Source organism: Methylobacterium sp. SD274 (assembly GCF_017355285.1).
Taxonomy (GTDB): domain Bacteria; phylum Pseudomonadota; class Alphaproteobacteria; order Rhizobiales; family Beijerinckiaceae; genus Methylobacterium.
This window is the reverse complement of record NZ_JADIJP010000008.1, coordinates 1-57,671: the sequence shown is the minus strand read 5'-3', so window position 1 is coordinate 57,671 and position 57,671 is coordinate 1. Positions and strand designations below refer to the sequence as shown.

Here is a 57,671-nt window from a genome sequence, read left to right as displayed (position 1 = left end):
CGGCGGCACGTTCTACGGCGAAGCCGCTGCCAAGAAGGCGGCGTGAACGAACACCTCGGCTCGGGACATTCCCCGGCCGGGGTCACATGACGGGAGGGAGCGTTCCATGAGCACGACCGAAGCGACCACCGCCGATCAGGTCGGCGCCGACGGAACGCCCCTGCGGGTCACGGCGACACCGGCCGCCATCGCGTTGATCGAGGAATTACGCGCCGAGCACGGGCCGGTGATGTTCCACCAATCGGGCGGATGCTGCGATGGCTCGTCGCCCATGTGCTACCCGGTGGGAGATTTCCTCACCGGCGACAGCGACGTCCATCTCGGCCAGGTGGCCGGCGCCGATTTCTGGATCAGCCGCCCGCAATTCCAGGTCTGGAAGCACACCCACCTGATTCTCGACGTGGTGCCCGGCCGCGGCGGCATGTTCTCGTTGGAGAACGGCCGCGACAAGCGCTTCCTCATCCGCTCGCGGATCTTCACCGAGGCCGAGAACACGGCGCTCGAAGGCGCGTGCCGGATCTGACCCGGTCGTCCTGCTCCGTCGAGCGGGATTCCGATGCGGCAGCCGTAGCGCAAGGGCACCCGTAAACGAGACGCTCCCTCGCTCCGTGGGGACATGAGCATCCCCCCATTCGCCGGCGGATGGCCCTTCAGGGAGGCGCAGACGCGTCCTGCGGCCACGAGGCGGCCGAGCGGCATACAACCCTCACCCCGGGACAACACCATAGCGTAGCAATACGTTTATAAACCTGTGTTAATCCCGAGGACCAGGCCGCCTTTCGGTCTGGATGAGAGATGCCTCATGAACATACGTATCGGTGACGCCGCCTTCGCGGGAGCGGCCGCCCCGCACTGGCTCTCACGTGAGGCCACGGTCGCCAAGCCCGGGTTCAACCGGTGGCTCGTGCCTCCCGCGGCGCTGGCCATCCATCTGTGCATCGGAATGTCCTACGGATTGTCGGTGTTCTGGCTACCGCTGTCCCGGGCGCTCAGTATCGGGCAAACGGCACCGGCGGCCTGTGCGGACATGAGCATCGCCACGTCCTTGTTCACCACCGCCTGCGACTGGCGCGTCAGCGACCTCGTCATCGTCTTCTCCATCGGCATCGTGATGCTCGGCCTCTCGGCCGCCGTGTTCGGCGGATGGCTGGAGCGGGCCGGCCCGCGCAAGGCCGGCCTCGCTGCAGCCCTGTGCTGGGGCGGCGGCTTCCTGATCGGGAGCCTCGGCGTCTACCTGCATCAGCTCTGGCTGGTCTGGATCGGCATGGGAGTGCTCGGCGGCATCGGCCTCGGGCTCGGCTACATCTCCCCGGTCTCCACCCTGGTGAAATGGTTCCCCGACCGGCGCGGCATGGCCACGGGAATGGCCATCATGGGCTTCGGCGGCGGCGCCATGATCGGCTCGCCGCTCGCCACGCTGCTCATCAACACCTTCAAGACACCTGACTCGGCCGGCGTCTGGCAGACGCTCTCGGTGATGGGCGGGATCTACATCGTGGCGATGCTGTGCGGCGCGTTCGGCTACCGCGTGCCGCCGGCCGGCTGGCAACCCAAGGGATGGACCGCGCCGGCGGCGAAGAGCGCGATGATCAGCTCCGGCCACGTCCATCTGGACCAAGCTCACAAGACCCCGCAATTCTGGCTGCTATGGGCGATCCTCTGCCTCAACGTCTCCGCCGGCATCGGCGTTCTCGCGCTCGCCTCACCGATGTTGCAGGAAATCTTCGGCGGCGCGCTGATCGGCCTGCCCGGCCTCGGCTTCGGGGAGCTCGATGCCGGCCAGAAGACGCAGATCGCGGCGGTGGCGGCCAGCTTCGTCGGATTGCTGTCGCTGTTCAACATCCTCGGCCGTTTCTTCTGGGCGTCGATCTCGGACAAGATCGGTCGCAAGGTCACCTATGCGACCTTCTTCGTCCTCGGATGCCTGCTCTATGCCGGCGCGCCCTGGGCGGCGTCGATCGGTTCTAAGGCGCTGTTCGTCACGTTCTTCTGCGTGATCCTGTCGATGTATGGCGGCGGCTTCGCCACGATCCCGGCCTACATCGCCGACATCTTCGGCACGCAGTTCGTCGGCGCCATCCACGGGCGCCTGCTCACCGCTTGGTCGACGGCGGGCGTGGTCGGTCCCTTCGTGGTCACGGCGATCCGGCAGGCTCAGGTGGATGCGGGCCTCGAGGGCGCGGCGCTCTACACCCGGACCATGTACATCCTCGCGGGTTTCCTGGCGGCGGGCTTCGTGGCGAATCTGCTGGTCCGTCCGCTGGCCGCGCGCTGGTTCATGAGCGACGCTGAACTAGGTGCCGCAGCGAAGGACGGGGTCGCCGCTCTGCCGGGCGGGGTCGGCGATTTCGGCATCGGCCGCGGCGGCGTCACGCCGCTCGCGGTTCTCGCCTGGGTCGCCGTCGGCCTGCCCATTGCCTGGGGGATATGGAGCACGCTGTCGAAGGCGACGATTCTCTTGGGGTAGGCACCGAAAGCGCCAACCCCTTCCGCGGCAACGGAGGTTCGTCTCCGTCCGCGACCCCATACCGGTCGCGCATGGCGGCCGGCGCGACCGGCCTCTTCGGGACATCGACGCGACCGGGACGACGTCGTCTGTGACGGCGTGCAAGCAGACCGACGCAAGTCGGCCCCGCAGGGTCCTTCCGGGCGGAGCCCCTGCGTCGGTCTTCGACCACCCGGCGGGTGGGGTTGAGCCTTCCGGCTCACCCCACCTTCACCCGCCAGATGTCGTCGGCGTATTCGCGCATGGAGCGGTCGGAGGAGAACCAGGCCATCCGGGCGGTGTTGAGGATGGCCTTCTTCCACCAGCTGGCCTTGTCGATCCAGGCGGCGTCGATCTCGCGCTGGACGCGCCAGTAATCGTCGAAATCGACCGTGAGCAGGTAGCGGTCGTTGTGGCGCAGGTCATCCACGATCGGCTGGAAGCGGCCGCGCTCCTCCGGTGAGAACCCGCCCGCCTCGATGAAATCGAGGGCAGCGGCGAGGCGCGGCGAGGCCGCGATGGCCCGGGCGGCGTAATCCGGCTCGGCCGCGCGCTTCTGAACCCCGGCCGCGTCGAGGCCGAAGATGAAGATGTTGTCCGCCCCCACATGGTTGCGGATCTCGATATTGGCGCCGTCCAGCGTGCCCACGGTGAGCGCGCCGTTCAGCGCCAGCTTCATGTTGCCGGTGCCCGACGCCTCCATACCGGCGGTGGAGATCTGCTCAGACAGATCGGAGCCGGGGATGATCGCCTCGGCGAGGCTGACGCGGTAATTCGGCAGGAACACCACCTTGAGCCGGCCGGCGATATCCGGGTCGCTGTTGACGAGCTTGGCCACATCGCAGGCGAGCTTGATGATGAGCTTGGCCTGGACGTAGCTCGGCGCCGCCTTTCCGCCGAAGATCTTGACGCGCGGCGTCCAGTCCTTCTGCGGCTCGGCCTTGATCGCCTGGTAGAGCGCCACGGTCTCGATGACGTTGAGGAGTTGGCGCTTGTATTCGTGGATCCGCTTGATCTGCGTGTCGAACAGGGCCGACGGATCGATGACGATGCCGGTATTCTCGGCCACCACCTTGGCGAGGGCCTCCTTGCGGGATGTGCGCATGGCGGAGTAGCGGGCCTGGAAGGCGGGATCGGCGGCGTGATCGGCCAGCCCCAGCAGCGCCTCGGGATCGTCGAGGACGCGCTCGCCCACCACCTCCACGGCGAGCTTCGTCAGCTCGGGGTTGCAGTTGTGGAACCAGCGCCGGAAGGTGATGCCGTTGGTCTTGTTGACGATCTTGTCGGTGTCGAGGGCGTGGAGGTCCTTGAACACCGTGGAACGCATCAGGTCGGTGTGGAGCGCCGAGACTCCGTTCACCCGGCGGGCGCCGAGGAAGGCGAGATGGCCCATCCGCACGCGCTTGCCGTTGGCCTCGTCGATGAGCGAGACCGAGGCGAGCTGCGCCGCATCGGCCCTGCCGTGGCGTCCCTGCTCTTCGAGATGCATCCAGTTGATCAGGTAGATGATCTGCATGTGGCGCGGCAGCAGCCGCTCCATCAACTCCACCGGCCAGGTCTCCAGCGCCTCCGGCAGGAGGGTGTGGTTGGTGTAGCTCAGCGTGTTGGTGGTGATGTGCCAGGCATCCTCCCAGGTCACGCCGTGATCCTCGAGGAGGATGCGCATCAGTTCCGGCACGGCGATGGCCGGATGGGTGTCGTTGAGCTGGATCGCGGCATGGTCGGGCAGCGAGCGCAGGTCGCCACGCTCGGCCACGTGCCGGGAAACGAGGTCCTGCAGCGAGGCCGAGGTGAAGAAGTATTCCTGGCGCAAGCGGAGTTCTTGGCCGGTCTCGGAGGAATCGCTCGGATACAGCACCCGCGAGATCGCCTCGACCTTGGAGCGGGCCGCCACCGCGCCCACATGGTCACCGCCGTTGAACTGCGCGAGTTCGAGGGGCGATTCCGCCTCCGCCTTCCAGAGCCGCAGCGTGTTGACGTGCTTGCCCCGCCAGCCGACCACGGGGACGTCATGGGCCACGGCCCGCACGGTTTCTGCCGGGTGCCAGTGCCGTCGGATCACGCCGTCCGAGATCGCCGACATGGTGACATGGCCGCCGAACCCGATCGTGTAGGTCGCCTCGGGCCGGACGAACTCCCAGGGATTGCCCTCGGCGAGCCAGGTTTCCGGCGCTTCCTTCTGCCAGCCATCCTCCAAAGATTGCTTGAACAGGCCGTGATCGTAGCGGATGCCGTAGCCGATGGCGGGGATCGACAGGCTCGCCATGCTCTCCATGAAACAGGCGGCGAGACGCCCGAGACCGCCATTGCCGAGCGCCGCGTCCGGTTCGGCCGCCTCGACGTCGCCGAGATCGATGCCGAGATCGCGCAAGGCCCGGCGGGTCGTGTCGACGAGGCCGAGATTGTTCATGGCGTCGGATAGGAGCCGGCCGATGAGGAATTCGAGGGAGAGGTAATAGACCCGCTTGTTGGGAATGCTCGTGGACCTGCCGTCCATGCAGGCATCGACGATCCGGTCGCGCAGGGCCAGGGCGGTGGCGGCGAACCAGTCGCGCTCGCGAGCGGTCTCGGGGGTCTTGCCGATCGCATAGGCGAGCTTGGCAAGGATGGCTTCGCGCAGATCCGCCACGGGGTCGCCGGAAGCGGGCTTGGCGGGAGCGGTCCAGCCCGGCCGGGCCGGCGCTTCCGCCGCGGCGGCGCGCGTGCCGGTCTCGTCACTCCGTGCGGAGGCGGCCAGGATTTCGTTCAGCATGGTCTCGTTCCCCCATAGTGTCGCTGCCGCGACGCCGATTTCGCCACCCGCTTCTTCCGGCGGTGACCGCTCGGCGATGGCGATATCGATGAGGTCGGCCCATGGGACCAAGCGGTCCCGCTGCCCGCGCCCGATCCTCGCGATTCGCCAACTTCACATCGAAACAGCGCGGGAATGAGACCATTTCGCGCTGAAGGTTTCATGAATGCGGCAGATGAGCGCTGGTGCGCCATGAGGCGGACACAGCCACGGCGGGGTCGCTTGATGCGCCCGCGCAGGCTAGGCTGTTACCGCCATCGGGGCGTGAATCGGGTCAGACCGGGGGACGGATGACGTCAGGCGAGACGACTTTTCCGGATCTGGCGAAAGCCGTCTGGTGGAAGCGGGGGACCGTCTATCAGGTCTATCCGCGCTCGTTCCAGGACACCAATGGCGACGGTGTCGGCGATCTCGCCGGCATCACGCGCCGCCTCGATTACCTCGCTTGGCTCGGCGTCGACGCCGTCTGGATCTCACCGATCTATCCGTCGCCCATGGCCGATTACGGCTACGACGTCGCCGATTATTGCGGCGTCGACCCGCTCTTCGGCAGCCTCGCCGATTTGGACGAGCTGGTCGCCCAGGCCCACGCCCGGCGGCTCAAGGTCATCCTCGATTTCGTGCCGAACCATTCCTCCATCGCGCATCCCTGGTTCACGGAGAGCCGCGCGTCGCGCGAGAATCCCCGCCGGGACTGGTACATTTGGCGCGATCCGGCGCCCGATGGCGGGCCGCCCAACAACTGGCTGAGCAATTTCGGCGGGCCGGCCTGGACCTTCGACGAGGCGAGCGGCCAGTATTATTACCACGCCTTCCTGGCCGAGCAGCCGGACCTGAACTGGCGCAATCCGGCGGTGCGGGAAGCGATGCACGACGTGCTGCGCTTCTGGCTCGACCGGGGCATCGACGGGTTCCGCGTCGACGTGATCTGGCACCTGATGAAGGACGAGGGTTTTCGCGACAATCCGGCGAACCCGGCCTTCCATCCCGAACAGCCGGAGATCAACCGGTTCGATCAGGTCTATTCCGCCGACCGCCCGGAAGTGTTCGACATCATCGCCGGCATGCGCCGCGTGCTGGACGGTTACGACGACCGGGTGCTGATCGGCGAGATCTATCTGCCGATCGAGCGGCTGGTGGCCTATTATGGCCCCGGTCTGACCGGCGTCGATCTGCCCTTCAACTTCCAGCTCATCCAGACCCCGTGGCAGGCCGATGCCGTGGCGGCCCTGGTGGACGAGTACGAGGAGGCGCTGCCCCCGGGCGGATGGCCGAACTGGGTGCTGGGCAACCATGACCAGCCCCGCATCGCCGCACGGATCGGCGAGGCGCAGGCGCGGATCGCGGCGATCCTCCTCCTTACGCTTCGCGGCACGCCCACGGTCTATTACGGCGACGAGATCGGCCTTGCCCATGTGGAGATCCCGCCGGAGCGGATGCGCGACCCCTGGGGCTTCAACGAACCGGGCCATGGCCGCGACCCGGAACGGACCCCGATGCAGTGGGACGACACCGAACATGCCGGCTTCAGCGAAGCCGAACCCTGGCTTCCCCTGAGCGCCGACCGGGACAGGCGGCATGTGGAGGCCCTGCGCGACGAATCCACCTCGATCCTCACCCTCTACCGGAGGCTTCTGCATCTCCGTCGCGCCTATCCCGCTTTGGCGGTGGGAAGCTACCGCCGGCTCGATACGGACGGGCTCGAACACGTCCTCGCCTATGAGAGGATGGAGGCCGGCGAGACCGTGCGGATCGTACTGAACTTCTCGGCGTCACCGGTCCGGTTCCCTCTGGCGGGCGAATCAGGCTGGAGCGTTCTCCTCTCCACCCATCCCGGGCGAGCCGATATCGGTGCCTCGGAGGTGCTCGACATGGCCGGAAACGAGGGCGTGATCCTGCTCAAACACCCGGATTGAAACCTCCCACGCTGAGGGAGGCCGAAAAAACTATCGCGGCGCGACATTTTCCCCGCGCCGCAGCAAACTGAACGTAGTATTAACCGACCCAGTGGCTTGAGTTGTGCATCGCGAAGAGCACGATCTGCCCTAGAGGTCTCCATCATATGCCGGCGACGACCACCTCCAGTGCCGATCTCGCCTCGCCGATTTTCGCCTCCGGCGCGGCCGATGCCGAGGTGATCCGGAGCCTCTCGCTCCAGCCGCGCATCCTCTACGCCACCCCGGAAATGTCGGATTTCGTGAAGACCGGCGGTCTGGGCGAAGTCGCCGGCGCCCTGCCCCGGTCGCTCCGCCGCCATTACGACGTCCGCGTGCTCATCCCCGGCTATCGCCAGGTGGTGGACCGGTTCGATCACATCCCCGTCGTCGCCCATCTGCGCGGCCATGCCGGCATCCCGCCCTGCGATCTCGGCCTCATCGAGACGGGTGACGGGCTCAAAGTCTACATCATCCTGAGTGCCGACCTCTACCAGCGCGACGGGACGCCCTATGGCGACGCGCAGGGGGATTTCCGCGACAACGACCTGCGCTTCGCGCGCCTCAGCCTCGCGGCTGCGGAACTCGCCGGCGGGGTCGATCCGTCCTGGTCCGCCGACCTGCTGCACCTCAACGACTGGCAGACGGCGCTCGCCCCCGCCTATCTCGAATGGACCGGGCAGCGCGTCCCCAGCGTGCTGACGATCCACAATCTCGCCTATCAGGGCCTGTTCCCGAGTGATTCCCTCGGTCGCCTCGGCATCCCGGACGGGGCCTTCCAGATGGATGGCTGCGAGTTCTACGGGCATCTCTCCTTCCTCAAGGCTGGCATCTACTACGCCTCGCACGTCACCACGGTGAGCGAGACCTATGCCCGCGAGATCATGATGCCGGAATCCGGCTGCGGCCTCGACGGCCTGCTGCGCACGCGCGCCGCCCAGGGGCGGCTGGCCGGCATCCTCAACGGGATCGACGAAAGCTGGGACCCGCGCACCGATCCCCACCTCGCCACGCGGTTCGAGGCGGACGACTGGAAGGGCAAGCGCGCCAATGCCGAGACGGTGCGCCGGAAGTTCGGCCTCGCCGTATCGCGAGGCCCGCTCTTCGCCATCGTCTCGCGCCTCGTCCACCAGAAGGGCATCGACCTCAGCCTCAGCGCGGCCGAAACCATCGTGGCCGAGGGCGGTCAGATCGTCGTCATCGGCGAGGGTGAGCGCCGCTTCGAAACCGCGCTCAGCGATCTCGCCCGCCGCCATCCGGATGCCGTCGGGGTCCATGTGGGGTTCGAGGAGAAGGAAGCGCGGCGGATGTTCGCCGGAAGCGACTTCCTGCTGATGCCCTCGCGCTTCGAGCCCTGCGGCCTCGCGCAGATGTACGCCCAGCGTTTCGGCTCGCTGCCGATCGTGCGCCGCACCGGCGGCCTCGCCGACACGGTGGAGGACGGCGTGACCGGTTTCACCTTCGGCGAAGCCTCGCAGACGGGTTTCCTCGGCGCGGTCCGCCGCGCCCTCGATACGTTCGGCGAGAAGAAGCGCCTCAACGCCATGCGCCGCCGCGCCATGTCCCGCTCCTTCACCTGGGACGGCGCCGCCATGGATTACTCGGCGCTCTACGCCCGGGCTTTGGGGAATGGTGGTGGTCTTCGCGCCCAGGCTGTCTGAGAGTCGGTCTCCGACCGATCTTAGCGTCCGAACAGCTGATTTGCATTGTCTTCCAAAGCTTTACCTCATCCTGAGGTGCCGCGCAGCGGCCTCGAAGGAGCCCTCCAGGGATCGCTTCGGTCTCTGGAGGGCTCCCTCAAAGCCTCCGCTACGCTCCGGCGCCTCAGGATGAGGTGGTCGGTTTGGATGATCGACTTTCCCATCGGCATCCGCTGAGCAATCCGATCAAACAGCCTCCAACACAAAAGGGCGCCGGTTCATCGAACCGGCGCCCTTACTCATGGCATCTTTAAAACACGAGGCGATCTCAGCCCTCGCGCACGAAGATGATCGTCCCCAGAGGGGGCGCCGAGAGCACCAGCGAATAGGGCTGGCCGTGGCTCTCCACGGCTTCGGCCTGGATACCGCCCATGTTGCCGACGTTCGAACCGCCGTAGCGCTCGGAATCCGAGTTGATCGCCTCCCGATAGAACCCCGCCTCCGGTACGCCGATCCGGTATCCCTCACGCGGAATCGGCGTGAAGTTGGAGACCACCACCGCGACCTCCCCCGGTGACTTGCCCTTGCGGGCCCAGGCGATGACGCTGTTGTCCTGGTCGTCGGAAACCAGCCACTGGAAGCCGGCGGCCTCGCAATCCCTCACATGCAGGGCGGGCGTCGAGGTGTAGAGGTGGTTCAGGTCGCGGACGAGATCCTTCACGCCGCGATGCAGAGGATCGTCGAGCAGATGCCAGTCGAGGCTCTGGTTGTGGTTCCACTCTTTCTGCTGGCCAAACTCGCCGCCCATGAAGAGCAGCTTCTTGCCCGGATGGCCCCACATGTAGCCGAAATAGGCACGCAGATTCGCGAATTTCTGCCAGCGGTCGCCCGGCATCTTGTCCAGCAGCGAGCCTTTCCCGTGGACGACTTCATCGTGCGAGAGCGGCAGGATGAAGTTCTCGGAGAAGGCGTAGAGCAGGCCGAAGGTCAGGTCGTGGTGGTGATAGCGGCGATGGATGGTCTGCTTCGACATGAATTCCAGGGTGTCGTGCATCCACCCCATGTTCCACTTGAAGCCGAAGCCGAGGCCGCCCGTATAGGTCGGGTGTGACACGCCCGGCCAGGAGGTGGATTCCTCGGCGATCGTCATCGTGCCCGGTGCGTGGCTGTAGGTCGCCTCGTTGGTCTTGCGCAGGAAGTTGATGGCGTCGAGATTCTCGTTGCCGCCGTATTGGTTGGGGATCCACTCGCCCTGTCGGCGCGAATAGTCGAGGTAGAGCATGGAGGCGACGGCATCCACGCGCAGGCCGTCGAGATGGTAGTGTTCGAGCCAGAACCGGGCATTGGCGGCGAGGAAGCTGGACACTTCCGTGCGGCCGAAATTGTAGATGTAGGTGCCCCAATCCTGGTGGAAGCCCTGGCGCGGGTCGGCATGTTCGTAGAGATGCGTCCCGTCGAACTGGCCGAGACCATGGGCGTCGAGGGGGAAGTGCCCCGGCACCCAATCCAGCATCACGCCGATTCCGGCCTCGTGGGCCACATCGACGAAGGCCGCGAAATCGTCCGGCGTGCCGAAGCGGCTCGTCGGCGCGAAGAGCGAGACCGGCTGGTAGCCCCATGAGCCGTCGAACGGATATTCCGTGATCGGCAGCATCTCGATATGGGTGAAGCCCATCTCCTTGACGTAGGGGATCAGGCGCTCGCCCAACTCCTTGTAGGTCAGGTAACGGTTGCCTTCCTCGGCGACGCGCGCCCAGGAGCCGAGATGGACTTCGTAGATCGAGATGGCGGTGTGGCGCGGATCCTTCTCGCCCCGCGTCGCCATCCACTTGTCGTCGCTCCAGACGGGCGCGTTCGTGCCCTGGAGCACGGAAGCAGTCTCCGGCGGTTTCTGCGCCGCGAAGGCGACGGGATCGGCCTTCAGCGGTAGCAGCGAACCGTCGGCCCCACGAATCTCGAACTTGTAATGGGCTCCTGCGGCGAGGCCCGGAACGAACAACTCCCAGATGCCGCCATTCTGCCAGAGCCGCATCGGGTGGCGTCGGCCATCCCACTCGTTGAAATCGCCGACGATGCTCACCCGGCGGGCATTGGGGGCCCAGACCGCAAAGCGGAACCCGGCGATGCCATCGAGCTCCATGGATTGGGCGCCGAGCACCCGATAGGTCACGTCGCTGCCGATCTCGCGCAGGTTGTCGATATCCTGCTGATGCAGCGATGAGCCGAAGCTGTAGGGGTCGTGGCGCGGACGCTCGGTGCCGTCCCAACCTTCCACGGCCAGCTCATAGAGCGGCCGTCCCTGGCTCTCGACCCGGGCGACGTAGAACCCGTCCTGATGACGCCGCTCGAACGGGATGCGCTTGCCGGCGGTGAGAAGGGAGGCCGACTTCGCCTCCGGCAGGATGACGCGCACCTCCCACAGGCCGGGGCCGATCTGGTGAGGGCCGAGCACCGAGAACGGATCGCCGTGATCCGCCCTCATCACAGCGGCGACCGCGTCCGGATGGACGCCCTGAACGGTCGACGTATCGGCATCGGCCTGGCGGGAACTCCCCGACGCGGCCGAGCGGGCCGCGATCCGTTCGGACCGCTTCCGCTCCTGCTCGGACGTCTTCGCCAGGCTCTCGTCGATATCCGTCATTCAAACGCCTCTCTTGGTGTCGTCCAGAATTGTGAGAACCCCACGGGCTGGGATTTCGATCCAATCCGGCCGGTTATTGGCCTCGTAATCGACCTCGTAGAGCGCCTTCGCCAGGAGCGAGAGCGCGAGCAGCCGCGTCTCGGTCTCCGGGTCGGTCACTGCCGCACGGCTGGTCGAGGCCACGCCGCGGTAGGCATCGAGGAACGCGGCATCGATCATGCCACGCCAGGCGATCGACGCGTTGCGAGCCCGATCTTCCGAATCTGCGAACCGCGCCGCGATCTCGCGGGTGACCGTCTCGGCCCCATAGGCGAAGGAGCGCAGCATCCCGGCGACGTCGCGCAGCGGTGTCGACTTGGCCCGGCGCTCATCGGCCGGGCGAGCGGGCTCACCCTCGAAGTCGATGATAATGAGGTCGCTCTCGGATGCGAGAACCTGGCCGAGGTGGAAGTCCCCGTGGATCCGGGTCTTCGTTGCCCCAACCGGCGGACGCGAAGTCATGTCCTCGATCAACAGCTCGACTTCGCGGCGGCGACCGGCCAGCTCGGTGATCGCCGTGCTGGAGGTGCGGCCCGCCAGGGCGTCGAGGGCACGGAACGCCCTCTCGCCCATCCGGCGTGCATCTTCCCCGAGGTCGCGCAGATCGTCATGCGTGAACGGTTCGGGCGCGAAGGCCGGGTCGTCGGTCTCGATGGCGAAGGCGTTGTGGAGCTCGGCGGTGCGGCGGCCGAGGAGTTCGGCCCAGCGCAGGTGCGGGGCGAAGGCTTCGGTCGGCTCCGGCGCCTCGCTCTCGGGAGCGAGCACGACGGTATCGAAGTCGCGGCGTAAGCCCTCCAGCATGAGGGTCCAGGCATCGCCCTGGTTCGGCACGAAGGCCTGGAGCACGGCGAGCGCCGTCCGCGTCCCGTCCCCGTCCACGTGCTCGACGACGCCGAGCAGGGCCGGAGTGTTGGCAAAGCCCGCCTGCTCGGTGAGGAACCGGCCGACCTCGATCTCGGGATGCACCCCCGTCTGCATGCGGCGCAGGAGCTTGAGCATCATCTTCGAGCCGATGGCGATCGAGGTGTTGCTCTGCTCCGCATTCAGGCTGCGGACTTCCGCCAGATCCACGGCGACGTCGCGATCGAAGGCCGAGGTATGGGAGAAGACGAGCTTGCCGGTCTCCGTCGGCAACTCGACGCCGTTGCGCATGCCGTCGATCAGGGCGACCGAGAAGGCCGGCGAGGCGGACGCGCCGAACAGCAGGCCCGTGCGCGGTCCGCGACGGACGCGGGCGACCGCATGCGACAGCAGCGTCTCGTCCTCGCGGCCCTCATCGACCCCGAGGGGCACGAAGTAATCCTGGCGCTCGCCATTGGCGAGATGCACCGCCACACGCGGCAGCAGGAAGCGGGTGGCACCGCCGGCATCCTTCAGGGTGGCGCTGTCGATCACCGAGACCGACTTGATGCGGGTTCCCTTGGCGCCGAACCAGCGGCGGGTGCCGATGAAGCGCGGCGCCACGGTGCGCTCGAAGGCGGTCCGCTCGCGGCCGGCCATGAGGGTCTCGACACCGCCGGTGAGGACCAGGGTGAAGAGCTCCGGTGTCTCCGGCTGCGGGCCGATTTCCCCGGCATTCGCCGCGTTCAGCGAGAACCAGTAAAACCCGTAGGATGGCAGGGTCAGCAGGTAGGGCAACTCGCCGATGGCCGGGAATTCCGAACCGCCGGTGAGCTCGATCGGCACGGCGCTACGGAACTCGGACAGGTCCAGCTGCACGGCCTGCGGCGCGCGCGACAGGTTGGCGACGCAGAGGACGCGCTCCCCCTCGAACTCGCGGATCCAGGCCAGCACCTTACGGTTCGTCGGATACAGGAACTGCATGCCGCCGCGCCCTAGGGCGACCGAGTTGTTGCGGATCGCGATCATGCGGCGCGTCCAGTTCAGCAGGCTCGTCTGCGACTGGGTCTGCGCCTCGACGTTGATCGCATCGAAGCCGTAGATCGGGTCCTGCACCGAGGGCAGGAAGAGCTTGGCCGGGTTGGCGCGGGAGAAGCCGCCGTTACGGTCGGGCGACCATTGCATCGGGGTGCGCACGCCGTCGCGGTCACCGAGATAAATGTTGTCGCCCATGCCGATCTCGTCGCCGTAGTAGAGCACCGGCGTGCCGGGCATCGACAGGACGAGGGACTTCATCAGCTCGATCTTGCGGCGGTCGTTCTCCAGCAGCGGAGCCAGACGGCGGCGGATGCCGAGGTTGATGCGGGCGCGGCGCTCGGCGGCATAGAACGACCAGAGGTAATCGCGCTCCTCCGCCGTCACCATTTCGAGGGTGAGCTCGTCATGGTTGCGCAGGAAGATCGCCCATTGGCAGCCCTCGGGGATTTCCGGGGTCTGGCGCATGATGTCGGTGATCGGGTGCCGGTCCTCGCGGGCGATCGCCATGTACATGCGCGGCATCAGCGGGAAGTGGAACGCCATGTGGCATTCGTCGCCGTCGCCGAAATACTGCGCGGTCTCCTCCGGCCACTGGTTGGCTTCCGCCAGCAGCATGCGGTCGGGATAGCTCGCGTCGAGCGCCGCACGGATCGCCTTGATGACCGTGTGGGTCTCCGGCAGGTTCTCGCAATTCGTGCCGTCGCGCTCGATCAGGTAGGGGATCGCGTCGAGGCGCAGGCCGTCGACGCCCATGTCGAGCCAGTAGCGCATGACCTCGATCACGCCCTCCAGCACGGCGGGGTTGTCGAAGTTGAGATCCGGCTGGTGGCTGTAGAACCGGTGCCAGAAATACTGCTTGGCGACCGGGTCCCAGGTCCAGTTCGAGGTTTCGGTGTCGAGGAAGATGATGCGCGTGTCGGAATACGGCGTGTCGGTGTCCGACCAGACGTAGAAATCGCGCTCAGGGCTGCCGGCCGGCGCCTCGCGGGCGCGCTGGAACCACGGATGCTGGTCCGACGTGTGGTTGATGACGAGCTCGGTGATGACGCGCAGGCCACGGTCATGCGCGGCCTCCACGAACTTCCGGAACTCCTCCATCGTCCCGTAGGACGGATTCACGTCGCGGTAATCGCCGATATCGTAGCCGTCGTCGCGCAGGGGCGACGGATAGAACGGCATCAGCCAGATGGCGGTGACGCCGAGGTCCCGCACGTAATCCAGTTTCTGCGTCAGGCCCTCGAAATCGCCGATCCCGTCATTGTTCGAGTCGAAGAACGACTTGACGTGGATCTGATAGATGATGGCGTCACGGTACCATTGCGGATCGCTACGATCGATCATCGCGTCGTTGCCTCATGCGTCGGGTTCAAGGGCGTGTTCGGCTTCGCGGCGCGCGCCCTTCGCCGAAACGAAGGGCTTGGCCGCGTCGGCCGCAGCTTTGGCACCAGCTTCTGGGCGACAACGCGACGGACGGCTGAAAACTCGAAGTTTTGTGCTGACACGCGGGCGGCTACTCCGCAACCCGCTGGGGTGCGCGCAGCCGCCAGACGATGACGGACCGCTCCGCCGGATCGAGGGCGATGCGGTGGGACTTGCCGCGCAGCTCGAACTTGTAGCCGAGCAGCAGGTCCTCCACCTCGACGGCGCCGTGGTCGGGCTCTCCGAGGAGCCAGAGCGGTACCTCGTAGGTGCATTCCTGGCGGTTCTTCGGATCGAGATTGACCATCACGAAAATGCAATTGTCGCCCTCGGGCGTCGCCTTGGCGTAGGCGACGATCTGGTCGTTATAGGCCGCCGTGAAGGTGATGTTGCGGAAGTCCCAGAGTGCCGGGTTCTCCTGCCGGATGCGGTTGAGCTTGATGATGTGCGCGCGGATGTTGCCCGGCGCATGGTAATCCCAGGCCTTCAGCTCGTATTTCTCTGAATTGAGATATTCTTCCTTGCCAGGATAAGGTGCTGCCTCGCACATCTCGAAGCCGTTATAGATGCCGTAGACCGAGGACAGGGTCGCCGCCAGGGTCGCCCGCACGATGAATCCGGCCCGGCCGCTGGTCTGGAGGTAGACCGGATTGATGTCCGGCGTGTTGGCGAAGAAGTTCGGCCGGTAATACTCCCCCATCTCGCCGGCGAGCTCGGTCGAGTAGTCGATGAGCTCCTGCTTCGTGTTGCGCCAGGTGAAGTAGGTGTAGCTCTGCTGGTAGCCGGCCTTGGCGAGCTTCTTCATCATCTTCGGCCGGGTGAAGGCCTCGGCGAGGAAGATGACGTCGGGATAGCGCGCATTCACCTCGGCGATCATCCATTCCCAAAACGGGATCGGCTTGGTGTGGGGGTTGTCGACGCGGAAGATGCGGGCGCCGAGTTCGGCCCAGCCCATGACGATGTCGCGCAGCTCGATCCAGAGCGAGGGCAGCGCGCCGCCGTAGAAGTGGACGTTGGAGATGTCCTCGTACTTCTTCGGCGGGTTCTCGGCGAATTTCAGCGTGCCGTCGGGGCGCCACTCGAACCATTCCGGGTGGTTCTTGATCCAGGGGTGGTCGGGCGAGCACTGGATCGCGAAATCGAGCGCGATCTCCATGCCGTAGGCGTGGCTCGCGGCGACCAGCCGGCGGAAATCGTCGAGGGTGCCGAGTTCGGGATGCACCGCCTCGTGCCCGCCCGCCTCCGACCCGACCGCGTAGACCGAGCCGACATCGCCTTCGAGCGCCGTAAGGGTGTTGTTCTTGCCCTTGCGGTTGGTCTTCCCGATCGGGTGGATCGGCGTGAAGTAGAGCACGTCGAAACCGAGTTCCCGGATCTCGGGCAGACGCCGGATCACGTCGTCGAACGTGCCGTGGCGGTTGACGTCCATGGATTGCGAGCGCGGGAAGATCTCGTACCAGGCCGAGAACCGGGCCGCGAGGCGGTCGGCGATCACCGGCACGTTCACCGGGTAGCGCGAACGGTTGACCCGGTCCGCATGCTTGCGGATCAGGGACGCGGTCTCGGGGGCGAGGATGAGATCGAGCTGCGCTGCCGATCCGGTTTTCTCCGCCCCCAGGGCCGAGACGATGGCCTGGAGCCGGGCCTGGTCCGGCCCGGTGGCGAGGTCGGCCGCACCCTGCACGAAGCTGACGCCCTCGATGGTCTCGAGGCGCACGTCGACGCCCGCGTCCCGCTTCTTCAGCGTGTCGCGGATCCAGGACGAGAAGGCATCGCGCCAAGCCTCGATGGTGAATTCGTAGCGGGCATTGTGTTCGAGGGGGAAGGAGCCGCTCCAGCGATCGTTGTCCACGAACACCATGCGGTCTCGGCGCCACTCCTCCTCGCCGACGACGCGCGACAGGATCGCGGCGTCGATGATCTCGTGGCCATCGCTGAAGATGTCGGCGGAGACCGCCACCTGCTCGCCGACCACGCGCTTGACCGGGGAACGGCCCCCGTCGATCTCGGGCGAGACCGCCTCGATGACGACGCGACCTTCGCCCGACGGCGTGGAGGGAGCGGGGGGCTTTGCCACCACCCGCCGCTCGGCGGCGAGGATGCGGATCTCGCCGGGCGCGAGATCGAGGCTCGTGCCGGGGAGGAACTCGATGGGCTCCGCCTCGGGGGTGAGGTCCTTGAAGCGGCCGAGCATGCCGCCCGTCCGGGCCACCAGCGGCCCGGCATCCACCGCCACCGCCACGGGGCCGGGATTGAACAGGACGAGGGTGGCGTGGCGTGCGGAGGCGCCGTGCCCGGTGTCGAATTTCAGCAGCGCCACATAGGCCGCATCCGGCGCGGAGATGCGGGACTGCGCGCCCTCCACATTGGCGGAAGCGAGGCTGGCCTTCAGGGCGTTGATCGCCGTGACATAGCCGGAAATGTCGATGCCGGTGTCGGTTTCGCGCGAATCGGGATTGGTCTCGACCACATGCAGGGCACGGCGGTAGCCCCATTCATACCCGATGGGCAGGAGCACGCCGGCCGAGAAGAACGCGGCCAGGGCGTAGCGCGCCTTGAGTCGTCGCGCGATGGCGTCCGGCCCACCGGAAAGCCCGCCCGCGAGGCGGGGCATGTCGTGGTTCTCGGGGAAGGCGATGGAGGGGGCGATCACGCGCAGGCGGTCGTATTGTTCGAGCGCCCACGGCGCCTTCAGGTCCCACCAGGCGAAGGAATTGAACAGGTAGTCGAAGCCGGCGCCGGCCGTGGCCTGGGCCTCCTCGAAGGTGCAGCCCAGGGTCTCGGCGGCGAACAGGCAATCGGGCTCCAGCGCCTTGGCGGCGCCGATGAGGGAGCGCCAGACATCCGGCGGCACCTTGTAGGCGGCGTCGCAGCGGAACCCGCCGACGCCGAGATCCTGCATCCGGTTGATGTAGCCGGCCCAGAGCCGGGTCAGCTCCTCACGAGCACCGGCCGAATGATAGTTCAGCTCGGCGAGGTCGCCCCAGACCGTGCGGATCGACGGATCGTCCGGGTCGACGGCGGCCGGGCTCTCGATGTTGCCGGCCTCGTCGCGCAGGAACAGATCCGGCCGCTCCCGCGCCAGGGGGCCGTCCTTGGCGGTGTGATTGATGACGAGATCCGTCATCACCCGGATGCCGTGCGAGGTGGCGGCGGCGCAAAAGCGGCGGATCTGCTCGTCGTCCGAGGTGCCGTCATCGTCACGGAACCGCTCGTCGAGCCTTTCCGGGTCGGAGACCGCATAGAGGCTGCGCGAGCCGCCGGTCTGGTGGAACGGATTGAGGTAGATCCAGTCGAACCCCATCCCGGCGATGCGGGGAAGCTCCGCCGTCCAGGCCGAGACCTTTCCGACGAGGAGGGGGAACAGGTTGTAGATGCGCGGCCCCTCGGCACGGGGGGCGAGACCCGCAGGCAGCGCCACGGTTCCGGCTTCGGTCCGCGCGGCGGAGATCTTGGCTGGGCTCGGCGCGTTCATGCGTACTCCGTTCATTTGAATAGCGTGTCCCCGTCTCCCGCAGGAGCCTCCCGCGCGGCGGCGGGTGAGGTGGGGATGGGCAGTCCCCATCGAGGACCGCCCTTCAGGGTTCGGCTGCCGTCCCGAACTCGGGCTCAGGCGATCCGTTTCAGGACTGCGTAGGGCAAACGCGCGAACAACCGGCCGAGATCGACCGATGTTCCCTCCGGCTGCACCTCCGCCCCCGACATCACGTCGACCCAGCGGCTCTCGGCCGGCACCGGCAAGGTGGTGCCGGAGAAGGCCTCGCCCGACCATGCCGCATCGCCGACGAGGCCGGAGACGAGTCGCGGCACGGCGACGAGAAGGTCGCCCTCCCCACTTGTGGCATCGGACCGTGTGAATGCGATGACATGGGCACTCAACCGGCCTTCTGCGGTCACCGCCAGATGGTCGGCATCCGCGTAGAAGCTGGGTCGCTCCGCACGGTCGGCAAGGAGACGCGCGAGCGTCGCCTGCTTGACCCGCCCGTCCGGCCAGTGATCGAGCAAACCGGCGATGTCGGCGCTCCCGTTCAGGGCTTCGGCACGGGCCGTGTAATCCACGGGGCGGCGGTTATCCGGGTCCACGAAGGAGAAGTCCCAGAATTCCGTCCCCTGGTACACGTCGGGCAAGCCCGGAAGCGTGGCCTTCAGCACCGTCCGGCCGAGGCCGGCGATCATGCCGAGATGGGCGAGCCGGCGCGCGATCGGACGCATGAGCGTCATGAACTTCGCGCCCGGCGCGATCAGGCCGGCGAAGAACCGCTTGACCGCCGCCTCGTACTGCTCGTCCACATTGACCCAGCTCGACCGGCGCTTGCCCTCGCGCAGGGCCTTTTCAGAGTACGCGTCGAGACGTTCGCGGAATTCCGCGATGGCGGCCTCGTCGTCCCGCTCCAGCAATTCGAGCGGCCAGGCGCCGAGAATGGCCTGCAGGAACATCCACTGATCGTTGGCGTCGGGCGCGGGGCCCTCCTCCATGGCGGTGAGATGGGTCCGGGCCGATTGGCCGAGGATGGTCCAGGCCTCGGCCCAGACTTCCGGGATCTCGGACAGGGCAAGGAGGCGCGAGCGGGCATCCTCGCCGCGCTTGGTGTCGTGGGTCGCCGTAGTGATCATGGCGTTCGGCCAGTCGCGGGCCCGCGCCGCCTGGAGCGCGTGGAAATGCTCCAGATCGATCCCGTATTCGCCCGGATCGCCACCGACCTCGTTGAGGGCGAGGAGTTCCGAGAACCGGTAGAACAGCGTGTCTTCCAGGCTTTTCGCCATGACCGGCCCGGTCAGCTGCTGGAACCGGCGACGGAACCGCAGGATGACGGCGGGATCGGGACGCCCCGGCCCCCCGGAATCGACCCGCCCCAACAGAGCCTGCGAGGCGAAATCGTGGACCGACCTGTCCGGCAGGGCGCTCCAGCGCTTGGCCTTTGCCACCGCGCCCTCGATCAGGCGGATATCTTCGCCCTCGACATCGCTCTCGTCGAGATCGCCCGGCAGATAGGAGCGGTAGGTGGGAAAGCGCGCGATGATCTCGATCAGCGCACGGCGGATGGCGTTCACCGAGAAGTCGCGCGTGCGCCGGTCCGCATCGGCGATCCGCTTCAAGTCGGCGGTGAGCACTTCGAGCTCGCTGGCGAAGCTGATCTCGAGGATCTCGGCCTTGGCCGCCCGGAGCTGCGCCTTGTAGGGCTCGTCCATGCCGGTGGCCCAGCGATAGAACCGGGTGATCCTGGTGTGCTTCTCCTGATCCACCAGGATACCGTCGAGCTGGTTCAGCACGTCGTAGCCGGTGGTTCCGGCGACGGGCCAGGGCCGCAGCTTCTCGCCGGGTTCGAGGATCTTCTCGACCACGACGTAGAAGCCCGGGCCGACCGCGCTCTGCAGGGCGCGCGCATACCCCTGCGGGTCGGCGAGACCGTCGATATGGTCGATCCGCAGCCCGTCGATCCGCCCCTCGGAGATGAGGCGGAACACCGTCTCGTGCGAGCGGTGGAAGATGTCGGATTTCTCCACGCGCAGGCCCGCGAGGCCATTAACGTCGAAGAAGCGACGGTAGTTGATGTCGCTCGCCGCCACGCGCCAATGGGCGAGACGGTAGGATTGCTGCTCGAGGAGCCGGTGGAGCGGCCCGAAACTGTCGGGCCTTCCCTCGAAACCGTTGAGCAGGGTCAGCGTGCGGTCGATGGCCTTGGCGATGGCCGGCGAAGCCTCCACCGCGTCGGCGAGCCGGCGCTTGAGGCCGTCGGCCTCCTCCGGGAAGCCACGGCGGCGCTCCGCATTCGTCTCTTCGCTCATGAGACGCAGACGCTCGGAGACGGCGAGAACTTCTGCCGCCGCATCGTCGCCGATCTCGCCATGCGCCGCCAGGGCGCGGTTGAGGATCGACGGATATTGCAGCGGGCAGATCGGGAATTGGTGCTCGTAATGCCATACGCTGAAGGCGCCGGCGGCGGCGTCGTATTTCAGGTCGAGCGTGCCGTGTTCCAGGGCCTCGCCATAGCGGTCGCCCAGGAACGGGATGACGAGGTTGTTGCGCGCGCCCTGTCGCTGCCAGTCGATGTCGAAGGCATGCGAGAGCGGCGAGAGATCACCCCATTCGAGGACGGAGAGCCACCACGGATTATCGGCCCCGCCGACGCCCATGTGGTTCGGCACGATGTCGAGGAGCAGCTTCAGGCCGTGCCGCTGCATCACGTCGGAGAAGTGAACGAAGCCCTCTTCGCCGCCGAGTTCCGGATTGATCGTCGAATGGTCGACGATGTCGTAGCCATGGGTCGAGCCGGGCCGCGCCTTCTGGATCGGCGAAGCATAGACGTGGCTGATGCCGAGTTTGGCCAGATACGGCACGATCCGCTCGGCATCGGCGAAGGTGAAGTCCTTGTGGAACTGCAGCCGGTAGGTGGCGCGCGGCGGCGGCGAGGCGAGACGCGCCGCCCCCGAACGGGGGCCGCGTTCCTCGGCCGACAGCGCGGCGGCGAGCTTTGCCAGCGGACCGCCCGGCGCCGCGATGGCCTCCAGGCTGCGATCGAGCTTGCGCCGCCAGTTCGGATAGCCCTCCGTCGAGCCCGGCACGTTGGCCTGGCTCAATTCCGAGATGACGTCCTCGTACTGCACCGCCGTCAGCATCGAGGGCGCCCGCGCGAGGTAGCGTGCCGCCGCTTCGAACGGCGCCGTCTCGGGCACATCGAAGCTCGGCAGCAATTGCTCGGAGGCCAGAGCCTCGGTGAGGCGGGCGCGCTCTGTGACGCGCTCGCGCCGCTCCGCTTCCGCCCGCTCGGCGTCGTAGAGGCCCAGCGCCTGGCGAGTGTCGGTATCGACGCCGCGCCACCAGCCGACGAAGGTCGGCAGGTCATGCGTGGTAATCGCCGTCAGCGCATCGCGCGGATAGGCGCCGGGTCCCTTGAACCGGCCGCCATGCTCGCGCTCGAAGGCGAGGATGCGGTAGCTCAGGATGCCGGCCTGCATCAACGCGTCGGAGAAGCCCTCCGGCGCGGTGCCGAGATCCTCGGCGATGACGAGGCACTTGGCCCGGTGGCTCTCCAGCCGCAGCACCGCGAGCATCGGCTCGAACGGCATGGCGACATAGGCCCCGTCCTTCGCCGATCCGGTGACCGGAATGAGGAAGAGCCGGGCGAGCTGGAACGCGTGGTCGATGCGGATCGCACCGGCATGGCGCATGTTCGCCTGGACCAGAGCGCGGAACGCCGCGAGCCCGTTGCGCTCCATTTCGAGGGGGTGGAAGGCCGGCAGGCCCCAATCCTGGCCCTTGGGCGCCAGTAGATCGGGCGGCGCACCGATGGAGACACCATTGGCGAAGCGCTCAGGATGCGACCAGACTTCCGACCCGCCGCGATCGGCGCCGACGGCGAGGTCGCGGTAGAGGCCGAGCCGCATCCCGCTTTCGAGGGCGGCCTTCGACGCATCGGCCAATTGGCGATCGGCGAGGTATTGCAGCCAGATATGGTAGGTGACGGCCTCGGCATGGGCCATCGCGAACGCCTCCACGGCCGGTGTCCCGGCGCGGCGCATCTCCTCCGGCCAGTCGCCGGACCAATAGGCGCCAAGCGCCTTGTAATGGGCGGACAGGGCCTCGAACGTCCCGTGGGCTTCGAGATCCGCCCCGCCCTCCTCGCGGAAGGCCGAGAAGGCGGGGTCCTGCCCCGCGCGAGCCGGGGATTCCTGCCAGAACGCCTCCAGCACGGGGGACAGCACGCCCCAGATGCCGGGATGGTCCACCAGGGTCGCGGCCTGAAGACCGGCGATGTCGGTCGCCTTGTCCGCCAGTAGCGCGGCGGCACGCGAATTGGTGAAACCGGGCAACGCGCCGGGTTCGATGAACAGGGTCTCTAAGAACAATCGCGAGGACGGCGAATAGGGCGAGATCTTGCCGCGGTCCGATTCGAACAGCGCATGGACCGGGCTCAGGCCCAGGAACGAGGCACCGCGAATGCCGGCATCGCGCGCGGCGCGGCCCGCATCGGCGTAGCTGCCGATGCCGAGGTTGTGCGGCGAGCGCAGGCCGTAGAGCTGCGCGGCGAGGCCCCAATCCCGCGCGCCCTCGTCGGCATAGGCGGCGGGGCGCCAGCAGCGCTGCGGCGCGGAGATGACCCAGGCTTCCGATTTCCGCTCGCCGAGCGCCACGGTGAGCCGGTGGTAGCCCGGCGTCAGGGGCGGCAACTCGATACGGGGTTCGCCAGCGCCCGTGATCGACGCCCTCCCCTCCCGCGCGAGGCCGCGCTCGTCGACGAGGCGCCACGACACGGCGCCGTGCGCCTCCGCGGCCTGAAGCGGGATCGTGGAGGCACGCCTCGCTTCGACCGGGTTCAGAGACGGGACGAGCCCGAGCCGGACGGATTCGACCTCGGCGAGGCTGCTCGCGATCTCGTCGTCGTTGCTCGCCGGGAAGCCCAGGGCGGCGACCATGCCGCGCCGAGTTTCGATATCGGTCGCCACGGGCTGGCCGAACGCGTCGGTATAGCCGGATGCGATGCCGAGGAGGTCGGCCAGGCGTTCGAGATCGCGGCTCATCGGGCGGCTCCCGTCAGCACGATACCCGTCCAGGTGGGAAGCTCGATCTCGCTGCCCGTATGACCGTTCGACCAGATCACCTGACCTCCATGGGAATCGACGGCGAGGGGATCCGCGCCGAAATTGGCGACGAAGCGCAGGGTGCCCCCCGCATAGCGCCACGTCACGTCGAGGGAATCCGGGGACGGCCGGGTCACGTCGGCCCCGAGATATTGCGTCTTCGTCAGGGGCACGACGGATTGGTGCCTGATCTGCAGCAGGTTGCGGGTGTCGGCCCAGACACCGCGATGGGGCTGCCGCTCCGGCTCGGACCAGTCGAGCTTCGAATCGAGGAAGGTCTGTTCCGCCGTGGGATCGGGGATCACCGACGTGTCATCCGCGAAGGCGGCGAAGCTCTTGAACTCGCGACGGCGCCCCTCGCGCACGGCCTTGTTGAGCTCCTCGTCCGGCGCGAAATCGACGAAGAACAGGAACGGCGTCGTGGCCGACCATTCCTCGCCCATCCACAGCATCGGAATCTGTGGAGCGAGCAGGAAGCCGGCCCTCGCCAAGCTGAGCTTGTCGGGGTCGCTCAGTGCGCTCAGGCGCTCGCCGAGCGCTCGGTTGCCGACCTGATCGTGGTTCTGGAGGAAGGTGACGAAGGCCGAGGGCGGCAGATGGGAAGAGGGCTCGCCGCGCGGATGATTGTCGAGGCTCGGGAACGGCTCGCCCTGATAGGCGAAGCCTTCCGCGAGGCAGCGGGCGAGATGCTCCACCGGCTTGTCGGCGAAGCTGACATAATAGCCCGCATCCTCGCCGGTCAGCAGCACGTGCCAGCAATGGTGGAGGTCGTCGGCCCATTGGGCCGTGTGCTGGAGCGGCTGGGCGTTGTCGTCGCGTTCGAGCCAGCGGGCCTGATTGGCCTCGTTCTCGAGGACGAGATGGATGTGCCGTCCGGGTAGCCGGGTGCGGATGGTTTCGGCGAGCTCGCCGATGAAGTGCTTGGGCGAATCGTCCAGGATGGCGTGGACCGCGTCGAAGCGGATGCCGTCGAAATGGTATTCTTCCAGCCAGTAGAGCGCGTTCTCGATGAAGTAGTCGCGCACGACCTTGCCGCTGGTCTCGCCGTCGAAGTTGATGCCGGCGCCCCAGGGCGTCTGATGACGCTCGGTGAAGAAGGTCTTGGCATAGGCGTGGAGGTAATTCCCGGCCGGGCCGAAATGGTTGTAGACCGCGTCGAGGAACACCATCAGCCCGAGCGAATGGGCCTTGTCGATCAGGTGCTTGAGCTCGTCCGGGCGTCCGTAGACGGCGTCCGGCGCGTAGGGCAGCACGCCGTCATAGCCCCAGTTGCGGGTACCCTTGAAATCGGCGAGCGGCAGAAGCTCGATGGCGGTGACCCCGAGATGGGTCAGGTCCTCGAGCTTGGCCTCCAGGGCGGCGTAGGTGCCCTCCGGCGTGGCGGTGCCCACATGCAGCTCGTAGAGGACGGCCTCTTCCCAGGGGCGGCCGGTCCATTCGCCGTCGCTCCAGTCGAACGCCTTCGGGTCGATTACCTCGCTGAGGCCCGACACGTCGTCGGGCTGGAAGCGCGAGGCGGGATCCGGCACCACGAGGTCGCCGTCGATGCGGAACCCGTAGCGGGCACCCGGGCGGACGTCCGGCACGGTGGTGCGGCGCCAGCCTTCGCCGGCCTCTGGGATGGGATGCTCGGCCCCGTCGACCACGAGGGCGACGTCCTTGGCCGTGGGTGCCCAGAGGGCGAAGCGCACGCCGTCCGCCGCAATGGCGGCACCGAAGTTCATGTCGTGTGTGCGCCGCATCAGACCGCCATCTCGCTCATTGGGAAACCTCGCGGCGGAGTCGCACCCGCCTGCGGTGAGAAGGCTGTCCGCGGTGCTCTGGTTCCCTCACCGAACAGCTTCGCTTGCGACGTAATGCGCGGGTCGCGGCGGACAACCGCCGGGCAGAGAAGTTTTATGTGCAGCGCGCCATTGATCCATGATTGTGCCCGTTCCGGCGGCGCGATGCATCGGTAAGCGCCACATGCACGTTGATGAGTGTCGCCTCGCCGATGAGCCGGCGGCGAACCTCAAGGGAGACAGCGCATGAGCCGCGGATATCCGTCCATGACCGCCTTGCTGGGCCTGCTCGCCGTGGCGGGCTACCAGAACAGGGACAAGATCGCCGAGTTCCTGGGCGGCACGTCGAACAAGAGCACGGCTCCGGGCACGCCGGGAGCCGTCACCGATGGCCAGAGCGGCCTCAATCAAAGCGGGCTCGGCGGCATCCTCGGCCAGTTGGGAAGCGCCCTCGGCGGTGCGGGCGCGGGCGGCCTCCTCGGCGGTGGCTTGAACGAACTCGTCGAGCGGTTCACCCAGAACGGCCACGGCGAGACCGCTTCGTCCTGGGTCAACCAGGGCCCGAACCAGGAAATCGCGCCCCAGAACCTCGAAAAGGCGATCGGCCCGGACATCCTGGCCACCCTCGCCCAGCAGACCGGTCTTTCCCGCGAGGAATTGCTGTCCCGCCTGTCGCGGGAACTGCCGCAGGCCGTCGACCGCTACACCCCCGACGGCCGCGTGCCGGCCTGAGGCGTCGTCTCCTCCCAGGCGAAGCCCGCCCGGGAGGATCGATGAGGGTCAGAGCAGCGTGCCGCGCAGGATCAGCATCGCCACCGAGAAGTAGATGACGAGGCCGGTGACATCGACGAGCGTCGCCACGAAGGGCGCGGAGGCCGTCGCCGGATCGAAGCCGAGGCGCTGGAGCACGAAGGGCAGCATCGATCCCGTCAGCGAACCGAAGGTGACGATGCCGACCAGGGCGGCCCCCACCGTCGCCGCCACCAGCATCCAATGCTCGCCGTAATCGTAGAGGCCGGCCTTCTGCCAGACGACGATGCGAACGACACCGATCGTCCCCAGGATGGCGCCCAGCAGCAACCCGGTCGGCACTTCTCGCAGGGCCACCCGCCACCAGTCGCGCAGGCGGACCTCGTGGAGCGCCAGAGCGCGGATGAGGAGCGAGGTCGCCTGACTGCCCGAATTGCCGCCCGAACTCATGATGAGCGGGATGAACAGGGTCAGGACGATGGCCTTCTCCAGCTGCCCCTCGAACCCCTGCATCGCCGTGGCCGTCATCATCTCGCCGAGGAACAGGGCGCAGAGCCAGCCGGCGCGCTTCCGGATCATCGTGCCGAAGCCGATATCCATATAGGGCTCGGGCAGGGCCTCCATGCCGCCGAAGCGCTGCACGTCCTGCGTCTGCTTCTCGACCATGGCGTCGATCATGTCGTCCACCGTGACGATGCCGATGAGGTGGCCCACCGCATCCACCACCGGTAGGGCCAGCAGATCGTATTTCGAGATCAGCCGCGCCGCCTCCTCGCGGCTGGCGGTGGGCGAGACGGCGAGCGGCCGCCGGCCGGCGGCGACGCTGAGGACGTTGTCGTCGGGGTTGCCGGAGATCAGCCGGCGCAGGGGCACGGCCTTCGTCAGCGCCTGGGTGCGCGGGTCGAGGACGAAGATCGCGTAGATCGTCTCGCGGGTCTTCTCCACGGTACGGACATGGTCGAGGGTCTGCTGCACCGTCCAGTTGCCCGGGACGCTGACGAATTCCGTGGTCATCAGCGAGCCCACGCTCTCCTCGCCATAGGCGCTGAGCCGGTCGATCGTGCCGCGCGTCTCCGCATCGAGGCGCGCCCTCAGATCGGAGCGGCCCGGCTCCTCGATCTCGCGGAACACGTCCGTCACCCGGTCCGCCGACATGCCGGACAGGTAGGAGGCGACCCGGTCGCGCGGCAGCATCTCGATGATGTCGGCGGCGAGGTCGAGTTCCGGCTGGTCGAGCACCTCCACCGCCCGGTCATGGGGCAGCCCGAGCAGGATCGCGGCGGCGACCTCGGGTGCCTCCTCGTTCAGCGCCTCGACGATGTCGGGCGCGCGTTCGTCCGACAGCCGGGCGGCCAGCACGGAGGGATCGATCTTGGTCGGAAAGGGGGCGATCTGGTTCATGGGCTCACCTCGGGGGAGGAGTGCGATCGGGCCGTGTTCGGCCGGATCGCGGTGAGCCGCGTGTGAACCCGTCAGGGCCTCAGGCGGTCAGAACGATATCGGCCGGGCGGGCTGGATCGGTGGGACTGTCGCTGGGCATGGATGAGGAATTCGGGCTCCAAAGCCTCCACCTGCGATGCGCACATGCGGATCGCCGAGGGGAAGCCGTCGGCGGCGCCCCCATGCGCTCCGCCACGGGGCGCGTCAAGATGAATTTCCTCCTGTCTTTCAGACCTGTCGGCGGGACGGCCGGGACGGCCGTGGGAGCCGCCGTTTCGACGTTCGGAATGGGCAGCGCCGGGGCCGGGATCGCGCACCGACGGAGCACAATCCTGCATCATAGTTCCCTAAAGAAGGAAAATCGTCCTCTTATCGGGGAAAATTCGGCCCTTACGATCCATCATATGAAAAATATAAGTCTCGTGCCCGCTTGTATTGCGCCCAACTCATTGCTTATGTTGAGGGCGTCGGACACGAAGGAGTTCTGCCATGGTATGGTCTACCCCCGTTGTTCAGGAAATCTGCGTCGGCATGGAAGTCACCAGCTACGAGTCGGCGGAAATCGATCCCTTCAACTAAGGGATCGGCGCCCTCACGGGCCCGTGTCACCAAGCCTCATCACTACCAACCAGGAGAAACGTCATGACGTGGTCTGCCCCCATCGTTCAGGAAGTGTGCGTCGGCATGGAAGTCACCAGCTACGAGTCGGCTGAGATCGACACCTTCAACTAAGTCGATCGCGACCAAGTCGATCGCTCCCTGGAGCGGTTTGAAGGGGCGGCATTCCATCGGGAATGCCGCCTTTTTTCGTGTTCGCTCGGGACCGGGGATCGGGTCGGTGCAGAGATCGTCAGTCATGTCACCGATCGAAATGTCGACGTCACTGGTCTCGCCGCAAGTGTGAACTTTACGAGACCGTTCCGCCGAGAACTCTGCTAGGATGGTCACTTCGGCTCATGAGATGGGGACACGTTCGGGTCCCTGCGGTGAACTCGTCATTCGAGAGAAACACCCCATGACCCACGAGATGCCAGCCATGGAATTCTCGGATCTAACCGGACGGGCGACCCAGGACGGCATCACGGTGACCGTGAACGTCTATCGCTTCGCCGGCACGCAGGATCGGTGGACACTCGAAGTCATCGATCAGACGGGTTGGTCGACGGTCTGGGCCACCACCTTCGCCTCCGACGAAGATGCCCTCGACGCATTCATCGAGGCCGCCGAGGAAGGTGACGGCATGCGCGCGTTCCTCGAACCGCCGCCGACCTTGCACTGACGCAGATCGATATCGGCCTTCCGCCGCCGCACGCGCCTACCGGCTTCGCACAGCGACTCAAACGCCGTTCGCTTCATCCAAGCTCTTCGACAATAGGGGCGACGGGTTCCCTCTGCTGCAAGGAGACGGTATTCACCCATCTACTTGTGCAGGCAAAACGCCTCCCTCTCCGCCTTGTGGGGAGAGGTCAGGATTGGGGGTGGCGCCGCTTGCCTCCGCAGCTTGAGGGTCGCCCAACCAGCCCCACCTCCACCCCACAAGCTCGACGGATCTCGGGCAGGCCCGAGATCCGCTGGGGAGGAGGGCCGCGTATCCTGCGAGATGTGTGAATATCGTAGCCCCCGCACCGCGGAATCTCGCGGCGTGGATGGCAGCGCCGCCCTGCCCCTCATGCCGACATTCGAGTGGCGGCCGAACAAAGTCCACGTCACACCCAAGGACGAACGCCCCCGCAGGGAACATCGCGCGTCGATGCATTCAGTCTCTGCGGGTGGGCCACGTGCCATCACAACAATTGGAAAGTAGATCCATCATGAACCAACCCGACCTGCTCGCCGAGAACGTCTCCATCGCGGATCTCGCCGGCCGGAAAGCCGAGCGTCTGGAATATCTGAAAGGCGTCTACCTCAACATGGTCCCCGACCAGACGCGCAACCCGACGCTGCGTGTTCGCCTCAGCCGGGTCGGATCGAAAGTCCAGCCGCACTACCGGATCGAGAGCGACGACACCGATGGCCAGACCGTCATCTTGGGGGTCTATCAGGGCGACAAGCACAAGCCGCTCGCCAAGAGGCTGCACGACGATGACGGACCGACCTGGAGCAGCGAGACCATGAGCTACGTCGACCTCCGCACGCTACACAACAGCCAGATTGGGGTTTGAGCCGTCCATGATCGAGTTCTTCGACAGAGATGGCGGCGAGGCGGTTTTCTGCCACGACGGGCACTCGCTCTATCTCTGGAACGGCAAGGCCGCGGCTTTCATCCACGATGACAAGGTCTACGCCTATGACGGCCGCTTCATCGGCTGGGCGGATCGCGGCTGGATCTCGGACGAGGACGGAGCCTGCCTGCTCTTCGAACGGGACGCGGTGGGCGGCCCTCCCAAGCCCCAGCGGCAGGGGAAAACGACGCCCGGTCCGAGACGCCCGAAACCGGCACGGGCCGAAATGCAGCAGGCCCCGTCTCGTCCCGCCTCATTCGCGGCTTGGTCCCATCGCGTCTTTTCCGACCTGATCTGACCCTCGGCCGAACCCGTTCGAACGACCTCCCTCGCCACGTCGAACGGTGTGACGAGAGGGGTCGGGCGATGCCTGACGATAGGAAACTCGCATGACACTGACGAAGAAGCTGGCTCGCGTCCTCACCGACGAGACGGCGGGAGGCTATCGACTCACCATCGAGACCGTGGACGGGGAGATCTTCCGTATCCTCGCCACGGAGGATCAGGTGAACGACCTGATCGACGAACTCGATGAACTGGTCGGAGACGATGCCGACGACATTCCCGCTCTTTCCGAGGAGGAAGAGCGTGTCGGGGAGGAGCAGCCTTCGTAACGACGGGCCGAACGTTCGATTGTCCCGAGACGAATTCGGGTTGGTCTCGACTTTGGACGATGACTGGGTTGGCGGGGCACGCCCGGCAACCCCCGTCATCGGGTCGGCCACGGCAGAGCTATCTTCCCGACCTCAGCCGGTCCTCGTACTGCGCCGCCAAAAGCTACGCGAGGGAACACGATTTCGCGACATCCACGAGGCCTTCACAGGCCTCGCGGCAAGCCTCGTCACGCTCGACCAGATCGAACGGTTCGGTTCGGCACTCCGAGGCATCATCTGCGACGAGCCGCGCATTGGCCCTCATACGACTTGGACCCGATTCCGCCCGCTGATCTTGGCCTTGTACAAAGCTGCATCCGCTCGTTCGATAGCAGCCACGACCTGCGCTCCGTCATCCGTCATTTCGACGCCGAGGCTGACCGTGACCGCAATCGAGTGACCGTTCCATGTGATCGGCTTGTCTTGAAGTGTGAAGCGAAGGCGTTCGGCGAGGAAGACAGTCGCGTGGCGATCGTGCCCTTCAAGGACGATCACGAATTCCTCGCCGCCGAGGCGAGCGAGAATAGCCGCCTCCGGTAGGACCGACTTTGCGCATTTGACGAACTCGCGCAGAACGTCGTCTCCGGCGGCGTGGCCGAATCGATCGTTGATGGCTTTGAAGTGGTCGAGATCGGCGACGATCACCCCGGCCACCTTCCGCTCTTTTTTGAGTTCGCGATCGAGGCCCTTGCGGTTCAGGGCGCCGGTCAGGGGATCGTGATTCGCAATCTGCTCCAACGCCGCATAGGCCCTCTCGGACTGAAGGGCGAGGATCGCTGTCGTGAGCACGATCGACGTCACATGATCGTTGATCGCAACGATCACCACCGTCAGTTGCTCGACGTTGGGCGAGAACGGCAGGATCGGCAGACAGAGCGCAGCGGCGATGGCAGCCTGCGCAAGGCCTGCGATGCGCCGTATGGCCGATCCCCCCGAGGTCGAAAGCACGTAAATGGCTATCGCGGCCTCAAGCTGCGCATAAGCCAGCGTACTCACCGTATTGACCGTATCGGCATCCCGACCGATCGCCGCCAGACCGACATGCAGGAGAGCCGGCAGCAAGGTCAGGACGGCCATGACGGGCGTCAGAGGTCTTCGCCCGTCGAAGACGCGAAAACCGACCCAGAACATGCAAGCCGTCAGCGACCAACCCAGCGAAGAAAGCCAACTCCCGTAGCGGCCGAAGTCGTCGAAGCCGACTGTTATCGCGGCGCTGATCAGATAGTTCGATCCGAAGCAGAGGAATGAGAACTCATCTCTACGAAGAAACCAGCCGTATACGAACACGAGCCCGCACGTCATGAAGACGATCAGCTCGGTCAGTTGTAGAGTTGGAATCGAGACGGTCATCATACCTGATTAGCTTGCTCAGAGCGCACCAAACAAGCTTCAATCAAGAATTTCCCACTGCGGGTTAGGAACGTTCAACAGAACCGCCTAAATCGATTCAGGGTAATATAGTTTGCAGCGAGTCTGGTGAGGGCTCTGCGGCTATCGCTTCATTGTCCTTCGGTTCGGCACGCCTTCGGTACTGGATAGCGAGGCTCGGCCCCAGGAAACCAATCGGAACCTGCTGCGCGCGGGGCGGCCTCCGGTCATGCCTGGCCGCCCCGGTTCATATCTCGTTCCCGGCGATTCGCCATCTCTGTCGTCCTAAGCAGGTTTCGCAGAAGTGGCCGCCGGTTCTGCGATAAAAACCTGCGACACATCGAGGAGTTGAGCAGCGTGAAGCGTTGGCGTGCCAACGGGACCCTGCTTAGAGGCGGTAGCGGATCTGGTCGGTCCAGAAGCGCTCGAGACGGCCCAGGGCGACGTTGAGGCGCCCGAAATCGTCGTCGGAGATGCCGCCGATCGGCTGGATGGTCCGGGCGTGTTTGTCGTAGAGGCCCTGGATGATGTCGTGGATGGACCGGCCCTTGTCGGTGAGGCTGATCCGGACCGAGCGGCGGTCGGTCTTCGACCGGGCGTGGTGGAGGTAGCCGGCCTCGACGAGCTTCTTGACGTTGTAGGAGACGTTGGAGCCGAGATAGTAGCCCTTCGTCCGCAGCTCGCTGGCCGTCAGTTCCTTGTCGCCGATGTTGTAGAGCAGCAGCGCCTGGACGCTGTTGACGTCCTCGCGACCCCGGCGCTCGAACTCGTCCTTGATCACATCGAGCAGGCGGCGGTGGAGCCGTTCCACGAGATGCAGCGCTTCGAGATAGGATCCATGCACCGGGGTGGTCTCGGTGGAAGTATTGGTCTCGATCACCTTGGCGGACTGGGACTTCATCTGATTGCCTCGTCAGGGTTCTTGCTCGGGCGCCGTGGTGTTCGGCACCGCTTATGAAGCCAATTTACGAGTGACCGATGAAAGACGATTTAAGCGATAGGATGAATATGCGATTTACCTCTGTCGGTAAATGCAAAATGAAAGTAATCCAGTAAGGTGTTGTTTACCTGACCTCGCGAGCCGCAGCCCAAGACAAAGCGAAGTAGACCACAATGATACTTGCATGCGCAGCAAGGGACGGGACCGACATCGGCAGCAGATGCGGAGTGAGGATCGCCAGGGTGACGGCACTCGTGGCGGCCAACAACCAGACCACACCGCCCCAGGCGCTGGTCAGCCACATCCCGATCGCCGCCGTGAAGTCGATCACCGCGAAATAGACGATGACGGCTTGGCGGCCGAGGGGTTCGGCCTCGAAAGGACGAGCTCCGGGAAAGATATCGAGGATCGTCGCCCAGGTAGAGACGCCCTTTGCCAGCCAGAACATCGCCGTCAGGCGCATGAACCAGACCAGAACCACGTCCCAGCCCGTCTGCGGTGCACGCGGCGACCGCTCGATCCGGTCGCCGGCCATCTCGCTGGCGCGCCCGCGCCCATCCCGCGTCGCACCGACCTTGGTCAGTCCCCTCATGATAAGATCCTTTCTGATCCATCGAACTTCGGCGCGTCGCCATCGGGCAGATCGGTGAAGGCCTCGGCGATCGCCGCCGGGTCCACCTCGGCCAGGGTCGCGGGTCGCCAGTCCGGGCGGTTGTCCTTGTCCACGAGCACGGCGCGGACCCCTTCCCGGAAGTCGTGCCAGTGCATGGCGCGCATGGCCAGGCGATACTCCGCCTGGATCGCCTCGGCGAAATCCATGGCGAGGCCGCGCTTCATCTGTTCGTGGGCGATGCACAGGGAATGCGGGGAGCGTGTGCGCATCAATGCGGCGGTCTCGGTGGCGAAGGGCGACCCGTCCGAATCGAGCCTCGCCAGGATTTCGACGACGCTGCCGGCGGAGAAACAGGCCTCGATCGTACCGCCATGCGACGTGATCGGGCCGACCTCCTGAAAGGCGGTCGCGTGGCGGTCGAAAGCCCGTCCGATGACGCTGCCTTCGGCCAGGTCATCCGTGATCGCGTCGAAATTTTCCGCCGCCGAATAATGGGTGGCGAGCCCCAGAGCGAGGGCATCTCCGGCGCCGATCCGGGCGCCGGTGAGGGCGAGATAATGTCCCGCGTAACCGGGCAGGCGCGGCAGCGCATGAGTCATTCCCACATCCGGAAAGAACCCAATTCCCACTTCCGGCATCGCCAGCGCGTAGCGCTCCGAGGCGACCCGATGGCTGCCATGCAGGGACAGTCCGACCCCGCCGCCCATCACGATCCCCTCGATCAGGGCGATGTAAGGTTTGGTATAGCGCTTCACATAAGCGTTGAGGTGGTACTCGGCGAGCCAGAACTGCCTCACCTCCTCGTCCAGCCCCTGCCGCGCGAGGTCGTAGATCTGGCGGATGTCACCACCGGCGCAGAAGGCCCGGCCGCCCCGGCCACGGACGACCACGCGGGTGATCCTGTCGTCCCGCTCCCATTCGGCCAGGGCGCGATACATCGCCGTCGACATGGAGAAGGTGAGCGCATTCAGGGATTTAGGCCGATTCAGAGTGATGAGGCCAGCTTCGCCGCGCCGCTCGAACAGGATCTCCGGCTCGTCTGCGCCTGTCATCCATCGTCTCCGGTTGGCCTCCGGCGGGGGCTGTCTCGCCCCTCGTGGGGCTCGCGGGTTTCCACGCGGTCCGTGGTGCGAGCATCGGGACATGCCACGCTCGCTGGGTCGCTTAGACGAACTCTGCCGAGACCCGTCAACATGCCCCGTCCGTCGGGGAGCGGCGATCGGCCCGGGTTTCGAAGAGTTTTGGGGATGTGTTAGGCCGGCTCCGACGCGCCCGCGACGAGCATTCGAGACGAAGACCATGACCGAAGCGACCCCGACCCCGCGTCCCCTCGCCATCGAGACGGCCAAGGCGAGTTCCGCCGCGTCGCTGAGCATCACGCAGCGCCCCCGTCGCAACCGCAAGGCGGAGTGGTCGCGCCGCCTGGTGCGGGAAAATACCCTGACGGTGGATGATCTTATCTGGCCGCTCTTCGTCATCGAAGGGACCGGCCGACGCGAGCCCATCGCCTCGATGCCGGGGGTGGAGCGCCTCAGCGTGGACGAGGTGGTCCGCGACGCCGAGCGCGCGGCCCGGCTCGGAATCCCTGCGATTTCGTTCTTTCCCTATACCGACCCCGCCCTGCGCGACCCGACCGGATCGGAATCCCTGAACTCCAATAACCTCGTCTGCCGCGCGGTGCGGGCGGTGAAGAAGGCCGTGCCCGAGATCGGCGTGATGACCGACGTCGCCCTGGATCCCTATACCAGCCACGGCCATGACGGCCTGATCGAGGACGGGGCCATCCTCAACGACGAGACGGTGGCGCTCCTCGTGGAGCAGAGCCTGATCCAGGCCGAGGCGGGAACCGACATCATCGCCCCCTCAGACATGATGGACGGTCGCGTCGGCGCGATCCGGAGCGGCCTCGACAAGGCCGGCTTCCGCGACGTCCAGATCATGGCCTACGCGGCGAAGTATGCCAGTGCCTTCTACGGCCCGTTCCGCGATGCCATCGGCACGACGGCGGCCCTGGTGGGCGACAAGCGCACCTACCAGATGGATCCGGGCAATTCGGACGAAGCCCTCAGGGAAGTCGCCCTCGACCTCGACGAAGGCGCCGATTCCGTGATGGTTAAGCCCGGCCTGCCCTATCTCGACATCATCCGGAGGGTGAAGGACGAGTTCGGCGTCCCGACCTTCGCCTACCAGGTCTCGGGAGAGTACGCGATGATCGAGGCCGCCGCCCTCAACGGCTGGCTCGACGGCACCCGTGCCATGACGGAGAGCCTCCTTGCCTTCAAACGCGCCGGCGCCGATGGCATCCTGACCTACTACGCCCGCCGTGTGGCCGAACGCCTGCGCGACGGCCTCTGAAATGCGCCGACGGGCCGTCATCGGCCCTGCTGCGCTCCTGCTTCTGGTCGCCCCCTTCCTGGCAGGCTGCGACAGTTCCATCGACCGGCAGCGGATCACCACCTGCCGGCGAACGCTCCCTGCCTTGGTGGCATCGGACCTCCCGCCCCGTCTGCTCCATGTCGGCCGTGGATCGGCGCCCGACAGCGTGCGCGTCGATTACGCTTTGGGCCAACGCCAGCACCGCATCGACTGCCTGTTCGACGGCGGCGCGGGTCTCATCGGCGTCCGCATGGACCACAAGGCGGTGTCGGGCGGAGCGCTTTTCATGCTTAAGAAATACTATCTCGAAACATTAGATTCCGAAGCAAACGACCCCGTGCCGGCGCGCTAGGCATTCGCGCGGCCCTGGCATTCTTATTGCTTGGGTTTCCTTGGGGAGGCGACAGGATTGTCTCTGACCGGCAGACCTCGAATCGTTCGCAGTCGCCTGCCGGCCAATCTCGATCTTGAATCGATATTTAAATACCAAGCGCTGAGCTTGGGCGGTCCATTTTGAGGATGCGATGTCGACAAAACTCAACGAGGCAGATCATCCAGCCGACAGTCTTTCGATGCTCGTAGAGACGTCGACCCAGCAGTTGAAGGCTCTCACTCACCGCAGCGTGGGATCGATCAAGTCCATCACCCGGCGTATGAATCTGCTGGCCCTTAACGCCCTCATCGAGGCCGCTCATGCGGGGGAACGCGGGGCCGGCTTCTCCGTCGTCGCCAATGAGGTCCGCACCGTTGCGGGTGAGATCGAGGGTCTCGTCTCAGGCCTCGGCAACGCCCTGGGAGACGGTGTCGACAACCTGACGCAGGCCGTAGAGCATCTCGCCAGCGAGACCCGCTCGGCCCGCTGTATCGATCTTGCCCTCAACGCCGTCGAGATCATCGACCGGAACCTCTACGAGCGCACATGCGACGTAAGGTGGTGGGCGACCGATGCCGCGGTCGTCGAGTGCGCGCTCGCCCCGTCGGAAGCGGCACGGAAACACGCCTCGCACCGGCTCGGAGTCATCCTCTCCGCCTACACGGTCTATCTCGATCTCTGGCTGTGCAGCCTCGACGGCAAGGTCATCGCCAATGGCCGGCCCGACCGGTTCGATGTGGTCGGCCAGGATGTGAGCCATGAGCCGTGGTTCGCCCGCGCCAAGCCGCTAGCCTCGGGCGATGACTTCGCCGTGGCCAATGTGGCGCGGGTCGCCGCGCTCAACGGGGCGCAGTGCGCCACCTATGTCGCCTCCGTGCGAGCAGGTGGTGAGACGAACGGCAAGGCGATCGGCTTTCTCGCGATCCATTTCGATTGGGAGCCGCAGGCACGCACCATCGTCGAGGGTGTCCGCCTCGCGCCGGCGGAGCGGGCTCATAGCCGTGTCATGCTGCTCGATGCCGAGAACCGCGTCATCGCCTGTTCCAAGGGCAACGGACTCCTCACCGAGCGCTATCCCCTCCGCGCCGACGGACAGAGCCAGGGAAGCTACATCGATGCAGCAGGCCGCCTCGTCGCCTTCCACGAGACCCCGGGCTACGAGACGTATCGCGGACTGGGATGGCGCGGCGTGATCGAGCAATCCGCCTGACGGAGTGGCAGTGAAGCCCATGTGACCTTGAGTGAAGGCATGGGCCCTCCCATGTCTTCTCATGAAGGAGAACCGTCTCCCCTCTCAAAGGCTACCGGCCATGCTCAACACGCCCCCAGGCTACGACCCCGCCGGCTATGCCGAGCGTTTCGGGACCGGCTTTCCGAGCAACCTTCCGATGCCCTTCGTGCGGGCGAGCCTCGGCGCACGTTTCGTCGCCTATCTCCTCGACATTCTCTTCATCCTGGGCTTCACCGCGCTCCTCACCCTGGCGATCACGGTGCTCGGGGTGCTGACCTTCGGGCTCGGCTGGACCCTGTTCGCGATCCTTCCCGCCAGCGGCATCCTCTACAGCGCGGTGACGGTGGGCGGCGCCGCCCAGAGCACCTGGGGCATGCGGATGATGGGTTTGCGCGTGGTGACTCCGGCCAGCGGCCTACGGGTGGATTTCCTCACCGCCGCAATCCACGCCCTGCTGTTCTACGTCGCCATCTCGACGTTCCTGCTTTGGTTCGTCGATATCCTGTTCGGCCTCATGAGATCGGACCGGCGCCTGGGCCACGACGTTCTCGTCGGCCTCGCGGTGGTGCGGCTCTGATCAAACCGGGGGACGAGGTCCAAGGAGGATTTCGTCTCTACCGCGAGACGTAAGGGGGCTGCGCGATACCGACGTCTCCGCCGCCCTTCGATAGAACGGCGTCTCCCTCAGGTGCTTGCTTTTCCCGATCTTGCCGCTTGTCGAAACGCCGCCAGACCGTGAGGGCCGACAATACGTAGTTGCAGGCGGCCCCCACCAGGATGCCCACCCCCGTAGCCAGCCACCAGATGCCCGTCGCTGTATAGATGAGGTGTGCGACCAGGATGTTGTTGAACGCACCGCAGGAACAGGACAGGCAGAACACCGCAAGCCCTCGCAGAAGGTCGATCCCGACGATCCGCTGGTCCCGATATGTCAGGACGTTGTTCAGGAAAAAATTGGCCGTCATGGCGCCGAGCGTGGCAGCAGTCTGAGACACCAGGAAATTATCGTTCAGGACGTATAGCATCAGCCCCAGAAGGGCCAGATGGACGATGACACCTAGGCCACCGACCAGGGCGAAGGAGACGAACCGCGTCGGAAGTGCTCCGAAGACGGATTTCGCAATGAGAAGGACGGCGAAGTCGAAGAGAACCCTCTCGTCGAGCTTGCTTTGCCCGGTAAGCCGGGGCCCGAAGACGTAGGGAACCTCTTCGATCTTCATCGCCCGCCCGCCCTGAACGAGGATGTCCGCGAGAAGCTTGAAGCCGTCGCGGCTCAGGCGCGGCTCGGCTTTCACCACAATACTTCGGCGCATAAGGAAGAAACCGCTCATGGGATCGCTGGTCTGGACCCGCAGCAGAGCGCGTACCAGACGGTTGCCGGCATTGCTCAAGGCTTGTCGGACGGACGAAAAGGCCGCCACGTCGGGATCGTCGACATAGCGGCTGGCGATGACGATGTCGCACTTGGTCGACGCCATCAGGTCGAGCATTGGCACGAGGGTCGCAGGCTCGTGCTGGAGGTCCGCATCCATGACCGCGACGAGTTCGGACCGCGCCGCGAGCATCCCCTCGATACAGGCTCCCGCCAGCCCGCGTCGGCCGGTCCGCGTGATGATTCTGATCCGGGAATCGGCCTTGGCCAAGCTCTCGACGACGGCTGAGGTGCCATCCGGGGAATCGTCGTCGACGACGATCACCTCGAACGGATGTCGGTCGAGCGAGGCGGCGATCCGGCCGCAGATGACCGCGATGTTATCCCGCTCGTTGAATGTCGGGATGACGATCGTGACGAGAGGCCGATCCGCATCGGGTGCGAACGTCGCCTGGGGCAAAGTGAGAGTCACTGGCGGCCTTTCGCGCCGATCCTGGGCTTCGGCCAGGTACCATCGAAACGGCTCGCCCGGACGATCTTCAGATCGTGCATCTTGCGCCCATTGAAAGTCAGACGGATGGGCGAGTCCTCCGAGAACGTCTCGAAATGACCGTCGAGATTATACCGGATTGCATCGGGATTGGCATACCTGTCGACGATGATGGCATCCATACCCCTGAAGCGCGCCGGATCCGCGAGATAGGTGAAGTGGATATTGTCCCCGGCGAGGCACAGGCTGTGGAACTGCTGTCGGATGGCATAGAAGGCCTTGGCGCAATCTTCCCAACGAGTAGCGGCAATGAAGGTGCGGGCGGGATCGACACCGCGAGCGGTCAGCGCGGAGGGAAGATCGCTCCAATCGTAGAGTTCCAGGAGGATTGGATCCTGGTTTCGGAACGCTTTAGCCGGAGCGACCCGCTCGGCCCAGCCGGTAAAGGCATGTGACAGGAGTAGGCCGATCGCCAGGATCGTCGTCGCGGCCAGCGTCGCGAGCCAGCGCCGTGCGGCGTCCGGCCGGTCGCTGGCTGCGAGGCCGTCCGCCCAGGCGCCTACGAGCGGCAGCAGGGGAAGATACCCCATGGACGCCCAGTGATAGCCGCGCAGCGGATGGCTGCTCCACACCATCACACCGAGAATGAACAGAAGAACGGGCGCCGCGAGACAGGCGAGAAGCCAGGGTCCTGCCTCCCTCGGGCCGTTTCTCAGGCTTCGATACAGCATGTAGAAAGCGGGAAATAACACGAGTGGGTGGACGATCATTACCTGTGTCAGGGTCCAGCGGAACGCTCTCGTGAGGTTCACGCTCCCGTTCCCTTCGGCGCGCGCACCCTGATACAGGAACGAAACCCAGCCGTGCTCCGCATTCCAGATGATGACCGGAAGGAGCGGCACCAACAGGAAGACGAGGCCGAAATAGGTGGCCGGCCGAAGGAGCCAGCGCCTTCCCTCGGCTTGGCTCGCAACTGCGACGAGAAGGCCCGGCACAAGAAGGACGGCGAGATACTTCGAGGCAAGGGCACAACCGAACAGGAGGGCGCAGGCAAACCAGATCCCGTTGTCCTGCAGTCTTCGGGCGCCGAAATCGATGTGAAGGAAGGCAAGCAGGGCGGCGAGGATGAAAAGGGTCATCGGCCCGTTCGTCTGGGCCAGACTCCCATCCGACAATCCGAGAAGCGGGGACAGGGAGTAGGCGCAAACAGCGTAGAGACCGGCACGCGAATTGAAGATCCGCAGTGTGATCAGATAGATCAACCACCCCGAAACCACCGACATCACCAGGAATGGGAGGCGCACGATCACTGCATCGTCGGATCCGAACAGACGCATGACACCGGCGATCGTCCACCATGTCAGGGGTGGCTGGTCGAAGAACGAGATCGACGGGTTCCTCGCGACGACGGCACCGTATGTCTCCATGAAGGTAAGGTCGAGAAACCGCACCGCGACCAGCCGGGCGATGAACGAGACGATCAAGATAACGATGACGTGATGCGTATAATCGGCCGATCGAGCGGCATCCCCGAAGGAATGGGCCTTCGCGGCACTCGGCGGATCGTAGCGCATCGGCGTTAGTTGGAGGGAGCTGATCTGACTAATTCCTTGTCCAGTCTTGCAAAAGTAGATCGACCGCGTCCGAGTCGCATGCCGGTCATCTCGCGATCCTCCGATGTCGCGTCACGATCTTGCCCCCGCTGATGGCGACGAACACAATTCCCGTGAGAATTTTGCTATCGTGTTTCAACTCACCGACATCAGCCCCGTCACGACATGGGATGATTTCGTCCTGAATTGCCTCCGAAATACGGTCGCTCCCCACCCGGGCGCGGTGATACGCTCGGCGGGCCGACCATGCCAGCCTTCACGCTGAAAATGAGATACCGCGACTTTCACCCACTTGAGACCTGGCGCGGGGCGGGTACACTCATTGAGTGCGGGGAACGCTCCCGCCGGCCCCGAGGTCAGCTGCAAGCGTGACGAGCCATCCCCGAGACACCCCGCAATTCTATCTGACGGCACCTTCGCCCTGCCCTTATCTGCCGGGTCAGGAGGAACGGAAGGTGTTCACCCATCTCGTAGGTCGGCGCGCCCGTGACCTCAACGAGATCCTCACGCAGGGCGGCTTCCGACGCTCGCAGACCATAGCCTATCGCCCGGCATGCGAGACCTGTCGGGCATGTATCTCCGTGCGAGTTCTGGTGTCGGATTTCGTCGCTTCGGCGAGCCATCGCCGCATCCTCCAGCGGAACGCGGATCTCGTCGGCAATCCGGAGCCCAATCGTCCTGCCTCAGAGCAATACGCTCTCTTTCGCCGTTATCTCGACGCGCGCCATGGCGATGGCGGCATGGTCGACATGACCGTGCTCGACTACGCCATGATGATCGAGGACAGCCATGTGGACACCCATCTCGTGGCCTATCGCCGACGAGGCCCGGACACGGCGATCAACGGGCGGGGTACGGGGCCGACCGTAGCTCTCTGCCTGACGGACGTCCTCTCCGATGGCCTGTCGATGGTCTATTCCTTCTACGATCCGGCGGAGGCCCAGCGTTCGCTCGGAACGTTCATGATCCTCGACCATATCCGCCGAGCCGCTTCCCTCGGCCTGCCCTATCTCTATCTTGGCTATTGGGTCGATGGCTCGCGGAAGATGGATTACAAGGCCCGCTTCCGACCCCAGGAGCGCCTGATGGGGCCGGGCTGGCAGCGGGTGGATTAGTCCGCAGCCCCGATCGCTCACCGGAGCGGCGTCGACGCGAACCACGCGTCAGAATTTGGCGATCACCTGAGCGCGAATGATCCTCGGTGCGCCCGGGCTGATGTTGTTGTTGCCGTCCGCCGTGGCGATGTAGCCCCGGTCGAAAAGATTCTCGATGTTGATCTGCGCCCGCACCAGATCCGTGACCTGATAGAAGAGGCCGAGATCGAAGCGGGTGTAGCCTGGGAGCCTGACCGTGTTGTCGGCTGCCGCGAACGTGTGGGTCTGGTGGATCGCGCCGATACCGAACGAGAAGGACGGCGTGACCGCGAACTTATTCCATAGGGTGACGGCGTTGAACGGCACCAGTCCGACATGGTTGCCCGGGACGATAAGTGCCGAGCTGAACCCGCTGACGATGCGCGCATCGGTGAAGGCATAGCCGCCCGCGATCTGCCACCAATCGGTGACGAAGCCGTTCGCGCCGATCTCGACACCCTTCGCGTTGGTCTGGCCGCTCAGCAGGAAGAAGCCAGGGCGGTTCGGATCGGCGAGCCGCTGGTTGAACCGGTCGAGGTCGTAGAGCGCGCCGGTGAGTTGGAGCGTCGACGAGAGGTCCCATTTCACGCCGACCTCGCGGTTCTCGAACCGCTCCGGCTCGGCGATGGCGAGCCCTTCGGACAGGGCGCTGAACTGGTCGCCGGCGGATGGCAGGTAGGAGATGCTGTAGTTGCCGTAGAAGGCGAGGCTGTCCACCGGCTTGAACACCAATCCGACCCTGGGCGACAGCAGATCGTCGATGCGGGAATTGGTGACGTTGGTGCGCCGGTCCGTCGAGGAGAAATCGAAATGATCGTAGCGCAGGCCACCGATCACCTGGACATGGGGGCCGACCTCGATCTGATCCTGGACGTAGACCGCAGCCAGTCCGAGGTCGTAGCGGCTGTTGGAGGACGAAGCCAGGTTGCGGAAACTGACGGGGACTCGCGAAACCGGTGAGAGCGGATTGACGGTCAGCGTCTGCGTTCCGGTCGTCGCGAAGAAGCCTTCCTCCCGGTAGGTGATGCCTTCCTGCTTGCCGAGTTCGAAACCCGCGAGCAGCGTATGGGCCAGCGGCCCCGTGGCGAATTTGTACGTGAAATCGTTCTGGTTGAAGAAGTTTGTCCTCGGCGTGTCGTTGTTGAACGCGCTGAGATCGACGGTCGTCCCGGCGGCGTTCACCGCACCGCCGGCGCGGATGCTCGGATACACGACCTGATAGGCCTTGGCGTAATCGGCGTAGCGGAACTGGCTCCGCATCTCGACGCCCGAGGCGAAGCGGTGATCGAGAACCGCCGTCGCGATATGTGCATCCACGCGGGAGTAGCTGAGGTCGGGATTGCCGAAGAACGTTCTGATGTTGTCGCGATACCGATAGGGCCGCCCGAACTGGGACGGGATCCCGCGATCCGCCGTCCGATCGTCGTGGAAATACTCGTAGGACAGTTTCAGCGTGGTCTCGGGCCCGAGCAGGATCGTCGCCGTCGGATTGATGCCCCAGCGCCGCAGATCGACGTGGTCACGATAGGTGCCACTATCCTCGAACATTCCGTTGAGGCGGAAGAACACGCTGTCCGAGACCCGGTCGCCGACATCCACGGCCACCCTTTTATTAAAATACTGGCCACCCTGAAGGATGACTTCCCGAACCGGAGTTCCGGTGGCGTCCTTGAGCACGCGATTGACGACGCCCCCGCCGCCGCCGCGACCGAAGATCATTGCGTTCGGTCCCTTGAGCACTTCGATCCGCTCGACGTTGTAGAGATCGCGGTAGTACATCGCGTCGTCGCGCATGCCGTTGACGTAGAAATCGGCGCTGGATTGCTGCCCGCGGATCACGACCTCGTCCCGGTTGCCGGCACCCTGGTGCAGGAACACGCCGGGCACGTAGCGCAGGGCTTCGGTGACTCCCTGGAACCCCTGATCCTGGACCTGCTCGCGCGTCACGACCGTCACCGCCTGCGGGGTGTCGATCAGCTGGGTGTCCGTCTTCGTCGCGCTCCGGCTGCGGTTGGCGCGGTAGCCTGTAGTATGTCCCCCTGTTCCCTCGACATCGAGCTGGTCTAACGTGACTTCAGCATGATGACCGGAATCGGGAATATCTGCCTGTGCTTTGGCTGCCCGCACGTCCGACATGAAAGGTACGGCTGTTAGAACCGTGATCAGACGTAGGCGGGCAAAGGGGTGCATCGGTGCGCCTCAGTTATATTTGAAATATTCTGCATAAATAGCGATATATTCCGCTCATCATGCAGATGCTATTTGTCTAATAGACACGCTAAATTGATCGGCAACCGGTTGCGGCCAGTTTGACAGCGACCTAGATTTTGGAATCTTTTGATAATTATTCCAGAATATCGCCCAAGTTTCAGGACATGCGATGGAAATCCCGTCATTAGTGCATCAGCTCGGCTATTCGGACGCCTCTGGTTTCGCCACTGCGATGCATAAATGTATCACACCATACAGAGTGCTTCTGTGACGTCGCGTTGAGCGCAGCCTCCGCTCATGCTAGGCGCCAGCCTCATCGCTCCAACCCGTCCTGCCCGAGGCGTCGCATGATCCCCCGCTATAGCCGCCCCGAAATGACGGCGATCTGGTCACCCGAAAGCCGCTTCCGCATCTGGTTCGAGATCGAGGCTCACGCCACCACGGCGCTGGCCGAGATCGGCGTCGTGCCCAAGGAAGCTGCTGCGACGATCTGGGAAAAGGGCCGCGACGCGGTCTTCGACGTCGCCCGCATCGACGCCATCGAGGCGGTCACCAAGCATGACGTCATCGCCTTCCTGACGCATCTGGCCGAGATTGTGGGCCCCGATGCGCGGTTCGTGCACCAGGGCATGACCTCATCGGACGTCCTCGACACCTGTTTCAACGTGCAGCTCATCCGGGCCGCCGACATCCTGATCAAAGATGTCGATGCGCTTCTCGCCGCGATCAAGCGCCGGGCCTTCGAGCACAAGCTGACCCCGACCATCGGTCGCTCGCACGGCATCCATGCCGAGCCGGTGACCTTCGGCCTGAAGCTCGCCCAGGCCTATGCCGAGTTCGAGCGCGCCCGCGCCCGTCTCGTCGCCGCCCGCGAGGAAGTCGCCACCTGCGCGATCTCTGGCGCCGTCGGCACCTTCGCCAACATCGACCCGCGCGTGGAGGAGTATGTCGCCAAGGCGATGGGCCTCACCCCCGAGCCGGTCTCCACGCAGGTCATCCCGCGCGACCGCCACGCCATGTTCTTCGCCACCCTGGGCGTCGTCGCGAGTTCGGTGGAGCGTCTCTCCATCGAGGTACGCCACCTGCAGCGCACGGAAGTTCTGGAAGCGGAAGAGTTCTTCTCCGAGGGCCAGAAGGGCTCGTCGGCCATGCCGCACAAGCGCAATCCCGTCCTCACCGAGAATCTGACGGGTCTCGCCCGCATGGTGCGCTCCTTCGCCCTCCCCGCCATGGAGAACGTGGCGCTCTGGCACGAGCGCGACATCTCGCATTCCTCGGTGGAGCGCATGATCGGCCCCGACGCGACGGTAACTCTCGATTTCGCTCTGGCGCGACTGACCGGCGTGATCGACAAGCTGCTGATCTATCCCGAGCAGATGCAGCGAAATCTCGACAAGCTCGGCGGCCTCGTCCACTCGCAGCGGGTGCTGCTGGCCCTGACGCAGGCGGGCGTATCCCGCGAGGACGCGTATCGCCTGGTCCAGCGTAACGCCATGCCGGTCTGGCGCGGCGAGGGCGACTTCCTCACCCTGTTGAAGGCCGATGCGGACGTCACCGCGTCGCTGAGCCCTGAGCAGATCGAGGAGTGCTTCGACCTCGGCTACCATTTCAAGCACGTGGACACGATTTTTTCGCGCGTTTTCGGTACGGCCTGAGCCAGGACCGTAACCCGACGTGGTGATCCGCGGAGCACATTTCGTGCTTCGCGGATCGCGTAGCGGCGAGGTGGCCGCGTCAGTCCGGATCGAGAGAGAATTCCATGTCGCGCATCGTCTACGTCAACGGCGAGTTCGTGCCTTTCGAGGCGGCGACCGTGTCAATCATGGACCGGGGCTTCCTGTTCGCGGACGGCATTTATGAAGTGTCGGCCGTCCTCGGCGGCCGTCTCGTGGACAACGCGGCGCATCTGGCCCGGCTCGACCGATCGCTGGGCGAGATCGGCATCCGCAATCCCTACCGGACTGAAGACTGGATCCGGCTAGAGACCGAACTGGTCCGTCGCAACGGTGTCGACGAGGGCCTCGTCTACATGCAGGTGACGCGGGGCGCCTACGAGCGGGATTTCGCCTTCCCGCCGGCCGAGACCGAACCCACCGTGGTGATGTTCACGCAGGCCAAGACCGTGGCCAGGAACCCGCTGGCGGAGCGGGGCGCCAAGGTCATCACCGTTCCCGATATCCGCTGGAAGCGGCGCGACATCAAGTCGGTGGCGCTCCTCGCCCAAGTTCTGGCCAAGCAGGAAGCGGCCAAGGCCGGCGTCGCGGAGGCCTGGATGGTGGAGGACGGTTTCGTCACCGAGGGCTCCTCGTCGACCGCCTTCATCATCACCGGCGGAAAGGTGGTCACCCGCCCGCTCTCCACCGCCCTGCTGCCCGGCATCACGCGCCTCGCCGTCATGCGCCTTGCCGAGGAAGCAGGCCTGACGATCGAGGAGCGGCTGTTCTCCGTGGAGGAGGCGTTCGCGGCTGAGGAGGCCTTCTACACCAGCGCGTCCGCCTTCGTGATGCCCGTCATCGACATCGACGGGCACGAACTGGGCGACGGCAAGCCGGGCGCGCTGACGAAGCGGCTGCGCGCACTTTATCTGGAGATGGCCGGGGCATAAGGGCGGGCCGGTCTCATCCGTCATCCGGCGCCGCCATAGGAACTGCATCGCCGCCGGAGCGGTTTGTCTCCCGACTTTCTGGGGGACATCGATGCCGAGACCGTTTCGTCACGCCGCACTGCTTGCTTTCGCCCTGACGGCGTCGGGCGCCTATGCCCAGTCGCCCGATGCACCGCTGAAAGGGCGCGACACCTCCCCGAACATCCCGCCCTCCACGGAGACGGTGCCGGAGAAGGTTCGTCCGTCCGAGGAAGGGACCGGCGGCTCGACCTTGAGCGACAAGCTCGAGAAGAACGACGGCGTCATCACGCCGCCCGGTAATTCCGCCCCGGGCCTGGTGGTTAAGCCTCCCGAGTCCGAGAACAGCGGCATGCCGGTGATCAAGCCGGGCCAGTTGCCGGGCCGCGAACCGGGGACGGAAGCGCGCTAGGAATTGGGCGCGCCCCAAGCCTTCGGGCGCGGTTTGCTTGATTTCCGGCCTGGGATCGCGGAAAGACCCCGGAGATGCGTGTCGGCCCGCCTTCGCGGCGGGGCGTTTCCACGCGGGCACCGGACAGGTTGAAGTGAATGGCGAACGTCGTCGTCGTGGGCGCCCAATGGGGCGACGAAGGCAAGGGTAAGATCGTCGACTGGCTCTCGGAGCAGGCCGACGTCGTGGTTCGCTTTCAGGGCGGCCACAATGCCGGGCATACGCTGGTCATCGACGGTGTGACCTACAAGCTGGCGCTTCTCCCCTCCGGCGTTGTCCGGGGCGGAAAGCTCTCGGTGATCGGCAATGGCGTCGTGGTTGATCCGTGGCACCTCGTGGACGAGATCGCCCGGCTTCAGGCGCAGGGCGTCGAGATCTCGCCCGAGAGCCTCCGCATCGCCGATAACGCGACGCTGATCCTTCCGCTTCACCGGGAACTCGACCATTTCCGCGAGACGTCCAATGCCGGTCTCAAGATCGGCACGACGAAGCGCGGTATCGGCCCAGCCTACGAGGACAAGGTCGGCCGTCGGGCCATCCGCGTGGTCGACTTGGCCGACGAAAGCACGCTGGAATCGAAGATCGAGCGGGTGCTCACCCACCACAATGCCCTCCGCCGCGGTCTTGGGATCGACGAGGTCGATGCCGGCGCGTTGCTCGCAGAACTGAAGGCGATCGCGCCGACGATCCTCCCCTACGCCACCACCGTGTGGAAGCTCCTCGACGACGAACGCCGGGCGGGCAAGCGCATCCTGTTCGAGGGCGCGCAGGGTGCCCTCCTCGACGTCGATCACGGCACCTACCCGTTCGTCACCTCCTCCAACATCGTCGCCGCCCAGGCCGCCACTGGCTCCGGCATGGGGCCGTCCGCGATCGGCTACGTGCTGGGTATCGCCAAGGCCTATACGACGCGCGTGGGCGAAGGCCCGTTCCCGACCGAACTGTTCGATGAAATCGGCGAAACGATCGGGGCCAAAGGCCGCGAATTCGGCGTCAATACGGGGCGCAAACGTCGGTGCGGCTGGTTCGACGCCGTTCTGGTGCGCCAGACCGTCCGAACCTCAGGCATCGACGGCATCGCCTTGACCAAGCTCGACATCCTCGACGGGTTCGAGGAGATCAAGGTCTGCACCGGGTACCGCCTCGATGGCCAGGTTCTTGACCATTTGCCCGCCAATCAAGCGGCACAGGCTAAGGTCGAGCCGATCTACGAGATCATCGAAGGCTGGTCCGGCACCACCGCGGGTGCGCGCTCATGGGCCGATCTTCCCGCCCAGGCAATCAAGTATGTACGGCGGATCGAAGAACTGATCGGGGCACCCGTGGCGTTGCTCTCGACGTCGCCGGAGCGCAACGACACCATCCTGATGCACAATCCCTTCGAGGATTGAGCGTCCGGCTGAGGCTTCAGTACTTGGGGTAGCGACAAGGCGACCGGTGGCAATTTCCCGAGTGATCAAGCGCTGTAGGGCTGGTGGGTGCCTCGTTCGAGGGACAGGCATCGCTGATCATGCGGTCGCGCCCCGCCGGGCGCCCATATCTGGACGGTGAGAACAGGGCGGACCGAGGTTCGATGGCCGATTATTACCCTTTGCTGGCACGAGCGCTTCAAGCGATGCCGGATCGGTCTCCCGCCCTGCGCAAGGCGGTCTATGACCGGGCGCGCGGCGCTCTGATCGGACAGCTCCGGTCGCTCGAACCACCGCTATCCGAAGCCGACATCGACCTCGAGAGCAAAGCCCTCGAAACCGCCATCGAACGGGTCGAGAACGAATTTGGCGAGCCGCCGGCCGCCGCGGCCAACGATGTCGTGCCGCCGATCTTCGTTGCCCCCGAGGAGCGCGACACCCTGCCGGAAGCGGCGGCTCCGGATCGATTACCGGAACCGACCGAGCGCGACTTCGCCGAACCGACCCTGCCGCCCGCACCTGAGCCAAACTTGGGCATTCGGCCCTCGCGGCCGGATCGCTCGCGTGTTGCAAACGCAGACGCGTCGCCACCCAAGTCTCTTCCCCCGGCAGCGGAACAGGGGCCTGTCTCAGACGGCCCTGCTGCGGTCTTACCGATCAAGCCGCGGAAGGCGAAATCTGCCGACAGGGTCGCCGACCGGAAGGCTGCGCGAGACGCTGCGAAGATGACCTCGGGCGCTGAGACGCCATCTGGTCAATCCACGGAGTCGGAATCACCCATAGAACCATCGATCGAAGCGCCGCCCGCCGAGCGTGACGCGGCGGGCATGCCTGTCGATTCCTCGAATGCGCGGCATCGTCCACGGATCGACGTCGTCGCCCCGCGCAAGGGCCGCCCTCGCCTTCTCCGGAATGTCTTCGTGGGAAGCGTTCTCCTGGTCGTCGTCGGGCTCATCGCGGTAGCGGCCTTCATGCTTCGCGACAAACCTTCGGACCTGCAGCCTGGAATCACGGAGACACAAGAGGAGGGGTCCGATCCGGCGGCATCGAAATATGCAGATCGGATCGGCGGTGACGCTCCCGCCCTCCCGGAGCGACGCGACCAGACCTCTCGTCAGGCTCCCGCCCGCCCGACGACGGCAACGCCGGATGCCGGCAAGGCACCGACCCAGCCCGATGTGGCAGTCGCACAGCGGGCCGTTCTTTTCGAAGAGAATACAGCGGGCGGAAATGCACAGCCGATCACCTTCCAGGGCATGGTGGTCTGGCGTCTCGAGGCGATGAATGGCGAACAGGGCCAGCCACTGGAGACCGTGATCCGGGGGCGTGTGACCTTTGCCGATGCTGGCCTGTCGCTGGTGATGACGATCCGACGGAACCTCGATCCCACCTTTCCTGCGTCCCACACCATCGAACTTGCCTTCACCACCACCAGCCCCGCCGGGGATACGCATGCGGTTCAGGATGTCGGCCTTCTGAGTGCGAAGGATGAAGAAGGGGGCCGGGGATCGCCTGTCTCGGGCCTGCCGGTACGCGTCAAGGAGAACCTGTTCCTAATCGGCCTGTCCTCGCTTCAAGCCGATGTAGACCGGAACACCGACCTGTTGGAGCATCGTAACTGGTTCGACCTACCGATGAAGTTCGTCTCGGGCCCTCGTGGCGTCCTGACTTTCGAGAAGGGCACTTCGGGCAATCAGGTCATCCGCTCAGCCTTCGAGCAATGGCGTCGATAGGCACACGATAAAAAAAGGCCGGTTCCGCATCAGCGAAACCGGCCTTCTCTCTAAGTGCCCCTCGGAGGAAACTTCAGGCGTGAGCGGCCGCCCGCGGGGCCTCGCGGGTAGCGAGGTTGCGTTTCACTGCCTCCTGGATCTTCTCGAAGGCTCGAACCTCGATCTGTCGGACGCGCTCGCGCGAGACTCCAAACTCGCCTGACAGGTCTTCGAGGGTGATCGGGTCGTCCGCAAGTCGGCGCGCCTCGAAGATGCGACGCTCACGCGGGTTCAGGACCGACAGCGCATCGCGCAAGGCGGTCAGCCGGTTCTGGCCCTCTTCCTCGCGGGCGAGCACGGTTTCCTGACTCGGGCTGTTGTCCACCAGCCAATCCTGCCACTCACCCTCACCTTCTTCGCGGAGGGGAGCGTTGAGGGAGGTATCGCCGGACAGGCGGCGATTCATGTCGATCACGTCCTGCTCGGGCACGCCGAGCTTGACCGCGATCTGAGCCACCTGATCGGGTTTCAGATCCCCTTCATCCAGGGCGGAGATCTTGCCCTTGGCCTTACGGAGGTTGAAGAACAGCTTCTTCTGGTTTGCGGTGGTGCCCATCTTCACCAGCGACCAAGAGCGTAGAATGTACTCTTGGATCGCAGCCTTGATCCACCACATAGCATAGGTGGCGAGTCGGAAGCCCTTGTCCGGCTCGAACCGCTTGACCGCTTGCATGAGGCCGACATTCCCTTCGGACACGACTTCGCCGATGGGAAGGCCATAACCACGGTAACCCATGGCGATCTTGGCCACGAGTCGGAGATGCGATGTCACGAGCCGGTGCGCCGCATCGCGGTCACCCTTTTCACGCCAGCTCTTGGCAAGCGTGAACTCCTCGTTCGGCTCGAGCATCGGAAACTTGCGGATCTCATCGAGGTAGCGCGAAAGTCCACCTTCGGTGGCGAGCACGGGTAGTGCGCCTGCCATAGTCATCTCTCCCTACAAGGTCCCCCATCCGGGCAGACCAGAAACGAACCGCCGCTCTATGAGCCGACCGTCCCACTCCCCGAGCCTACCCGGAAAGAAAACGGTGCGGTAGCGGTCCGTGACTCGAACGTGGCTAACAACGCGCCAGTGAGCCGATGGCTCGAAGGTGACACGAAAGGCCGCGGGCCGGGGTGCGCCCGCACACCTGTTTGCCGGCCATCCTTGACAGGCGCAACTCCGCAACAGTGACGGGAATCGACGATTCCGTCCGAATATCTGGGGTCGCTGCTCGGCTCCTCAAGGCTTCGTTGGCCCCCGCAAGGCAGCGATGAGGGCAGCCATATCCGGCGGGATCGGGCTTTCGAACCGCAGCACCTCGCCGGTGCGTGGGTGCTCGAAACCCAATATGGCAGCGTGAAGCGCCTGCCGACCCAAAGCTTCGAGCTTGGCCCGCGCCGCTTCGCCGAGTCGGCCGGCCTTGGTCTTGAAGGCGTTGCCATAGACCGTATCGCCGAGAAGCGGATGGCCGCGATGACTGAGATGGACGCGGATCTGATGCGTCCGTCCGGTCTCGAGCCGGCAACGGACGAGGGCGACTTCGGCGCCCGCGTCCAGGATCTCCTCGACGACGTAATGGGTGATGGCTGTACGGCCCTCCCCCGGGCGCATGACGGCGATCTTCTCGCGATTGCGCTGGCTGCGCGCGAGCTCGACATCGATCGTGCCCAGCCGGGGCTCCGGCGCTCCCCAGGTCAGGGCGAGATACGCACGCTCCAGCGGTCCGTTACGGCCATGGTCGGCAAACTGCGCCGTGAGCCCCTTATGGGCCAGATCGTTCTTGGCGACGACGAGGAGACCGCTCGTGTCCTTGTCGAGCCGGTGCACGATACCAGGCCTCCGTACACCGCCGATCCCCGACAGGCTCTCGCCGCAATGAGCGATGAGGCCATTCACAAGGGTTCCAGCATCGTGACCGGGCGCCGGGTGAACCACCAGCCCCGCCGGCTTGTCGATGACGATCAGGTCGTCGTCCTCGTGAACGATAGCGAGATCGAGAGCTTCCGCCATTGGCGTCGCATCCACCGGCGCAGGAATCGTCACGTCGAGGACGGCACCTCCGCTGACCTTCAGGGAGAGGTCCAGAACGACGATTCCATCCTTGCTCACCTGACCGGTACGGATCAGCTCCTGCAACCGCGAACGCGACACGTCCGGCAGCGCGCGGGCGAGCGCCCTGTCGATACGCTCCGCCTGTGCGTCCAGGTCGAGGACGACACGGCGGTCCTGCGGTTCTTGCACGATATGATCTCTTTCGATGCCGATGAAATTTAAGCGCTCGGGAGGCCTTGCTCCCCCGCCCGACCGTCGCTATACGATCGCCAGCCGCCCGGAAAGCTCCCATCGTCTAGCGGTCTAGGATGTCTTTATACCCCTACCATCCTACCATGTGTGTAGGTTCAAGGGGTTAGGGTTGGTAGCCCTACCATCGAAGCCTACGGGCCGAAGGGTGGCTCCCAAAGTCCTATCCAAGGGAGTTGACTTCGTGTTGTTAGTAAGAGTAGTCCTAGCGGTGTACTAGGAGTATACGCGCTCCCTTCGTCTAGCGGTCTAGGACGTCGCCCTCTCACGGCGAAAACAGGGGTTCGATTCCCCTAGGGAGCGCCAATAAATTGGCTTTTACTTGCATTCACAGCGAAAAATCCCTTTAGCGCCATTCGACTATCGGTGAGGGCATTAGCCTTTCACGCTAGAGAGGCGGGTTCGATTTCCGTAGTGCGTACCAAGTATTTACGTGCGCCAATCTAATCTTTTTAGCTCTGGACGATCTTTTTAAGACTCTCAGCGAAGTCTGGATTGTTAAAGCGGCGACCGTCCATGTGATCCGCCTCCATCGAAGTGGTCCGCCCTGAGGTATGGCCTACGGGCCAGCGACCTTGCCCCATCAAACTGGTCCGCGCTGAGCGCAAGTTTTTCGGGCATCCTGAACCCTGAAGGAGGGTGGATGCCATGCCTCGCAAACGCTTCACGAACGAACAGATCGCCTTCGCCCTGCGGTAGGCGGAGAACGGCGCGACGGTGGACGAGGTCTGCCGGAAGATGGGTGTCTCTGAGCCGACGTTCTACCGCTGGAAGAAGCAGTTCGTCGGCATGGGCGTGCCTGAGATCCGACAGCTCAAGCAGCTGGAGGACGAGAACAGCAAGCTCAAACGACTGGTCGCCGACCTGACGCTGGACCGCTCGATGCTTCAGGATGTCCTGAAGGATCAGTGGTGAGGCCCGCCGCTCGCCGTGAGGTCGCTGGTCACCTGCAGGTGGTCTACGACATCAGCGAGCGTCGGGCCTGTCTGGCTACCGGCTTCGGCCGTTCGTCCCAGCGCTACAGGAAGCGCTCGGACCCTCAGGTCGCGCTGCAGATGCGGTTGAAGGAACTGGCCGCCGCGCGGGTGCGCTACGGCTATCGGCGGCTGCACATCCTGCTGCGACGGGAGGGCTGGGAGGTGAACCACAAGCGAACCTACCGGATTTACCGGGATGAGGGGCTGTCGATCCGGTCCAAGCTGCCCAAACGCAAGCGGGCGTGGCGCTACCGTCAGGGGCGACCGGCGATCGGTGGACCCAACGAGGTCTAGGCCATGGACTTCATGTCCGACCGCCTCTTCGATGGTCGTCCATTCCGGATCCTGACGGTCGTCGATTGCCGCACGCGAGAGGCGCTCTCGCTCACACCGAGAGCCAACTTCCGCGCCTTCCAGGTGACCGAGGCTCTGGATGCCTTGGGCCGGCTGCGAGGTCGGCCCAAGAGCCTGCGGGTGGATAATGGACCGGAGTTCGCCGGGCGCATGCTCGACCAATGGGCCTATCTGAACGGGGTCGAGATCGACTTCTCACGACCAGGCAAGCCGACCGACAACGCCTACATCGAGTCGTTCAACGGCCGCCTACGAGCGGAATGCCTGAACGCTTCGTGGTTCCTGTCGCTGGCTGATGCCCGTGAGCGCATCGAGGACTGGAGGTGCCACTACAACGATGACCGACCTCATACGGCCCTGGGCGGCTTGACGCCCCGAGCCTTCGCCGACCAAGCTGTCATAGCCCGAGAACTTGCATAGGCCGTGGACCACAAAGCGGGTCAACTCCAGACCGACGATGCACTAACTTCGATCCTGAGCCACCGAATGGGGCCGATCACATTACCCTCACGCCATCGGCCGTACAGCGCTCATAAAACTCTCGATAGTCGGCCTACGTGTCGCTTTCCTTATGGTGCAACATTACCCAACGTCAGATCGTCATCCGATCGGCCATCGCCACCCGTGATCCGTGATCCGCAGGCCGAAGAGGATGACCACTTGAGAACGAACGTTGGTGACGCCCAGACCATCGATGGTCCAAGGGTTCTCGATACGCTCGATCGCGGATCGCAGCAGAGGAAGACGCTACGGCGATGCTAGGCAGGCTCGATGGGCGACAGTAAGAGTGAAGGGGAGAAAGCCCTGCTCCGAGCGAGTTGCCATCAAGGCCATACAGATGCGGGCCAAGCTGGCGGCGCTCCTTACTCATATATGGGCTGTCATAGCCCAATATTAAAAGGCGCATTCCTCGGGGACCTCTACAGGCTTCGCCTGATCCCAGGCATAGAGCTTGGCCACGGCTGCCCAGAAGCTGACTCCGTCCTCGTCTGGAGACATCTGCAAGCGAAGATCGATGGCTTTCCTCTCCGCATGCGCCATGGCAGTCAATGCGTCTTCGGCGGCTTCGAGCAACGACAGCATTGCGGCACACTCATGCTGTAACGCACCACAAGAAACGTCAGCAGTGCACAAAACGATCCAGGGGCCACGCCAAGCTTCTCTGATGGCCTTACAATTTGCGAGAAAACCCAGAGGATCAATTTAGGCACACCATCAAATTTTGCTTGATCGAACCGCCTTTCTCTATTCCTGGCGTCTCAGCCCTCATTGTATCCCCTCCTCCGACATAGGCATGTGTGCAAGCAATTGAACAGTGCCTTGATGATCGGATCACAATCTGGATCTCCCTGTGAAGCGACCGTGACGACGGGCGCTTGGTGCAGATTTGTCCATTGTGAGGTCTGTATATTCAGCAAAATTTGTGCGCCTGACCTGCGCTGAGATAGGATTTTACACTATGAGCCAGGCGGGATTAGCAATTTTGGACGACGGTCGCCTCAAAAACTTGATTGTTTTGAGCAATAGCGCCGATCTAGACTCAAATATAGACGCGCCTCTCAAGGTAGGCTTCGTCGGCGGGTTCCTGGGCTTATCATTAGGGGGAGCCCCTTCAGTAAAATATACCTATCCAAGCGGCGGCGCCCAGATAAATGTTGCCGATGGAGTAGGACCTTTATTGCTCTTCTACAACGACAGGACTGGCGATTCTGTTCTGCAAGGCAGTAAACTTGGTGACTTCATATACGGTGGCTCAGGTAACGACGTATTGAATGGCGGTGGCGGTGACGACACCTTGGTCGGCAATCTCGGCACCAATATCATTCGAGGCGGCGCCGGAAACAATACCGCCAGTTATATAGGTTATGATGGGCCGAATGAGCCCGACACTTTAGGGGTCGAGGTCTTTCTTGACGAACGCGAAGCGTACAATAGGGCAGGCTTCGTTTTTCATGACACTCTCATCGACGTTCAGAACGCCGTCGGCACTCGTTTCCTCGATATCTTGGTCGGCGATGCGGGTGACAATATCCTCGAAGGTCTCAATGGCGCCGACGTCATCCGAGGTGGCGCCGGTATCGACACGTCGAGCTACGAGACGTCAGCCTTTTCTGTCGGCGTGAACCTGACGACCAAGGTCAACACCGGTGGGGATGCAGAAGGCGACATCCTTGAGAGCATCGAGAACGTTTGGGGCAGTCGCTACGCAGATTTCCTGACAGGCGATGCAAAGGCCAACGTCCTCGAAGGCGGTGCGGAAGCCGACCAGCTTTTCGGAGCGGGTGGCAGCGATACCGCGAGCTACGAGCATTCCCTTCTCGGTGTCACCGTCAATCTGACGACGGGGGCCAACACCGGTGGCGACGCTGAGGGCGATATCCTGACCGACATCGAGAACCTTCGCGGCAGTCGATACGAAGACGTTCTGGCGGGCGATGCGACGGCCAATGTGCTCGAAGGCGGCGCGAAAGCCGACCAGCTTTTCGGCGCGGGTGGCAGCGACACGGCGAGCTACGAGCATTCCCTCCTCGGTGTGACCGTCAATCTGGCGACGGGCTCCTACAGCGGGGGTGACGCGCAAGGCGATAGCCTGACCGATATCGAGAACGTTCGCGGAAGCCAGAACGCGGATACGCTGACCGGCGATGCGACGGCCAACGTCCTCGCTGGGGGGGCGGGAAATGACCGGCTTTTTGGAGGCGAGGGCAACGATACCCTGCGCGGAGACGCTGGCTCCGACACGCTGGTCGGGGGAGTCGGCGACGAGAGGCTGGTGGTCATCGAGGCGCCGACGCTGGTCCAGGGGGATGCCGGCAACGACAAGCTCTTCCTTATAGGAATCGAAACCTTCACGTTCACCGACACGAACTTCAAGGAGATCGAGACGGTCTATGTGCGCGATGCGCTGACCCTCGATATGTCTGGTGTGAGTACGAAAGTCGCGATCGCTGTACAGAATGCCGAAACGACGCTCGCTACGGTGACGGGCACCAAGGGTAACGACACGATCACGGCCGGCGCGGGTGACACGGTCATTGACGGTAGCACCGGGAGCGACAAACTCTATGCCGGCGCAGGGGTTGATACCTTCACTTTCAAAGCGAACTTTGGACGCGACAATGTCTATGGCTTTGAGTCAGGCGCAGACCATTTTGACGTGTCAGCCCTCGTCAACAGCTTCAATGATATTAACATCAGCGGACTGAATGGCGGAGCGAGTACGCTCATCACCTTCGACGGCGCTGGGTCAGGCAACAAGATCATCCTTCATGATGTTGCCGCCTCGTCGCTGGATGCGAACGATTTCGGGTTCCTCCTCACCTAAGTTCAGCTCCCACCTCCTAGCGCTACCTGGGCATTTTGACCGGTCGCAACGCGTTGTCATCCTTGATGGTTCGAGAGGCAGCGGTGGATCAGGATCGCCAAGGGACAAACGAGCTCGATGCGTGGCTGGCGCCGTTCCTGGTGGTGATGGGGCCGCAAGACCCGGAGGACCTGGGCGCCGCTCTACCTGCGTGGCCTGCTCGGTCCGAGTGATCGCAAGAGCCTGCAGCCGATGGCGGCGCGCCTCGGGCTGCCGGGCCACGATCAGCTGCAGCACTTCATCGCCAGCCCGGCCTGGACGACGGGCGGCTCTGGAGGGAACTGGGCCGCCAGGCGGATCGGCTGGTGGGCGGCCCCGATGCCTGTGGTGATCGACGACACCGCCCTGCCGAAGAAGGGCACGCGCTCGGTCGGGGTGGCGCGACAAGACTGCGGCGCGCTGGGCAAGCAGGCCAACTGTCAGTCTCTGGTCTCGCTCACCCTGGCACAGGGCGAGGTGCCCGT

41 protein-coding genes, 1 tRNA gene and 1 pseudogene (1 of these 43 running past the window's edge) are annotated in these 57,671 nt (G+C 64.9%); 26 read left to right on the top strand and 17 right to left on the bottom strand.

Translation table 11 applies throughout. The features are described 5' to 3' along the window. From IPV08_RS09410 to IPV08_RS09400, 3 genes are all read left to right on the top strand, one after another. Positions 1 to 46 carry the 3' end of a 3-hydroxyacyl-CoA dehydrogenase NAD-binding domain-containing protein gene (locus tag IPV08_RS09410; RefSeq protein WP_207411654.1) on the top strand. 2,159 nt of this gene lie to the left of the window's left edge, so only the last 46 of its 2,205 coding nucleotides appear in the window; its start codon lies beyond the left edge, outside the window; the stop codon is at positions 44 to 46. A gap of 60 nt (positions 47 to 106) precedes the next feature. After that, positions 107 to 523, top strand: coding sequence for a DUF779 domain-containing protein (locus tag IPV08_RS09405; protein WP_207411653.1), 417 nt, complete (start codon positions 107 to 109; stop codon positions 521 to 523). A gap of 279 nt (positions 524 to 802) precedes the next feature. Then, positions 803 to 2,467, top strand: a complete 1,665-nt coding sequence (locus IPV08_RS09400) for an OFA family MFS transporter (protein ID WP_207411652.1) — start codon at positions 803 to 805, stop codon at positions 2,465 to 2,467. Positions 2,468 to 2,705: 238 nt separating this feature from the next. On the opposite strand, the gene IPV08_RS09395 is transcribed toward IPV08_RS09400, so the two are convergent. Continuing rightward, positions 2,706 to 5,237 carry a glycogen/starch/alpha-glucan phosphorylase gene (locus IPV08_RS09395; protein ID WP_207411740.1) on the bottom strand — a complete coding sequence of 844 codons (2,532 nt, stop codon included), beginning with the start codon at positions 5,235 to 5,237 and terminating at the stop codon, positions 2,706 to 2,708. A 329-nt stretch (positions 5,238 to 5,566) separates the two neighbouring features. On the opposite strand from IPV08_RS09395, the gene IPV08_RS09390 reads away from it, so the two are divergent. Together IPV08_RS09390 and glgA are read left to right on the top strand one after the other, a co-directional pair. Next, positions 5,567 to 7,192, top strand: coding sequence for an alpha-amylase family glycosyl hydrolase (locus tag IPV08_RS09390; protein ID WP_207411651.1), 1,626 nt, complete (start codon positions 5,567 to 5,569; stop codon positions 7,190 to 7,192). 146 nt (positions 7,193 to 7,338) lie between these two features. Then, on the top strand, positions 7,339 to 8,871 hold the full coding sequence (gene glgA, locus IPV08_RS09385) for a glycogen synthase GlgA (RefSeq protein ID WP_207411650.1): 1,533 nt from the start codon (positions 7,339 to 7,341) through the stop codon (positions 8,869 to 8,871). Positions 8,872 to 9,178: 307 nt separating this feature from the next. Here glgA and glgB read toward each other — a convergent pair whose 3' ends face one another. From glgB to treZ, 5 genes are all read right to left on the bottom strand, one after another. Further along, positions 9,179 to 11,332 carry a 1,4-alpha-glucan branching protein GlgB gene (gene glgB, locus IPV08_RS09380; RefSeq protein WP_246747876.1) on the bottom strand — a complete coding sequence of 718 codons (2,154 nt, stop codon included), beginning with the start codon at positions 11,330 to 11,332 and terminating at the stop codon, positions 9,179 to 9,181. 159 nt (positions 11,333 to 11,491) lie between these two features. Then, a complete protein-coding gene (gene treS / locus IPV08_RS09375) occupies positions 11,492 to 14,749 on the bottom strand; it encodes a maltose alpha-D-glucosyltransferase (protein WP_207411648.1) in 3,258 nt (1,085 codons plus the stop codon). 169 nt (positions 14,750 to 14,918) lie between these two features. Then, entirely contained in the window at positions 14,919 to 18,302 is a 3,384-nt protein-coding gene (locus IPV08_RS09370) for a maltotransferase domain-containing protein (protein WP_207411647.1), read from the bottom strand. Between the two features lie 134 nt (positions 18,303 to 18,436). Continuing rightward, positions 18,437 to 23,347: a malto-oligosyltrehalose synthase gene (locus IPV08_RS09365; RefSeq protein ID WP_207411646.1), complete on the bottom strand. Its 4,911-nt coding sequence runs from the start codon at positions 23,345 to 23,347 to the stop codon at positions 18,437 to 18,439. Continuing rightward, positions 23,344 to 25,149, bottom strand: a complete 1,806-nt coding sequence (treZ, locus tag IPV08_RS09360) for a malto-oligosyltrehalose trehalohydrolase (RefSeq protein ID WP_207411645.1) — start codon at positions 25,147 to 25,149, stop codon at positions 23,344 to 23,346. Before treZ ends, IPV08_RS09365 begins: the two co-directional genes overlap by 4 nt. Positions 25,150 to 25,434: 285 nt before the next feature. On the opposite strand from treZ, the gene IPV08_RS09355 reads away from it, so the two are divergent. After that, on the top strand, positions 25,435 to 25,920 hold the full coding sequence (locus IPV08_RS09355; RefSeq protein WP_207411644.1) for a YidB family protein: 486 nt from the start codon (positions 25,435 to 25,437) through the stop codon (positions 25,918 to 25,920). Between the two features lie 48 nt (positions 25,921 to 25,968). Here IPV08_RS09355 and mgtE read toward each other — a convergent pair whose 3' ends face one another. Beyond that, positions 25,969 to 27,339 (bottom strand): magnesium transporter, encoded by a 1,371-nt coding sequence (gene mgtE, locus IPV08_RS09350; RefSeq protein ID WP_207411643.1) that lies wholly within the window; start codon positions 27,337 to 27,339, stop codon positions 25,969 to 25,971. 528 nt (positions 27,340 to 27,867) lie between these two features. On the opposite strand from mgtE, the gene pqqA (IPV08_RS09345) reads away from it, so the two are divergent. From pqqA (IPV08_RS09345) to IPV08_RS09320, 6 genes are all read left to right on the top strand, one after another. Next, positions 27,868 to 27,957, top strand: coding sequence for a pyrroloquinoline quinone precursor peptide PqqA (pqqA, locus tag IPV08_RS09345; protein WP_207411642.1), 90 nt, complete (start codon positions 27,868 to 27,870; stop codon positions 27,955 to 27,957). 63 nt (positions 27,958 to 28,020) lie between these two features. Then, positions 28,021 to 28,110, top strand: a complete 90-nt coding sequence (gene pqqA / locus IPV08_RS09340) for a pyrroloquinoline quinone precursor peptide PqqA (RefSeq protein ID WP_018042171.1) — start codon at positions 28,021 to 28,023, stop codon at positions 28,108 to 28,110. A 283-nt stretch (positions 28,111 to 28,393) separates the two neighbouring features. Next, the gene (locus IPV08_RS09335; protein WP_056429269.1) at positions 28,394 to 28,657 is read left to right on the top strand and encodes a hypothetical protein; all 264 of its coding nucleotides are present in this window, start codon (positions 28,394 to 28,396) and stop codon (positions 28,655 to 28,657) included. 532 nt (positions 28,658 to 29,189) lie between these two features. Next, on the top strand, positions 29,190 to 29,540 hold the full coding sequence (locus IPV08_RS09330; RefSeq protein WP_056429271.1) for a hypothetical protein: 351 nt from the start codon (positions 29,190 to 29,192) through the stop codon (positions 29,538 to 29,540). Between the two features lie 7 nt (positions 29,541 to 29,547). Then, entirely contained in the window at positions 29,548 to 29,898 is a 351-nt protein-coding gene (locus IPV08_RS09325) for a 4-fold beta flower protein (RefSeq protein WP_207411641.1), read from the top strand. Between the two features lie 91 nt (positions 29,899 to 29,989). Continuing rightward, the gene (locus IPV08_RS09320) at positions 29,990 to 30,214 is read left to right on the top strand and encodes a hypothetical protein (protein ID WP_056429276.1); all 225 of its coding nucleotides are present in this window, start codon (positions 29,990 to 29,992) and stop codon (positions 30,212 to 30,214) included. 300 nt (positions 30,215 to 30,514) lie between these two features. Here IPV08_RS09320 and IPV08_RS09315 read toward each other — a convergent pair whose 3' ends face one another. The 4 genes from IPV08_RS09315 to IPV08_RS09300 form a co-directional block, all read right to left on the bottom strand. After that, positions 30,515 to 31,606, bottom strand: a complete 1,092-nt coding sequence (locus tag IPV08_RS09315; protein WP_207411640.1) for a GGDEF domain-containing protein — start codon at positions 31,604 to 31,606, stop codon at positions 30,515 to 30,517. 403 nt (positions 31,607 to 32,009) lie between these two features. Next, positions 32,010 to 32,522, bottom strand: a complete 513-nt coding sequence (locus IPV08_RS09310) for a winged helix DNA-binding protein (RefSeq protein WP_056429280.1) — start codon at positions 32,520 to 32,522, stop codon at positions 32,010 to 32,012. Positions 32,523 to 32,685: 163 nt separating this feature from the next. Further along, on the bottom strand, positions 32,686 to 33,153 hold the full coding sequence (locus IPV08_RS09305; RefSeq protein WP_056454291.1) for a DUF6163 family protein: 468 nt from the start codon (positions 33,151 to 33,153) through the stop codon (positions 32,686 to 32,688). Next, the gene (locus tag IPV08_RS09300) at positions 33,150 to 34,226 is read right to left on the bottom strand and encodes an enoyl-CoA hydratase/isomerase family protein (RefSeq protein ID WP_207411639.1); all 1,077 of its coding nucleotides are present in this window, start codon (positions 34,224 to 34,226) and stop codon (positions 33,150 to 33,152) included. Before IPV08_RS09300 ends, IPV08_RS09305 begins: the two co-directional genes overlap by 4 nt. 247 nt (positions 34,227 to 34,473) lie before the next feature. Here IPV08_RS09300 and hemB point away from each other — a divergent pair, with 247 nt between their 5' ends. From hemB to IPV08_RS09280, 4 genes are all read left to right on the top strand, one after another. Continuing rightward, a complete protein-coding gene (gene hemB / locus IPV08_RS09295) occupies positions 34,474 to 35,529 on the top strand; it encodes a porphobilinogen synthase (protein ID WP_207411638.1) in 1,056 nt (351 codons plus the stop codon). A gap of 1 nt (position 35,530) precedes the next feature. Continuing rightward, positions 35,531 to 35,902 carry a hypothetical protein gene (locus IPV08_RS09290; RefSeq protein WP_056429290.1) on the top strand — a complete coding sequence of 124 codons (372 nt, stop codon included), beginning with the start codon at positions 35,531 to 35,533 and terminating at the stop codon, positions 35,900 to 35,902. Positions 35,903 to 36,122: 220 nt separating this feature from the next. Continuing rightward, positions 36,123 to 37,133: a methyl-accepting chemotaxis protein gene (locus IPV08_RS24930; protein WP_281435336.1), complete on the top strand. Its 1,011-nt coding sequence runs from the start codon at positions 36,123 to 36,125 to the stop codon at positions 37,131 to 37,133. A gap of 100 nt (positions 37,134 to 37,233) precedes the next feature. Beyond that, positions 37,234 to 37,731: an RDD family protein gene (locus tag IPV08_RS09280; RefSeq protein WP_056429293.1), complete on the top strand. Its 498-nt coding sequence runs from the start codon at positions 37,234 to 37,236 to the stop codon at positions 37,729 to 37,731. A gap of 37 nt (positions 37,732 to 37,768) precedes the next feature. Here the strand turns inward: IPV08_RS09280 and IPV08_RS09275 are convergent, their stop codons facing one another. Then, positions 37,769 to 38,998, bottom strand: a complete 1,230-nt coding sequence (locus tag IPV08_RS09275) for a glycosyltransferase family 2 protein (protein ID WP_207411636.1) — start codon at positions 38,996 to 38,998, stop codon at positions 37,769 to 37,771. Next, positions 38,995 to 40,590: a glycosyltransferase family 39 protein gene (locus tag IPV08_RS09270; RefSeq protein WP_207411635.1), complete on the bottom strand. Its 1,596-nt coding sequence runs from the start codon at positions 40,588 to 40,590 to the stop codon at positions 38,995 to 38,997. The genes IPV08_RS09275 and IPV08_RS09270 overlap by 4 nt, the downstream gene beginning before the upstream one ends. Positions 40,591 to 40,997: 407 nt before the next feature. On the opposite strand from IPV08_RS09270, the gene IPV08_RS09265 reads away from it, so the two are divergent. Next, positions 40,998 to 41,744, top strand: a complete 747-nt coding sequence (locus tag IPV08_RS09265) for an arginyltransferase (protein ID WP_207411634.1) — start codon at positions 40,998 to 41,000, stop codon at positions 41,742 to 41,744. A 48-nt stretch (positions 41,745 to 41,792) separates the two neighbouring features. Here the strand turns inward: IPV08_RS09265 and IPV08_RS09260 are convergent, their stop codons facing one another. Further along, entirely contained in the window at positions 41,793 to 43,952 is a 2,160-nt protein-coding gene (locus IPV08_RS09260) for a TonB-dependent siderophore receptor (RefSeq protein WP_207411633.1), read from the bottom strand. A gap of 368 nt (positions 43,953 to 44,320) precedes the next feature. Between IPV08_RS09260 and purB the strand changes: the two genes are divergently transcribed. The 5 genes from purB (at position 44,321) to IPV08_RS09235 (ending at position 50,189) form a co-directional block, all read left to right on the top strand. After that, positions 44,321 to 45,628 (top strand): adenylosuccinate lyase, encoded by a 1,308-nt coding sequence (gene purB / locus IPV08_RS09255; protein WP_207411632.1) that lies wholly within the window; start codon positions 44,321 to 44,323, stop codon positions 45,626 to 45,628. A 104-nt stretch (positions 45,629 to 45,732) separates the two neighbouring features. Beyond that, the gene (locus IPV08_RS09250; RefSeq protein ID WP_207411631.1) at positions 45,733 to 46,578 is read left to right on the top strand and encodes a D-amino-acid transaminase; all 846 of its coding nucleotides are present in this window, start codon (positions 45,733 to 45,735) and stop codon (positions 46,576 to 46,578) included. A 91-nt stretch (positions 46,579 to 46,669) separates the two neighbouring features. Then, entirely contained in the window at positions 46,670 to 47,008 is a 339-nt protein-coding gene (locus IPV08_RS09245) for a hypothetical protein (RefSeq protein ID WP_207411630.1), read from the top strand. Positions 47,009 to 47,145: 137 nt separating this feature from the next. Then, entirely contained in the window at positions 47,146 to 48,438 is a 1,293-nt protein-coding gene (locus IPV08_RS09240; RefSeq protein ID WP_207411629.1) for an adenylosuccinate synthase, read from the top strand. A gap of 182 nt (positions 48,439 to 48,620) precedes the next feature. Beyond that, positions 48,621 to 50,189, top strand: coding sequence for a histidine kinase (locus IPV08_RS09235; protein ID WP_207411628.1), 1,569 nt, complete (start codon positions 48,621 to 48,623; stop codon positions 50,187 to 50,189). A gap of 73 nt (positions 50,190 to 50,262) precedes the next feature. Here IPV08_RS09235 and rpoH read toward each other — a convergent pair whose 3' ends face one another. After that, the gene (gene rpoH / locus IPV08_RS09230) at positions 50,263 to 51,153 is read right to left on the bottom strand and encodes an RNA polymerase sigma factor RpoH (protein WP_207411627.1); all 891 of its coding nucleotides are present in this window, start codon (positions 51,151 to 51,153) and stop codon (positions 50,263 to 50,265) included. A gap of 297 nt (positions 51,154 to 51,450) precedes the next feature. Further along, the gene (locus tag IPV08_RS09225) at positions 51,451 to 52,452 is read right to left on the bottom strand and encodes an RluA family pseudouridine synthase (RefSeq protein WP_207411626.1); all 1,002 of its coding nucleotides are present in this window, start codon (positions 52,450 to 52,452) and stop codon (positions 51,451 to 51,453) included. Between the two features lie 290 nt (positions 52,453 to 52,742). On the opposite strand from IPV08_RS09225, the gene IPV08_RS09220 reads away from it, so the two are divergent. Together IPV08_RS09220 and IPV08_RS09215 are read left to right on the top strand one after the other, a co-directional pair. Beyond that, positions 52,743 to 52,818, top strand: a tRNA-Glu gene (locus tag IPV08_RS09220). Between the two features lie 342 nt (positions 52,819 to 53,160). After that, positions 53,161 to 54,263 (top strand): annotated as a pseudogene (locus IPV08_RS09215) (IS3 family transposase). A 474-nt stretch (positions 54,264 to 54,737) separates the two neighbouring features. Here IPV08_RS09215 and IPV08_RS09210 read toward each other — a convergent pair. Beyond that, the gene (locus IPV08_RS09210; protein WP_207411625.1) at positions 54,738 to 54,926 is read right to left on the bottom strand and encodes a hypothetical protein; all 189 of its coding nucleotides are present in this window, start codon (positions 54,924 to 54,926) and stop codon (positions 54,738 to 54,740) included. 376 nt (positions 54,927 to 55,302) lie between these two features. On the opposite strand from IPV08_RS09210, the gene IPV08_RS09205 reads away from it, so the two are divergent. Both IPV08_RS09205 and IPV08_RS09200 read left to right on the top strand, forming a co-directional pair. Beyond that, the gene (locus IPV08_RS09205) at positions 55,303 to 57,168 is read left to right on the top strand and encodes a calcium-binding protein (protein ID WP_207411624.1); all 1,866 of its coding nucleotides are present in this window, start codon (positions 55,303 to 55,305) and stop codon (positions 57,166 to 57,168) included. A gap of 186 nt (positions 57,169 to 57,354) precedes the next feature. After that, on the top strand, positions 57,355 to 57,671 hold a 317-nt coding region (locus tag IPV08_RS09200), incomplete at its 3' end, for a transposase (RefSeq protein ID WP_207411739.1).

Coding starts and splice junctions, on each gene's coding strand:
- IPV08_RS09270 (WP_207411635.1), bottom strand. CDS start 40,590: ATGCGCTACGATCCGCCGAGTGCCGCGAAGGCCCATTCCTTCGGGGAT.
- pqqA (WP_018042171.1), top strand. CDS start 28,021: ATGACGTGGTCTGCCCCCATCGTTCAGGAAGTGTGCGTCGGCATGGAA.
- IPV08_RS09365 (WP_207411646.1), bottom strand. CDS start 23,347: ATGAGCCGCGATCTCGAACGCCTGGCCGACCTCCTCGGCATCGCATCC.
- glgA (WP_207411650.1), top strand. CDS start 7,339: ATGCCGGCGACGACCACCTCCAGTGCCGATCTCGCCTCGCCGATTTTC.
- IPV08_RS09205 (WP_207411624.1), top strand. CDS start 55,303: ATGAGCCAGGCGGGATTAGCAATTTTGGACGACGGTCGCCTCAAAAAC.
- IPV08_RS09325 (WP_207411641.1), top strand. CDS start 29,548: ATGATCGAGTTCTTCGACAGAGATGGCGGCGAGGCGGTTTTCTGCCAC.
- IPV08_RS24930 (WP_281435336.1), top strand. CDS start 36,123: ATGCTCGTAGAGACGTCGACCCAGCAGTTGAAGGCTCTCACTCACCGC.
- treZ (WP_207411645.1), bottom strand. CDS start 25,149: ATGCGGCGCACACACGACATGAACTTCGGTGCCGCCATTGCGGCGGAC.
- IPV08_RS09310 (WP_056429280.1), bottom strand. CDS start 32,522: ATGAAGTCCCAGTCCGCCAAGGTGATCGAGACCAATACTTCCACCGAG.
- purB (WP_207411632.1), top strand. CDS start 44,321: ATGATCCCCCGCTATAGCCGCCCCGAAATGACGGCGATCTGGTCACCC.
- IPV08_RS09300 (WP_207411639.1), bottom strand. CDS start 34,226: ATGACAGGCGCAGACGAGCCGGAGATCCTGTTCGAGCGGCGCGGCGAA.
- IPV08_RS09370 (WP_207411647.1), bottom strand. CDS start 18,302: ATGAACGCGCCGAGCCCAGCCAAGATCTCCGCCGCGCGGACCGAAGCC.
- pqqA (WP_207411642.1), top strand. CDS start 27,868: ATGGTATGGTCTACCCCCGTTGTTCAGGAAATCTGCGTCGGCATGGAA.
- IPV08_RS09405 (WP_207411653.1), top strand. CDS start 107: ATGAGCACGACCGAAGCGACCACCGCCGATCAGGTCGGCGCCGACGGA.
- IPV08_RS09250 (WP_207411631.1), top strand. CDS start 45,733: ATGTCGCGCATCGTCTACGTCAACGGCGAGTTCGTGCCTTTCGAGGCG.
- IPV08_RS09245 (WP_207411630.1), top strand. CDS start 46,670: ATGCCGAGACCGTTTCGTCACGCCGCACTGCTTGCTTTCGCCCTGACG.
- IPV08_RS09320 (WP_056429276.1), top strand. CDS start 29,990: ATGACACTGACGAAGAAGCTGGCTCGCGTCCTCACCGACGAGACGGCG.
- IPV08_RS09335 (WP_056429269.1), top strand. CDS start 28,394: ATGACCCACGAGATGCCAGCCATGGAATTCTCGGATCTAACCGGACGG.
- IPV08_RS09240 (WP_207411629.1), top strand. CDS start 47,146: ATGGCGAACGTCGTCGTCGTGGGCGCCCAATGGGGCGACGAAGGCAAG.
- IPV08_RS09280 (WP_056429293.1), top strand. CDS start 37,234: ATGCTCAACACGCCCCCAGGCTACGACCCCGCCGGCTATGCCGAGCGT.
- IPV08_RS09390 (WP_207411651.1), top strand. CDS start 5,567: ATGACGTCAGGCGAGACGACTTTTCCGGATCTGGCGAAAGCCGTCTGG.
- IPV08_RS09290 (WP_056429290.1), top strand. CDS start 35,531: ATGCGCCGACGGGCCGTCATCGGCCCTGCTGCGCTCCTGCTTCTGGTC.
- IPV08_RS09260 (WP_207411633.1), bottom strand. CDS start 43,952: ATGCACCCCTTTGCCCGCCTACGTCTGATCACGGTTCTAACAGCCGTA.
- IPV08_RS09395 (WP_207411740.1), bottom strand. CDS start 5,237: ATGCTGAACGAAATCCTGGCCGCCTCCGCACGGAGTGACGAGACCGGC.
- mgtE (WP_207411643.1), bottom strand. CDS start 27,339: ATGAACCAGATCGCCCCCTTTCCGACCAAGATCGATCCCTCCGTGCTG.
- IPV08_RS09235 (WP_207411628.1), top strand. CDS start 48,621: ATGGCCGATTATTACCCTTTGCTGGCACGAGCGCTTCAAGCGATGCCG.
- glgB (WP_246747876.1), bottom strand. CDS start 11,332: ATGAGGGCGGATCACGGCGATCCGTTCTCGGTGCTCGGCCCTCACCAG.
- treS (WP_207411648.1), bottom strand. CDS start 14,749: ATGATCGATCGTAGCGATCCGCAATGGTACCGTGACGCCATCATCTAT.
- rpoH (WP_207411627.1), bottom strand. CDS start 51,153: ATGGCAGGCGCACTACCCGTGCTCGCCACCGAAGGTGGACTTTCGCGC.
- IPV08_RS09355 (WP_207411644.1), top strand. CDS start 25,435: ATGAGCCGCGGATATCCGTCCATGACCGCCTTGCTGGGCCTGCTCGCC.
- IPV08_RS09315 (WP_207411640.1), bottom strand. CDS start 31,606: ATGATGACCGTCTCGATTCCAACTCTACAACTGACCGAGCTGATCGTC.
- hemB (WP_207411638.1), top strand. CDS start 34,474: ATGACCGAAGCGACCCCGACCCCGCGTCCCCTCGCCATCGAGACGGCC.
- IPV08_RS09330 (WP_056429271.1), top strand. CDS start 29,190: ATGAACCAACCCGACCTGCTCGCCGAGAACGTCTCCATCGCGGATCTC.
- IPV08_RS09400 (WP_207411652.1), top strand. CDS start 803: ATGAACATACGTATCGGTGACGCCGCCTTCGCGGGAGCGGCCGCCCCG.
- IPV08_RS09305 (WP_056454291.1), bottom strand. CDS start 33,153: ATGAGGGGACTGACCAAGGTCGGTGCGACGCGGGATGGGCGCGGGCGC.
- IPV08_RS09210 (WP_207411625.1), bottom strand. CDS start 54,926: ATGCTGTCGTTGCTCGAAGCCGCCGAAGACGCATTGACTGCCATGGCG.